Annotated in this window: 55 protein-coding genes (2 of these 55 only partly in view); 29 read left to right on the forward strand and 26 right to left on the reverse strand. The window is 53.7% G+C overall.

What is annotated here, in order from left to right:
• From HG66A1_RS03340 to HG66A1_RS03355, 4 genes are all read left to right on the forward strand, one after another.
• Positions 1-325, forward strand: the 3' portion of a protein-coding gene (locus HG66A1_RS03340; protein ID WP_197996960.1) for a DUF1569 domain-containing protein. The gene continues 149 nt to the left of window position 1, outside the view; only the last 325 of its 474 coding nucleotides appear in the window; its start codon lies off the left edge, out of view; the stop codon is at positions 323-325.
• Positions 326-349: 24 nt separating this feature from the next.
• Entirely contained in the window at positions 350-739 is a 390-nt protein-coding gene (locus HG66A1_RS03345; protein WP_145180830.1) for a hypothetical protein, read from the forward strand.
• Between the two features lie 76 nt (positions 740-815).
• The gene (locus HG66A1_RS03350; RefSeq protein ID WP_145180832.1) at positions 816-2,486 is read left to right on the forward strand and encodes an FAD-dependent oxidoreductase; all 1,671 of its coding nucleotides are present in this window, start codon (positions 816-818) and stop codon (positions 2,484-2,486) included.
• 38 nt (positions 2,487-2,524) lie between these two features.
• Complete coding sequence (locus HG66A1_RS03355; RefSeq protein WP_145180834.1) at positions 2,525-3,919, forward strand: sodium/glutamate symporter; 1,395 nt, start codon at positions 2,525-2,527, stop codon at positions 3,917-3,919.
• A gap of 408 nt (positions 3,920-4,327) precedes the next feature.
• Here the strand turns inward: HG66A1_RS03355 and HG66A1_RS03360 are convergent, their stop codons facing one another.
• The 3 genes from HG66A1_RS03360 to HG66A1_RS31820 form a co-directional block, all read right to left on the reverse strand.
• The gene (locus tag HG66A1_RS03360; RefSeq protein ID WP_145180836.1) at positions 4,328-5,344 is read right to left on the reverse strand and encodes a zinc-binding alcohol dehydrogenase family protein; all 1,017 of its coding nucleotides are present in this window, start codon (positions 5,342-5,344) and stop codon (positions 4,328-4,330) included.
• 124 nt (positions 5,345-5,468) lie between these two features.
• On the reverse strand, positions 5,469-6,263 hold the full coding sequence (locus tag HG66A1_RS03365; RefSeq protein WP_145180838.1) for an SDR family NAD(P)-dependent oxidoreductase: 795 nt from the start codon (positions 6,261-6,263) through the stop codon (positions 5,469-5,471).
• A gap of 105 nt (positions 6,264-6,368) precedes the next feature.
• The gene (locus HG66A1_RS31820) at positions 6,369-6,512 is read right to left on the reverse strand and encodes a hypothetical protein (protein WP_197996961.1); all 144 of its coding nucleotides are present in this window, start codon (positions 6,510-6,512) and stop codon (positions 6,369-6,371) included.
• 88 nt (positions 6,513-6,600) lie between these two features.
• On the opposite strand from HG66A1_RS31820, the gene HG66A1_RS03370 reads away from it, so the two are divergent.
• On the forward strand, positions 6,601-6,996 hold the full coding sequence (locus HG66A1_RS03370) for a hypothetical protein (protein ID WP_145180840.1): 396 nt from the start codon (positions 6,601-6,603) through the stop codon (positions 6,994-6,996).
• An 88-nt stretch (positions 6,997-7,084) separates the two neighbouring features.
• Here the strand turns inward: HG66A1_RS03370 and HG66A1_RS03375 are convergent, their stop codons facing one another.
• Positions 7,085-7,864, reverse strand: coding sequence for an ATP-grasp domain-containing protein (locus HG66A1_RS03375; RefSeq protein ID WP_145180842.1), 780 nt, complete (start codon positions 7,862-7,864; stop codon positions 7,085-7,087).
• A 186-nt stretch (positions 7,865-8,050) separates the two neighbouring features.
• Between HG66A1_RS03375 and HG66A1_RS03380 the strand changes: the two genes are divergently transcribed.
• Entirely contained in the window at positions 8,051-8,587 is a 537-nt protein-coding gene (locus HG66A1_RS03380; RefSeq protein WP_145180844.1) for a DinB family protein, read from the forward strand.
• Between the two features lie 6 nt (positions 8,588-8,593).
• Here the strand turns inward: HG66A1_RS03380 and HG66A1_RS03385 are convergent, their stop codons facing one another.
• From HG66A1_RS03385 to rph, 3 genes are all read right to left on the reverse strand, one after another.
• On the reverse strand, positions 8,594-9,235 hold the full coding sequence (locus HG66A1_RS03385) for a hypothetical protein (RefSeq protein ID WP_145180846.1): 642 nt from the start codon (positions 9,233-9,235) through the stop codon (positions 8,594-8,596).
• 97 nt (positions 9,236-9,332) lie between these two features.
• The gene (locus HG66A1_RS03390) at positions 9,333-9,962 is read right to left on the reverse strand and encodes a hypothetical protein (protein ID WP_145180848.1); all 630 of its coding nucleotides are present in this window, start codon (positions 9,960-9,962) and stop codon (positions 9,333-9,335) included.
• A gap of 89 nt (positions 9,963-10,051) precedes the next feature.
• Positions 10,052-10,792, reverse strand: a complete 741-nt coding sequence (rph, locus tag HG66A1_RS03395) for a ribonuclease PH (protein ID WP_145180850.1) — start codon at positions 10,790-10,792, stop codon at positions 10,052-10,054.
• Between the two features lie 162 nt (positions 10,793-10,954).
• On the opposite strand from rph, the gene HG66A1_RS03400 reads away from it, so the two are divergent.
• Positions 10,955-11,635, forward strand: a complete 681-nt coding sequence (locus HG66A1_RS03400) for a 7-carboxy-7-deazaguanine synthase QueE (RefSeq protein WP_145180852.1) — start codon at positions 10,955-10,957, stop codon at positions 11,633-11,635.
• A gap of 17 nt (positions 11,636-11,652) precedes the next feature.
• On the opposite strand, the gene HG66A1_RS03405 is transcribed toward HG66A1_RS03400, so the two are convergent.
• On the reverse strand, positions 11,653-12,792 hold the full coding sequence (locus HG66A1_RS03405) for a 5-(carboxyamino)imidazole ribonucleotide synthase (RefSeq protein ID WP_145180854.1): 1,140 nt from the start codon (positions 12,790-12,792) through the stop codon (positions 11,653-11,655).
• Entirely contained in the window at positions 12,789-13,283 is a 495-nt protein-coding gene (gene purE / locus HG66A1_RS03410; protein ID WP_145180856.1) for a 5-(carboxyamino)imidazole ribonucleotide mutase, read from the reverse strand. The genes HG66A1_RS03405 and purE overlap by 4 nt, the downstream gene beginning before the upstream one ends.
• A 248-nt stretch (positions 13,284-13,531) precedes the next feature.
• On the opposite strand from purE, the gene HG66A1_RS03415 reads away from it, so the two are divergent.
• The 6 genes from HG66A1_RS03415 (at position 13,532) to HG66A1_RS03440 (ending at position 20,598) form a co-directional block, all read left to right on the forward strand.
• On the forward strand, positions 13,532-14,527 hold the full coding sequence (locus tag HG66A1_RS03415) for a sugar phosphate isomerase/epimerase family protein (RefSeq protein ID WP_145180857.1): 996 nt from the start codon (positions 13,532-13,534) through the stop codon (positions 14,525-14,527).
• 854 nt (positions 14,528-15,381) lie between these two features.
• Complete coding sequence (locus tag HG66A1_RS03420; RefSeq protein WP_145180858.1) at positions 15,382-15,684, forward strand: hypothetical protein; 303 nt, start codon at positions 15,382-15,384, stop codon at positions 15,682-15,684.
• 321 nt (positions 15,685-16,005) lie between these two features.
• Positions 16,006-16,482 carry a hypothetical protein gene (locus HG66A1_RS03425; protein WP_145180859.1) on the forward strand — a complete coding sequence of 159 codons (477 nt, stop codon included), beginning with the start codon at positions 16,006-16,008 and terminating at the stop codon, positions 16,480-16,482.
• A 307-nt stretch (positions 16,483-16,789) separates the two neighbouring features.
• Entirely contained in the window at positions 16,790-17,326 is a 537-nt protein-coding gene (locus tag HG66A1_RS31825) for a hypothetical protein (RefSeq protein WP_197996963.1), read from the forward strand.
• A gap of 229 nt (positions 17,327-17,555) precedes the next feature.
• The gene (locus HG66A1_RS03435) at positions 17,556-19,571 is read left to right on the forward strand and encodes an LVIVD repeat-containing protein (protein WP_145180861.1); all 2,016 of its coding nucleotides are present in this window, start codon (positions 17,556-17,558) and stop codon (positions 19,569-19,571) included.
• Between the two features lie 181 nt (positions 19,572-19,752).
• Positions 19,753-20,598 (forward strand): class I SAM-dependent methyltransferase, encoded by an 846-nt coding sequence (locus tag HG66A1_RS03440; RefSeq protein WP_145180862.1) that lies wholly within the window; start codon positions 19,753-19,755, stop codon positions 20,596-20,598.
• Between the two features lie 37 nt (positions 20,599-20,635).
• On the opposite strand, the gene HG66A1_RS03445 is transcribed toward HG66A1_RS03440, so the two are convergent.
• The 4 genes from HG66A1_RS03445 to HG66A1_RS03460 all read right to left on the reverse strand — a co-directional run bounded on the left by HG66A1_RS03445 (position 20,636) and on the right by HG66A1_RS03460 (position 25,228).
• Positions 20,636-22,333, reverse strand: a complete 1,698-nt coding sequence (locus HG66A1_RS03445) for a hypothetical protein (protein WP_145180863.1) — start codon at positions 22,331-22,333, stop codon at positions 20,636-20,638.
• Entirely contained in the window at positions 22,330-23,505 is a 1,176-nt protein-coding gene (locus HG66A1_RS03450; protein ID WP_145180864.1) for a dsDNA nuclease domain-containing protein, read from the reverse strand. Before HG66A1_RS03450 ends, HG66A1_RS03445 begins: the two co-directional genes overlap by 4 nt.
• A gap of 617 nt (positions 23,506-24,122) precedes the next feature.
• Positions 24,123-24,563, reverse strand: a complete 441-nt coding sequence (locus tag HG66A1_RS03455; protein WP_145180865.1) for a hypothetical protein — start codon at positions 24,561-24,563, stop codon at positions 24,123-24,125.
• A 98-nt stretch (positions 24,564-24,661) separates the two neighbouring features.
• Positions 24,662-25,228 (reverse strand): hypothetical protein, encoded by a 567-nt coding sequence (locus HG66A1_RS03460; RefSeq protein WP_145180866.1) that lies wholly within the window; start codon positions 25,226-25,228, stop codon positions 24,662-24,664.
• A gap of 349 nt (positions 25,229-25,577) precedes the next feature.
• Here HG66A1_RS03460 and HG66A1_RS31830 point away from each other — a divergent pair, with 349 nt between their 5' ends.
• Together HG66A1_RS31830 and HG66A1_RS31835 are read left to right on the forward strand one after the other, a co-directional pair.
• Positions 25,578-25,751, forward strand: a complete 174-nt coding sequence (locus HG66A1_RS31830) for a hypothetical protein (protein ID WP_197996964.1) — start codon at positions 25,578-25,580, stop codon at positions 25,749-25,751.
• 60 nt (positions 25,752-25,811) lie between these two features.
• Positions 25,812-25,970, forward strand: a complete 159-nt coding sequence (locus HG66A1_RS31835; RefSeq protein ID WP_197996965.1) for a hypothetical protein — start codon at positions 25,812-25,814, stop codon at positions 25,968-25,970.
• A 228-nt stretch (positions 25,971-26,198) separates the two neighbouring features.
• On the opposite strand, the gene HG66A1_RS03465 is transcribed toward HG66A1_RS31835, so the two are convergent.
• Positions 26,199-28,775, reverse strand: coding sequence for a mechanosensitive ion channel domain-containing protein (locus HG66A1_RS03465; RefSeq protein WP_197996966.1), 2,577 nt, complete (start codon positions 28,773-28,775; stop codon positions 26,199-26,201).
• Between the two features lie 514 nt (positions 28,776-29,289).
• Here HG66A1_RS03465 and HG66A1_RS03470 point away from each other — a divergent pair.
• The 7 genes from HG66A1_RS03470 (at position 29,290) to HG66A1_RS03500 (ending at position 35,888) form a co-directional block, all read left to right on the forward strand.
• Positions 29,290-29,616 carry a DUF1254 domain-containing protein gene (locus HG66A1_RS03470; RefSeq protein ID WP_145180868.1) on the forward strand — a complete coding sequence of 109 codons (327 nt, stop codon included), beginning with the start codon at positions 29,290-29,292 and terminating at the stop codon, positions 29,614-29,616.
• 260 nt (positions 29,617-29,876) lie between these two features.
• Positions 29,877-31,589 (forward strand): arylsulfatase, encoded by a 1,713-nt coding sequence (locus tag HG66A1_RS03475; protein ID WP_145180869.1) that lies wholly within the window; start codon positions 29,877-29,879, stop codon positions 31,587-31,589.
• Between the two features lie 249 nt (positions 31,590-31,838).
• Positions 31,839-33,284 carry an SGNH/GDSL hydrolase family protein gene (locus HG66A1_RS03480; protein ID WP_145180870.1) on the forward strand — a complete coding sequence of 482 codons (1,446 nt, stop codon included), beginning with the start codon at positions 31,839-31,841 and terminating at the stop codon, positions 33,282-33,284.
• Between the two features lie 197 nt (positions 33,285-33,481).
• Positions 33,482-33,763, forward strand: a complete 282-nt coding sequence (locus tag HG66A1_RS03485) for a hypothetical protein (protein WP_145180871.1) — start codon at positions 33,482-33,484, stop codon at positions 33,761-33,763.
• 92 nt (positions 33,764-33,855) lie between these two features.
• On the forward strand, positions 33,856-34,650 hold the full coding sequence (locus HG66A1_RS03490) for an ADP-ribosylglycohydrolase family protein (RefSeq protein WP_145180872.1): 795 nt from the start codon (positions 33,856-33,858) through the stop codon (positions 34,648-34,650).
• Between the two features lie 96 nt (positions 34,651-34,746).
• Positions 34,747-35,262: a hypothetical protein gene (locus HG66A1_RS03495; RefSeq protein WP_145180873.1), complete on the forward strand. Its 516-nt coding sequence runs from the start codon at positions 34,747-34,749 to the stop codon at positions 35,260-35,262.
• An 11-nt stretch (positions 35,263-35,273) separates the two neighbouring features.
• A complete protein-coding gene (locus HG66A1_RS03500) occupies positions 35,274-35,888 on the forward strand; it encodes a hypothetical protein (protein WP_145180874.1) in 615 nt (204 codons plus the stop codon).
• A gap of 124 nt (positions 35,889-36,012) precedes the next feature.
• Here HG66A1_RS03500 and HG66A1_RS03505 read toward each other — a convergent pair whose 3' ends face one another.
• Both HG66A1_RS03505 and HG66A1_RS03510 read right to left on the reverse strand, forming a co-directional pair.
• Complete coding sequence (locus HG66A1_RS03505; protein ID WP_145180875.1) at positions 36,013-36,639, reverse strand: hypothetical protein; 627 nt, start codon at positions 36,637-36,639, stop codon at positions 36,013-36,015.
• 4 nt (positions 36,640-36,643) lie between these two features.
• Positions 36,644-37,006, reverse strand: coding sequence for a type II secretion system protein (locus HG66A1_RS03510; RefSeq protein ID WP_145180876.1), 363 nt, complete (start codon positions 37,004-37,006; stop codon positions 36,644-36,646).
• A 72-nt stretch (positions 37,007-37,078) separates the two neighbouring features.
• Between HG66A1_RS03510 and HG66A1_RS03515 the strand changes: the two genes are divergently transcribed.
• Entirely contained in the window at positions 37,079-38,506 is a 1,428-nt protein-coding gene (locus tag HG66A1_RS03515; RefSeq protein ID WP_145180877.1) for a hypothetical protein, read from the forward strand.
• Positions 38,507-38,609: 103 nt separating this feature from the next.
• On the opposite strand, the gene HG66A1_RS03520 is transcribed toward HG66A1_RS03515, so the two are convergent.
• Positions 38,610-40,058 carry a DUF5677 domain-containing protein gene (locus HG66A1_RS03520; protein ID WP_145180878.1) on the reverse strand — a complete coding sequence of 483 codons (1,449 nt, stop codon included), beginning with the start codon at positions 40,056-40,058 and terminating at the stop codon, positions 38,610-38,612.
• Positions 40,059-40,425: 367 nt separating this feature from the next.
• Between HG66A1_RS03520 and HG66A1_RS03525 the strand changes: the two genes are divergently transcribed.
• A complete protein-coding gene (locus HG66A1_RS03525; protein WP_145180879.1) occupies positions 40,426-41,175 on the forward strand; it encodes a class I SAM-dependent methyltransferase in 750 nt (249 codons plus the stop codon).
• A 197-nt stretch (positions 41,176-41,372) separates the two neighbouring features.
• Complete coding sequence (locus HG66A1_RS03530) at positions 41,373-42,428, forward strand: 2-hydroxyacid dehydrogenase (protein ID WP_409999494.1); 1,056 nt, start codon at positions 41,373-41,375, stop codon at positions 42,426-42,428.
• A gap of 29 nt (positions 42,429-42,457) precedes the next feature.
• Here the strand turns inward: HG66A1_RS03530 and HG66A1_RS03535 are convergent, their stop codons facing one another.
• Together HG66A1_RS03535 and HG66A1_RS03540 are read right to left on the reverse strand one after the other, a co-directional pair.
• The gene (locus HG66A1_RS03535) at positions 42,458-43,096 is read right to left on the reverse strand and encodes a hypothetical protein (protein ID WP_145180881.1); all 639 of its coding nucleotides are present in this window, start codon (positions 43,094-43,096) and stop codon (positions 42,458-42,460) included.
• 93 nt (positions 43,097-43,189) lie between these two features.
• Complete coding sequence (locus HG66A1_RS03540) at positions 43,190-44,062, reverse strand: acetolactate decarboxylase (protein WP_145180882.1); 873 nt, start codon at positions 44,060-44,062, stop codon at positions 43,190-43,192.
• Positions 44,063-44,196: 134 nt separating this feature from the next.
• Here HG66A1_RS03540 and HG66A1_RS03545 point away from each other — a divergent pair, with 134 nt between their 5' ends.
• Entirely contained in the window at positions 44,197-44,712 is a 516-nt protein-coding gene (locus HG66A1_RS03545) for a hypothetical protein (protein WP_145180883.1), read from the forward strand.
• A gap of 46 nt (positions 44,713-44,758) precedes the next feature.
• On the opposite strand, the gene HG66A1_RS03550 is transcribed toward HG66A1_RS03545, so the two are convergent.
• The 6 genes from HG66A1_RS03550 to HG66A1_RS03575 form a co-directional block, all read right to left on the reverse strand.
• The gene (locus tag HG66A1_RS03550; RefSeq protein ID WP_145180884.1) at positions 44,759-46,423 is read right to left on the reverse strand and encodes a FecR domain-containing protein; all 1,665 of its coding nucleotides are present in this window, start codon (positions 46,421-46,423) and stop codon (positions 44,759-44,761) included.
• 5 nt (positions 46,424-46,428) lie between these two features.
• Positions 46,429-46,950: a sigma-70 family RNA polymerase sigma factor gene (locus HG66A1_RS03555; RefSeq protein ID WP_232106745.1), complete on the reverse strand. Its 522-nt coding sequence runs from the start codon at positions 46,948-46,950 to the stop codon at positions 46,429-46,431.
• 307 nt (positions 46,951-47,257) lie between these two features.
• A complete protein-coding gene (locus HG66A1_RS03560; RefSeq protein ID WP_145180885.1) occupies positions 47,258-47,758 on the reverse strand; it encodes a hypothetical protein in 501 nt (166 codons plus the stop codon).
• Positions 47,759-47,905: 147 nt separating this feature from the next.
• The gene (locus tag HG66A1_RS03565) at positions 47,906-49,399 is read right to left on the reverse strand and encodes a hypothetical protein (RefSeq protein ID WP_145180886.1); all 1,494 of its coding nucleotides are present in this window, start codon (positions 49,397-49,399) and stop codon (positions 47,906-47,908) included.
• Between the two features lie 164 nt (positions 49,400-49,563).
• A complete protein-coding gene (locus tag HG66A1_RS03570) occupies positions 49,564-50,997 on the reverse strand; it encodes a hypothetical protein (protein WP_145180887.1) in 1,434 nt (477 codons plus the stop codon).
• A gap of 112 nt (positions 50,998-51,109) precedes the next feature.
• The gene (locus HG66A1_RS03575) at positions 51,110-52,660 is read right to left on the reverse strand and encodes a hypothetical protein (RefSeq protein WP_145180888.1); all 1,551 of its coding nucleotides are present in this window, start codon (positions 52,658-52,660) and stop codon (positions 51,110-51,112) included.
• A 272-nt stretch (positions 52,661-52,932) separates the two neighbouring features.
• Here HG66A1_RS03575 and HG66A1_RS03580 point away from each other — a divergent pair, with 272 nt between their 5' ends.
• Both HG66A1_RS03580 and HG66A1_RS03585 read left to right on the forward strand, forming a co-directional pair.
• Entirely contained in the window at positions 52,933-53,967 is a 1,035-nt protein-coding gene (locus HG66A1_RS03580; RefSeq protein WP_145180889.1) for a hypothetical protein, read from the forward strand.
• Positions 53,968-54,159: 192 nt separating this feature from the next.
• On the forward strand, positions 54,160-55,248 hold the full coding sequence (locus HG66A1_RS03585) for a bifunctional transcriptional activator/DNA repair enzyme AdaA (protein WP_145180890.1): 1,089 nt from the start codon (positions 54,160-54,162) through the stop codon (positions 55,246-55,248).
• Between the two features lie 306 nt (positions 55,249-55,554).
• Here HG66A1_RS03585 and HG66A1_RS03590 read toward each other — a convergent pair whose 3' ends face one another.
• Positions 55,555-56,097, reverse strand: coding sequence for a DUF1572 family protein (locus tag HG66A1_RS03590; RefSeq protein WP_145180891.1), 543 nt, complete (start codon positions 56,095-56,097; stop codon positions 55,555-55,557).
• Between the two features lie 138 nt (positions 56,098-56,235).
• Here HG66A1_RS03590 and HG66A1_RS03595 point away from each other — a divergent pair, with 138 nt between their 5' ends.
• Positions 56,236-56,923, forward strand: the start of a protein-coding gene (locus HG66A1_RS03595) for a leucine-rich repeat domain-containing protein (RefSeq protein ID WP_145180892.1). The gene runs 878 nt beyond the window's last position; 688 of the gene's 1,566 nt are visible here — the first part of the coding sequence; its start codon is at positions 56,236-56,238; its stop codon lies beyond the right edge, outside the window.

Below are 56,923 nucleotides of genomic sequence, written 5' to 3' on the forward strand. Positions count from 1 at the left end.
GGATGGCTCTCTGGACGGCTTCGACTTCACCGCTGCCTGGCCGTTACGCAAGATTTCGAAGTGGATTTTCAAACCACTGATTTTCAAGAAAGGCATGCCCGCCGGTTTCAAATTGAAAGGGGATGCCGGCAGAGTCCTCCTTCCAGATCCAGTCGCAGACCAGGCGGGGCTCGATCATCTGTTGCAGGCGATTTACCGTCTGCAGAACGAATCGCAGCGTCACCCCAGCCCCGTGCTCGAGGAACTGACCCGCGAAGAGTGGGATCTGCTGCATCGTCGACACGCCGAACTGCACATGAGTTTCATCGCCGAACCGGAAGCCTGACCTCCCACCCCATCGAGGATCGACGTGGACGACGAACCGAATTCTCCCCCAACGGAGCCCGCACGACCGAAAACATTCGACGAACGCCTCCGCAGTTGGAGCCTGCTCAAGCGTCTGCTGCTCGCCTTCTGTCTGCTCACTGCATCTTACATCACAGCGGCGGGTACCGGATTGATGATCCTGCTCATGCTGGCTTTCTCGACTGACGGCTGCCAGCACTTTCCCGATATGCTCGGCTTCTTCGTCTTTCAGTTTCCCATTTACGCACTGGGAATCTGTACCGCCCTGCCGGCCCTGTTTCTGGCCTGTGCCTGTTCAATCCGCTGGATCGTAGGCTCGATCTTTTTCTGCGTGGGTCTTTGTGCGTTCTGGCTTGTGGGGGGCTTCATCGCAATCGTGATGGCCTGTCAGTAGAGGTATCCGCCCGCGGCGTCTATAATGCCGCTGCAGTGATCTAATGACACACAGTGAATGACCGGAAAGGGATGCAATGGCAGAGTCGCAGGGAAACAGAATCATCGTCGTGGGAGGAGTCGCAGGGGGCGCCAGTGCTGCAGCCCGGGCACGTCGCTGCGATGAACACGCGGAAATTATTCTGTTTGAGAAAGACGAATACGTCTCTTTCGCCAACTGTGGTCTGCCCTATTTTATCGGCGAGGAAATCACCGAACGCAGCAAGCTGCTCGTCGCGACACCCGAGCTGTTTCGAAACCGCTTTAACATCGATGTCCGCACCCGGCACCTGGTACAATCAGTCAACGTCGAAAACAAAACCGTCTCGGTTCTCAATCGGGAGTCGGGTGAGGTGAGCGAAGAGCCCTGGGATCGGCTGATTCTCTCTACCGGTGCGGCCCCGATCACGCCCCCTTTGCCGGGCATCGAATCCGAAAACGTATTCACACTCCGTAATCTGAACGACGCAGATGCCATCAAGGCCTTTATCGCGGAGCACGGCTGCCAGAAAGCGGTCGTGGTGGGGGCCGGCTTTATCGGACTGGAGATGGTGGAACAGCTGCATCATCTGAAACTGGAGACAGATCTGGTCGAACTGCAGCCCCAGGTCCTGCCTCCACTCGATCCGGAAATGGCCCGCCTCGTTCAGAACGAACTGATCGATCACGACATCAAGGTGCATCTGGGAACAGCCGTCGTGACGATCCAGACTGAAAACAACACAGCCACCGGAGTCGAACTCGGTAACGGAACACAGATCGCTGCAGACCTGGTCATCCTGGGAATCGGCGTTTCCCCGGCGATTGAACTGGCCCAGGCCGCAGGCATTGAAATCGGCGCACGGGGCGGCATTGCCGTGAATGACTTCATGCAGACATCGCATCCAGACGTTTACGCGGTCGGCGACGCCGTCGAATATCAGCACGGCGTTCTGGGAACACCCCAGCGCATTCCGCTCGCCGGTCCCGCGAATCGCGCCGGACGTATCGCCGGTCAACATGCCGCCAGCACCTCGGCCGACCCGATGATTGCCCCCATGGGAACGGCCATTGTCCGTGTCTTTGGTATCACCGCAGCGTTGACGGGACTCAGTAAAAAGTTCGCGGAACTCACTCAACGTAAAAATCGTTCCATCATCGTTGTCGGCAAACATCACGCCGGCTATTTCCCCGGAGCCCAGCAGCTGTTTCTCAAGCTGACCTACGATCCTGAATCAGAGCGGATTCTGGGCGCCCAGTCTGTCGGTCGTGAAGGCGTCGATAAACGTATCGATGTGATCGCCACTGCGATGAAGTTTAAAGGCACCGTCCGCGATCTGGCCGGTGTCGATCTCTGTTATGCTCCGCCCTTCGGTTCGGCCAAGGATCCGGTCCACATAGCGGCGTTCGTTGCCTGCAACGATCTGGATGAGCTGACCCGCATCATCGAAGTCGATGCCGACCTCTCTGCTTATCAGATTCTCGATGTCCGTTCCCAACAGGAAGTCGACACGTTCCGCTTCCCCGAGATTACGCACATTCCCGTCGACGAACTCCGCGGTAGGCTGGGTGAACTCGATGCGTCGCGGCCGATCATCACCGTCTGCCATTCCGGGATGCGGGCTTATATCGCCGCCCGGATCCTGCAGCAGTCGGGTTTCGAAGACGTCCACAATCTCACCGGCGGCATGCTCATGCAACGCTTCGCCCGACCGGAGCTGTTTGAATAATTTATCCTGCTCAATAATCTGGAAACCCACACCACACGATGTTCGCCGACTTCGCTCTCATCTCGGTTCTGCTGGTCATCTCGCATCTTTTACGTTCCCGACTGCGTCTCCTGCAGAATCTGCTGATTCCCGCACCCATCCTGGCGGGCTTCCTCGGATTGATCGGCGGCCCGCAACTGCTGGGCTGGCTTCCCTTCAGTCTCACCGGGGAAGGCAAGATCGCGATGGAGCGTTATCCCTATGAACTGATCGCGATTCTGTTCGCAACCCTTTTTCTCGGACATCAGCCCCACCGTCCCACGCTGCGAACCATGCTCCGCGATGTCGGCGATACCTGGTTCTATAATTTCGCTGCCTACATCGGACAGTTCGGCGTCGCCCTCCTGTTTGGTCTGTATATTCTGCCTTTGATGTTTCCTGATCTCAATCCCGGCTTTGCCCTGATGATGCCCGCCGGCTTCGCGGGGGGACACGGCACAGCGGCCGCGGTCAGCGAATCCCTGCAGGCAGGTGGCTTCAATGACGCACAAAGCCTGGGCTTCACGTTTGCCACGATTGGTCTGCTGATCGGGATCTTCGGCGGTCTGACGTTGATTAACATCGCTACCCGACGGGGCTGGACGCACCTGGTCTCTTCCGCACAGGAACTGCCCGAGAGCACCCGCTCCGGTTTTCTCACTCCGGAAGAACAGACCTCAATGGGCACCAGCACTGTCAGTGCCATGTCCCTTGATCCACTTACCTGGCACTTCGCGATCGTGATGACCGCGTTCGGCGGTGCACACGGAATCGATTACCTGTTTCGACACGTACTCGAATCCAAAATCATTCTGCCCCTGTTCGCAGTGGCGCTGCTGGTCAGTGCGGTGTTACAACTGGTACTCGAACTCTGTCACATCGGCAAGTATGTCGATCGGCAGGTGATGGCCCGCATCGGTTCCTCGGTCTCCGACTACCTGATTGCCTTCGCGGTCGCCTCGATCAAAATCAGCGTAGTCGTTGAATACATGGCCCCGCTGATCGTCATGTCGCTGCTCGGTTTCCTCTACGCGATTGGCATGCTCTGGTTCCTGGGGCGGCACCTGTTTCACAACTTCTGGTTCGAACGCAGCATCTTCGCCTACGGCTGGATGACCGGCGTCGTCGGCATCGGTGTGCTGCTACTGCGGATCGTCGACCCGCAACTCAAATCCAAAACCCTGCAGGACTACGGCCTCGCTTTTGTTGGTATCTCACCTCTGGAGATCCTGCTGATCGTCGTCGTCCCGCCACTCGTCGCCCGACAGATCATTCTCGCGCCTGCAATTGTCATCGTCGTGATCGCTGTTGCCTGTTTCGCCCTCTCCGCATACTTGGTCGGCTGGTACCGCACTCCACCCGGCGAGTTCCGCCCCGGCGAACAGGAAATCATCGACGAATTGAAGTCGCCATGAAATCTCGTTCAATAGACTGGTACTTAATTAAGGTCCATATCTGGTAAATGCGACCATGAGAATCTGAACAGACGCAAAATAGATCAATACTCCTGCAATGAGTACCAGAAAATGCTGCAGGGTTGAACGATCGTGTTTATTAAACAGGAAAATGAATGCGACTGGAAAGCCCCATAATGAGTACAAGCTCAAAACTGTGAACAGAAATGAGTTCAACAAATTGGGGTAGCTTCTGATATTACCAAAGCGAATTTGTAGGCACATCACAGCTGCAAAGAATGCCTGAAGCCAGATCAGCGATCGGACGTTCGCCGGGAAGCACTTTACGAGAAACCGTTTCATGAAAAAATTTCGTGTCTTTTGTGCATTTCGTGGTAGCAAAAACGTACTTAATACCACGTTCGTGGTTCACTCCCAGCCACTCAGAACAATCTTCCCAATCGTGTGCCCCGCTTCCAGGGTTTGATGCGCCCACCGCAGGTTCTCTGCATTGATCGGCGAGCGGACCTCGTTCGCCGTACATTGCAGTTTCCCCGAGTCCAGCCACGCTGACACGCGATTCAACAGGTGATGCTGCTCGATCATATCCGGCGTCTGGAACATCGATCGCGTATACATGAACTCCCAGATCATCGTTGCCGACTTGCGTTTCATCAGCGACTGATCCAGCGGCTGCTTATTATCCACCAGTAGCACAATCTTGCCCTGTGGGCGCAGCAGGTCGATGGCCTGATCCCAGTGCTGGTCGGTATTGTTGAACAGCGCGATGTGATCGATCTGCGTCAAACCCAGCGTTTCCACCTGCGGACGCAGCGGCTCAAAATGATTGATGACATGGTCGGCCCCGAGTTGCTTGACCCACTCGATCGACTCCGGCCGCGACGCGGTGGTGATCACCGTCAGTCCTGCCAGCTTCGCGAGTTGGATCCCAATCGAACCGACGCCCCCGGCTCCGCCGGTAATCAGAATCGTCTCACCCGCATTCCCTCCTTCCACGTCAATGCCCAGCCGATCGAAGAATGATTCATACGCGGTGATCGCTGTGAGGGGAATGGCTGCTGCCTGAGAAAAGTCGAGTGATTTCGGCTTCGTACCCACAATTCGCTCGTCGATCAACTGGTACTCGGCATTGCATCCGGGGCGGGTAATGTCACCTGCATAAAACACTTCATCACCCGGCTGGAACAGTTCCACCTCCGGTCCGACCGCCTCGACGACTCCCGCCGCATCCCAGCCGAGCACTTTGGGAGCAGGTTCCTCCCCCTCTTTGGGAGCCCGGACTTTGGTATCCACCGGGTTGACAGCAATCGCTTTCACCGCAACCAGCAGGTCCCGCCTGCCTGGCTTCGGTTGATCCAACTCAACATCCATTAATGATGCGGGATCCTCAATCGGCAGATAACGGGTCAAACCAACGGCTTTCATATTTCAGGCTCCTCTCCAGGGACGATGGGATCTCGGGTGATGAATATCATGTCATGTTCTTCGGAATCGAAACAGAAATCAAGTTCGCTCTCTTCAGTCAGGATCACACGTTGATAGTGAGCGTTTAGCCCAGATCATCTACCAGTCCCCCTTCGACGCGGAGCGCTGCTCCGGTGGTGACGGAAGACAACGGCGATGAGAGCCAGGCGACCATCGAGGCCACCTCTTCCGGTTCGATGAATCGTTCGATCAATGAGTTCGGGCGAAACCGGGGAATGAACTCCTTGCGCATTTCCTCAGCAGAAATCCCTTCGTCCTCTGCCAGTTGCGCGACGAAATCCGCGACGCCGTCCGTCCAGGTCGGGCCGGGTAGAACGGCGTTGACATTCACCCCTGTCCCTTTCAGCGTTTTCGCCAGTCCCCGCATGACTGAGAGTTGTGCTGTTTTGGTCATGCCGTAATGCACCATCTCGGCCGGAATACTGATAGACGATTCGCTGCTGATAAACAGGATCCGTCCCCAGCCCCGGTCCTGCATGCCGGTCGCCAGAGCACGACTCAGTCGAACGCCGCTCATGACGTTGACTTCAAAGAAACGCAGCCACTCTTCGTCGGGAATCTCAAAGAACGGTTGTGGCTGAAAGATGCCGGCATTATTTACGAGGATATCGATCTCACCAACGGACTTGAGTCGCTCCAGAAATTCTGCAGCACCGTCCGTCGAACCAACATCGCCATGTACCGCGATCGCCCGGCCGGCTCCCTTTATCGATTCCGCTGCGGCCTGAGTGCGTTCGGCATCGCGACCATTGACGACTACCGTAGCCCCTTCATCGACCAGTGCCTGGGCAATGGCTTTTCCAATACCCGCGGTCGATCCGGTAACAACAGCTGTTTTTCCTGTAAGTTGCAAGTCCATCAAAGCCTCCCGTCACTGTGAATGATTTATCTCAGTCTGCCCGGAATCCATGAGTCAACAATTGATCCCAGCGGAATACGTTTCTCTAGAGAGCACTCTCGCATCTTAGACCAGCAACCCGGGATGATCAAATTCCGCCTGCACAACTTCGCCTGCAAGCGGTCTGCATCGCGTTGCAGCCACCCTCGACACTTCGATTTTCACTCGAACAAACAGGCTCAGACCGTTGTCTTTGATCAGGCGACTCATATGTTAAATCTCGCCAATCTCTGCTCGCGATCCGGCTGAAACAGGTTACAATCGAGACTGCAGGCACGGTACAGGGGATACCGCATTCATGATTTCCGAAAACAAAACAGAACGGTCTTACAGCCGGCGGCTGATGCAGCTCTCCACGATCCCGTTTCTGCTGCTGATTGCTTACTGGGTCCTGACCTGGTTCTGGGGCACGACGGAGGTGCAACAGGATTATGTGAAGTTCAACAGCAAAGGGTTGCCTGCCAGCGCCCGCATTTATAAGGATCGCCGTCCCGCAGATCTGGAGAGCAACTGGTATCTGATCGGTTATCCCTGTGCCCCCTGTCCGGGCATCGTCAGTCTGGAAGTCGATATGCGACATTGTGATATCTGTCCGGGCCCCGTCCGCCAGTATTTTTTCTGGTGTCCCGGCTATCATTCAAAAGTCCCCTTCTGGGGCAGACCGGTTGCAGGAACATACGAGGACACCGACTAAGATTCAATGCACTCTCTTTTCGTGTTTTTAGTGACTTTCGTGGTAGTATAAAACCGGAACCGACTCTCGTTCGATAGTTGATCCCGGTTCAGAGATTGATCCCGATTCCGTTATCTTCCAGACCCATGATTTCCCGCCAGCGGGCTTCGATCATCGCCGTATAAAGATACATGTCGGCTCCGTAGTTACCCAGCGCATAACAGTCATTCACTTCCACCAGCAACGTTTCGCCGGTCGAAGTGATTCCCCAGTCCATGCTGCAGGCGATGGGGCAGCTCTCAAACGCATGCAGTGCAGACTGCATCCGCGTTCTGTCCGGGAAAGCCAGCGGATCACCCTGGTAGTTTGCAACCGTTTTGATTGCACCGCGAAAAATATACGCGCGCCATTCCGAAATGAATTCCACCACTTCCTGCACCAGGACCTCAATTTCGCCGTCAACCGCTGCGGAGGGAATCAGGTCTTTGAACTCCTTGAAAACCGTCCCCGTAAATCGTTTATGTTCCCACAGCGGTTTCACGTGCAGTGCCCGGGTTTCCTCTTCCTTCTCGAATGGTTGGCGCACTTCTTCCAGTGTCGAAATCCAGAATTCGCGACCGATCCACTCTTTCAGACAGTCAGGCAGATCCTGCAGGTCCGGTAACGGGCGCTGGGCCCGCTTGATCGCAGAACGCACTGTTCCCACGCCACCCGCAATGATGGTTTCATCGGGAAAAGACAGCAACCCTCGATCCAGGGCGCCATCAAATAATGTGGGCGCATCAAACCGGGTGACTTCGTAACCCCGTTCCCAAAACGTATACGCGATTCGCTCCAGGTTCAGATAATTCGGATCCCCCTTTTGTCCCTGTTGCACATACGCCCGCATTGTGTTCTCCCGGAAACTGATGTTTTGCTGGAAATTGTCTCTCGGAATTTAAAAAGTCATTAAATAGGATTGTATGACACCCACGAACATTCTCAGGTTCAAGGCACAAATCTCGACCTGTTTCGTGTCTTTCGCGCCTTTCGTGGTAGAATCAAACAAACTCCACCCAGACCAGAGAGGCTCGCCATGACCACCGAACTAAAAATCAACCCGCTCCCCGCTGAAACCCCCGAAATCGGCCGCTGGCTCTGGGCTCTCGCTGAAGTCCGCCAGCGAACACTCCGCCTGGTAGCCAACATCGATCAACGGCTGCTCGACTGGCGCGGCTCCGACGGTGCTGAAAATTCCGTCGGCTCTCTCCTATATCACATCGCCCTCGTCGAAATGTCCTGGCTCTATCTTGACCTTCTGCAGCAGGAGTTTCCGCCTGAGGTCAACAATCTGTTCCCCTTTCCGATGGCGGATGAAGCCGGCAAAGTCAGTCACGTTCCCGGCGTCACTCTGCAAGAACACCTGCACCGGCTCGCGACCACACGCGAAATCGCACTCTCCCGATTTCAACAGATGACCCCCGACGAATGGCACCGGCTCCGACCTCCCGCTAATGACCAGCCCTACGAAACCACACCCGAGTGGGCCGTTTTCCACCTCATCGAACACGAAGCCGGCCACGCGTTCCAGATCTCCTCCCTCAAAGCCCGCTGGCAACGGTTAGATCCATAGGCCGCATCATTCCACATCTTCGACCTTACCCAGTGCTGCTCCCACACCACCTATGATCGCCCCCGCGGTCGCTCCCAGTCCGATCGGCACGCCAAACGCATACAGGGCCACCGGGTGCGTAGTCGTCATGACCTCTTTATTCTCCGGTAACAGGGAACCTGCGCGCTGTTCCACCTTCACAGAGGAAGCCCAGCCCGCGGGTGCAAATGGACTGTAAGCGAGCGAGAACCAGAGCAGCAGCAAAGAGCCTCCCAGCATCAGCCCCGCGAATCCACCGGCGCAACCAAAGAACGCGATCGAAGAAAGCACACCGCTCCGTTTGCCGACGGTCTTCCATTTCCCCGATTCCGGCCTCGCCAGATCTGCGGACTCTGTAGCGGCGGTCGTCTGCTCACCGACGGTCTTTGTTTGTGTCGCCCGTTTCCGAGTAACCGCCCCTGTCAGCACGAGGCCTACGCCTACCCACCAGCCGCAATGCATCCACCAGCGATACGGCTCCAGAGAGGCAGCACGCTGATTGTCAGAACCGATTTCCTGAATCAGAAAGGCCCCCAGTCCAAACAGATTCGCAAAAACCAGCCCCCCAGCAGCCATCGCCAGCAACAGTCCATAGCCCTGTGCGAGTCGTTTCCCCAGCGTCAACAGCATCGGCATTTCTCCCCTCAAGAAACAAGAGCAGGGTACGCAAGAGTAGTGTTTTCTACCCTGCTTTCAACAGTACCAACGCGGGAGAGATCCCAGGAGATCAAAGATTTTCGTGTTCTTCTTGATAACTCTTAAGCCGCTTTTTCATATCCATTTCTTCAATCACATTCGACACAACATACACTACTGCACCAAACACGGCTGAGATTCCTAACAGGTACAGAGCCACTGTGAGATTAATGGAAGTAGTATCAGGATCACTGGTCGGATAAAACGGACTCCAGGTCAGGGAGTACCAGATCAGTAACAACGAAACTCCCATCAGGAAGCCCAGAAAGCCACCGAGAAAAGCTATCGTACAATACTGAATAAAATCATCATCCTGTTTCGCATGGATTTTCTCATTTCGTTCTACGGGAACTTCATCTTCTCTCTCAACATGCTTTTCTTTCAAATTGACCAGCAGGTGACCGGCTTTGCGAGGCAAACTGACACGTTCATTACGAATCTGATAAATTCGCATACTCAGAAAAACGCCCCCTACCAGAATCCAGCCACAATACTGCCACCAGGTGATGGAGTCCGTTCGGTCTGCCGTACCTCCCAATATTCGATAGAATATTTCGGAAGTTTTGGCAAACACGTAAGCACCCGTAAGTCCCCCTACTGCTGTCGCCAATATCACTCCATAAATGCGGAAGAAATAATGAATTATCCACCAGAACGGCATGTTTCTTCCTCTGTACTGAACTGACTTGAGAAATAAAAATTCGTGTCTTTAGTGCCTTTCGTGGTAGTAAATACATTTCGCGGTCCCCACTACAGAGGCCAGTCGCCTCCAATGCACTCCCGCTGAATCGCCGTCAGCTGCTCAATTCCCAGCGTCGCCAGTTCCAGCTGTGCGTCCAGCATTCCCCGATTGAACACCAGGCCTTCCGCCGTTCCCTGAACTTCCACGAAGTCGCCGCCGCCCGTCATCACCACGTTCATATCCACGCCAGCGGTGCTGTCTTCCACGTAATCCAGGTCGAGTACCGGCTCGCCCTCTACCACGCCCACGCTCACCGCGGCCACGCTGTTGGTGAATACCTTCTTGGGATCAAAGACTTCCCCCTCGGCCAGTTCGCACGTTTCCGGAATCGCCAGCACCGTATCCAGCAGCGCCAGGAAACCGCCTGTGATACTCAGCGTTCGCGTTCCCCCGTCCGCCTGCAGCACATCGCAGTCCACGGTAATCGTCCGCGGCCCCAGTGCGGCGAAGTCGACCACGGCCCGCAGACTCCGACCGATCAGTCGCTGAATCTCGCTCGAGCGTCCGTCCGCCCGCCGCTGTTTGCGCGGTGACGTACTGCCCGGCAGCATGTTGTATTCCGCGGTCACCCAGCCGCTCGGGTTCTCGTCGTTCTTCTTCCACGGTGGCACACTGTTATCCAGGCTCGCTGTACAGAGCACGACAGTGTCTCCCGCCGAGATCAGAATGCTGCCGGGGGTCGCTTTCGTATACCGGCGTTCGACTTTGATGGGACGGAGTTGATCGGTCTGGCGAGAATCGTGGCGCATGGAAGAATCCTGTCTGCTTGAAGGTGTCATTGTAATCTGTGTTCAGCTTAATTTTTCGCTAAAGTTACCACGCTTTGACCGCAGATTTCAATGCAAGATCTCACGCTTTCCGATAAGATAGACGTCATACTCAAACCATGTTCATTTTAGGAAGCGTCTCTCTTGCTGATCTCGGAAATTTTTCACTCACCCCAGGGCGAAGGGAAATGGATCGGGGTTCCCTCGATTTTCATTCGGACCAGTGGCTGCAATCTCCGCTGCTGGTTCTGCGATACCCCGTACACCTCCTGGAATCCCGAGGGCGAAAAAATGTCCGTCGATCAGATCCTGGAACACATCAAGCAGTACGACTGCGAACACGTCGTCGTTACCGGCGGCGAACCGATGCTGAGCCACGAAATCGAATCGCTCACCCAAAGGCTCCACGCGGACGGCAAGATCATCACCATCGAAACCGCAGGCACCATCCTCAGCGATGTCCACGCCGACCTGATGTCGATCAGTCCCAAGCTCTCGAACTCAACACCTGTCGACAACCCCGAGTGGGCACACCGTCACGACGCCCGCCGCGATCAGCCTACCGTCATTCACGAACTGATCAAACGCCATCCCTACCAGATCAAGTTCGTCGTCGATCACCGGGAAGACCTCAGCGAGATCGAGGATTATCTAAAGCGGTACCCAGAAATCAACCGCGAAAATGTGTACCTGATGCCCCAGGGCACCACCGCCGAGATGCTCGCCGAACGCATGCCCTGGATTGAAGAGATCGCGAAACAGCTCGGCTGTCAGGTCACCCGCCGGATGCACATCGAACTCTGGGGCAACGTCCGCGGGAAATAACTTCCGCACGCACAACTTCAACCGTGAAAGATCGCGGCCCGTGCCTGCTTCACCCGTTCGACGGCTGCCTCGGGCGTCTCACCCAGCACCGTCAGGTGTCCCATCTTGCGACCAATCCTCGATTCCTGTTTGCCGTACAGATGCACTTTCACATCGGGGAACTGTTTTAATGCATTCCAGTCGGGCGGACCCGGCTCCCAGTGATCGCCCAGCAGGTTCGCCATCGCCGCCGGTCCCAGTGACTGAGTCGAACCCAGCGGCAGTCCGCAAATCGCCCGCACCTGCTGCTCGAACTGACACGACACGTGACCGTCAATCGTCAGGTGCCCCGAGTTATGAGGCCGCGGTGCAATCTCGTTGATCATCAACTGCTCGTCTGCGGTCAGAAAGAACTCGACGCACAACACGCCCACCACATCCAGCCGCTCAAAGACGGCCCGCGTGATCTCCACGGCCTCCTGATTCACCTTCTCACTCTGCCCCGACGGAAACACCGAGATATCCAGAATGTGATTCGCGTGATCGTTCTTCATCGGACCATACCAGGCGAACTCGCCGTCCAGTCCGCGCACGCCCACCACTGACAGCTCGCACGTATAATCGATGAACGCCTCCAGGATCGTCTCGTCTGCACCGACTTCCTTCCACGCCGACTCTGCTTCCTCAGGCGCGTCGATCTTGACTTGCCCCTTGCCGTCGTAACCCGACGTCGCCGACTTCAGCACCGCCGGACATCCCAGTTCGTCGATCGCGGCTTTCAGTTCCTCCACCGACTTCACCACCTTGAACGGCGTCACCGGAATCCCCGCGTCCCGCAGGTCCGACTTTTCCCGGATTCGGTTCTGGGCCACATGCAGCACATGCGCGCCCGGACGTACCGGCGCATATTGCGAAGCGGCGTCGGTCGTCACCGATAGCACGTTCTCGAATTCAAACGAGATCACATCCACGTTCTTCGCGAACTCCGCGACCGCGTCCAGATCGTCATACTCGGCGACCACTTCCTTATCGGCCACCTGGCCGGTCGGCGTCAGGCGCTCGGGAGAAAAGACGTGCACGTTATAACCCAGTCGGCGGGCTTCGATGGCGAACATCCGGCCCAGCTGGCCGCTGCCCAGCATGCCCAGGGTCGCTCCGGGGGGAATCAGCTCACTCATAGTTCTGAATTTTCCAGTACGCTGTCGGTCTGATTCTGACAGAATTCCTTCATCTTCTCCCGCAGCTCAGGCCGCGAGTTACCCAGGATCCGGATCGCCAACAGCGCCGCGTTCTTCGCCCCCGATTCTCCAATCGCCAGCGTCCCTACCGGCACGCCTCCCGGCATCTGGACAATCGACAGCAGCGAATCCAGCCCCTGCAGGGCCCGGCTCTTCACCGGCACGCCCAGTACGGGCAGTACGGTCTGCGCCGCAACCATCCCCGGCAGATGCGCTGCACCCCCGGCACCCGCGATGATCACTTCGATCCCACGCTCCTCCGCGGTCTTGGCGTATTCGTTCATCCAGTCGGGCGTTCGATGAGCCGAGACCACGCGGCACTCATGCGCCACGCCGAACTGCTCCAGCAGCGCGGCCCCTTCCCTCATCGTATCCCAGTCGGATTGACTGCCCATGATCACGCCCACCAGCGGGGGACTCTGTTCTGACATAATGGAACCTTCGTATTCGAGATAGCACGCCACCCACAGGGCAGCGAATTTCTAAGTAAGCTTGTGTTATTCAGCTTGGAAGTGGTCCCGATAATAATCAATTTTCTCACCCGGTTGGAGTCTGCCATCCCCTTTTTTTACCCCCTCTTTCCGACAAGTGCGTGTTCGTTTGACTTTCTGACCCCGCTGGTCTAGTGTGAAGAGCGATTAATCCATTCCCAGATGTGACATTTTGAAAGGATCTTCTTATGGCACGCCCTGTAACGCTATTCACCGGACAATGGGCCGACCTCCCGCTGGAAGAGATGTGTAAGAAAGCCCAGGATTTCGGCTATGACGGCCTGGAACTGGCCTGCTGGGGAGACCATTTCGAAGTCGACAAAGCGCTCTCCGACGACACATACTGCAACCGCAAACGGGAACTGCTTGAAAAATACGACCTGCAGCTCTTCTCCATCTCCAACCACCTCGTCGGACAGGCCGTCCTCGATAACATCGATCAAAGGCACCAGGCCATCCTCCCCGAATACGTCTGGGGTGACGGCGATCCCGCCGGCGTCAACGAACGCGCCATCGAGGAAATGAAGAACACCGCCCGCGCCGCTCAGAAGCTCGGCGTCAGCGTGGTCAACGGCTTCACCGGTTCCAGCATCTGGCATCTGCTCTACGACTTTCCGCCCACACCACGGGAAATGATCGACGCCGGTTACCAGCTCCTCGCGGACCGCTGGAACCCGATTCTCGACGTCTTCCAGGAATGCGGCATCAAGTTCGCCCTCGAAGTCCATCCCACGGAAATCGCCTTCGACATCTACTCCGCTGAAGCCACCCTCAAGGCGCTCGACAACCGCGAAGAGTTCGGCTTCAACTTCGACCCCAGCCACCTCATCTGGCAGGGCGTCGATCCGGTTGAGTTCATCCGCTACTTCCCCGATCGCATCTATCACGCTCACATGAAAGACGCCTCGGTTACCCTCAACGGTCGCACCGGCATCCTGACCAGTCACCTCCCGTTCGGCGATCAGCGTCGCGGCTGGGACTTCCGCAGCGTCGGCCGCGGTGGCGTCCGCTTTGAAGAAATCATCCGCGCCCTCAACGACATCGGTTACGCCGGCCCCCTCTCCATCGAATGGGAAGACATGGGCATGAACCGCGAAATGGGCGCCCGCGAAGCCTGCCAGTTCACCAAGAACGTCGACTTCGCCCCCTCCGACATCGCCTTCGACGGCGCCTTCGGAGACTGATACCAGAACAGAGCTTCGGTTAGATCTGCTCAAGCAAAACAGGGAGTGCGTCAGTCGTGCTCCCTGTTTTCGCGCGCATGGAATCATTAAAAACCTCCTGACTATCACCGAACACCGGGTGCCACAGTTGGCTTGCCCAACTGTGCTCAGCAACCGCCCACCAACCCTGAGCGGCAAGGCGCTAGCCGCCGGTAAAGTTCTCCAGCGCGGATCCCAATTACCGGTGGCTAGCGCCATTCCGCTCACATCAAACGGGTAGCCCCGAATGCAATTCGGGGTGAGCGCAGCGAACAGGAAACTGTCAGAGCAAACACCCAAACGCCCCTGCCAACCACCCACCCCAACCACCACCGGGTGCCATCTGTCGGCTCGCCCGACAGTGACGATCGAATCCACCATTCCCACATCAAACCACTGAACCTCCCCCACCTCTAAGTGCTCAAACTGACCTTGATCCCCTCTCCCCGTTGAATATTTTATTGCAATTGTGCTTCGCGCGCGAGGCGGACGATGCGTGCACTGGAACACGACGCTTAAGTGACTCAGATCCACCTGAATCGCCGTCGATTTTTCCCGTTTTTCACCAGAACAAAATGAACCGGTTCCCGCTGTCCCGTATGATTTCAAATCATTTCGCAGCACTTTCAACCAGACTCGCCACCCACTCACTGCAAACTCACCACCACTCACAGCAAAATCGAAGCAGAAACCCCTTGACCTCCCCCCGCCATTCACGATGATCTCCTTCATCAGCAACCGCCTCACATTCAAAACGCCTGGTACTTTCAACCATGTAGGGGCGGACCCATGTGTCCGCCCGCCGGTAAAAACACCACCAACCCAGGAAAACAAAGATGAACTTAAACATCCTCATACAAACGATAAGCACCCCCCGCATGCACCCCATCAATAACCTCGATCAGGAATACCGGTTCCGCATCGAAATCTGGAAAGAGCAGGGGACTTCACAATACTTTGCCACAGTCGAACGATCCTTTTATTGCGATCTGCATGTCCTCTCGGCCAACACGACTGCCACCGAGATGATCCGCTCGGTCGAAGAACTGGTAGAGACGGAAGCAGAATTCTTCGACAGCGAACAACTCGCCCTGGACAACGCACTCACAAAACTAAGTCACTTTTATGAACCGTTCTAATCTTCACCAGCAATCAAGGGTAGCCCCGAATGCAATTCGGGGTGAGCACAGCGAACAGGAAACCGTCAGAGCAAACTCCCAAACGTCCTGAAAAGTCCCACCCCCCCCCTCAGTGCTCACAGAACCATGTAGGGGCGGCCCCATGTGTCCGCCCGCCAGGGAAAACACTCCCACCACAAAACCAGCCATTCTACCCGATCGCCTCTGCCCCACAGAGATGAAAACTGGTAAGCTGATCAATGAGCAGGATACTTTAATGATGATCCCAAACGTGTTGATTCGATTGACTGAATATTAAAAACAACTGAGTGAGGTAGCACCGTGATTTACCTATGGGCACTGGGAGTCATATTTCTCTTTGTAATCCTGGTTCTGGTTTTTGGCATATTGGTAGAAACAGCATGGTCTCTGCTTGTCCGGTTATTTCGGGGCAAGGATCAAAAACAGAGACCATTATTCAACCTTTCAATCGTTGAGTTTACTGCGATCTTCTTAATCCTGGGTTTCTTCTTCACGATCCTGTTCGCGGCAGTGAACCAGGCGAGATATACCGCCAATGAAGAAATACTCCTGCCAGAATTCACTCCCCTTAACCCTGCAAAAGGATGGACACAGGGGATGGCCCTTGGTTTCCCCGCGCTCGTCAGCATCATTGCTGCTCTAACCTGTATCAGTTTATTGTCACTAATCCGTTACCTGTTGCCTGAAAAGCTGAAGCCATACATTACCTGGAAAAAGTGGAAGGATAACTCAGTGAAGGAAAAAGTACCGGGTAGCCCCGAATGCAATTCGGGGTGAGCGCAGCGAACAGGAAACCGACAGAGCAAACTCCCAAACGCCCTGAAAAGCCCCATCCCCACAGTGCTCACAGAACCATGTAGCGCGGACCCATGTGTCCGCCCGCCAGGGAAAACACCCCCGATCACAAAACCAGCCATTCTACCCGATCGCCTCTGCCCCACAGAGATGAAAACTGGTAAGCTGATCAATGAACAGGCACTTAAATTCAAAGAACCATATGTCGAACCAGGAGAATCACTTCCGTGATCAAAAGCGGATGCCTGGCAGGTTATCGCTCCCACAGTTGAAAGCAGGAAATACAGCGATGTATGAGGAAATTAAGCTCAAAATCGAAATGCTCGGGGGAGATCAGCTTCGAGATTATTTCCCCAATGATTCCTTTTTTGCCAGGTATGACTTTCGTTTCGGAAATTTTCAGTCTGGTCAAAAGCAGCTCCGGTCGGGGCGAGAGATTTCCATGATGGAGAAAAAAGAAATCCTCGCATCGACGCAACTTTCGGTATTGCGGATCTGTTTTGTGAACCAAAGTGACCGGGCACAAAAGTTAAACTTTCCATATGGTCCGTTTCGAGTTGACAGGATCGATCCAATCATTTCCGATCTCAACGGGAAACGGATCGAGAGCTGGCAATTCTTTTGGGGAAAATATAAACGTGCCGATCCGGTGATTAATGAATTACAATCAGACGAACAATTGTGTTTCGATCTGGTGGCATTTATCGATGGGAACAAATTGGTGTTTCCCTGGTATGAATATGAATTACAGCACGGAACGGAATACCTGATTCAGGTAGGGGACCAGGATATGCGTTCGAATCAGATCGGATGGTGGTTCGCATAACAGAAACAGCAATCCGATCAGATCCAGCTCTCTCACATCAATCAAGGGTAGCCCCGAATGCAATTCGGGGTGAGCGCAGCGAACAGGAAACTGACAGGGCACTCATCCGAACGCTCCCTTGAAAGTCCCCACCTCCAGCCAAATTGACAAACCCTGCACAGCGAAACATAATCGAAAGTTGATTCCTGTGACCAGTCACTTTGAAAACCCTCCCGCAGAGCACACACTCATGCCCACACGCCTCGCACTCCTCATCTGCCTCCTGGTCATCACCGCCCCCAACTCCCTCCCCGCTGCACCAACAGAAACCTACGGCCCCGCATTAACTCCCCGGAAGGTCAACGGCATCGACGCCTGCCAGGCCGTCGCCGTGGTCGGCAACCGGCTCTATGCCACCGGTCGCGGCAAGTTCCACGTGCTCGACATCACCCAACCCGAAAAACCGGTCCCGCTCGGCGAACTCTCCGGCCTGGGCAACACCCGCCAGCTCTTTATCAAAGACAACATCGCCTATATCACCGCCCGCCAGGATGGACTCTGGCTCGTCGATATCTCCGCTGCGAACAAACCACAACTGCTGAGCCACTACGACACCGTCGAAATGGCCACCGGCATCAGTGTCTCCGGCTCCCTGGCCTTCGTCGCCACGCGACAGTACGGCGTCGAGATCATCGACGTCTCCAACCCCCGCGCCCCGCAACATGTCAGCATGCTGAAAACGGGCGAAGCCCAGTCCTGCTGGTCCCGCGACGGCATCCTCTATATCGGCGACTGGGCGCCCCGGAAACTCGTCATCGCCGACGTCCGCAACCCGCGCCAGCCCACGATCATCAGCGAAGCCCCCCTCGACGGTTTTGGTGACGGCGGCTGCCTCCGCGGCAACTATTGCTTCGCCGCCACCGGACACCATTCACGGGGGAGCCGCGATGACGGCAAAGGGCACGGACTCGAAATCTTCAATGTCACCGATCCCGAAAAGCCGACGTTCGTCTCCCGCGTCAAGTTCCCGGCCTCCTATCACATCTCGAACGACATGTGGACCGCCCGCGTCGCCGGCGATCACTGTGTCGTCGCCGACACCTGGAACGGACTCTTCGTCGTCAACATTCACGATATGAAGCAACCGCGAATCGTCGCCCACGCTGTCCTGCCACCCAAATCAAAGAGTGACCACACCCCCGACCCCGTCGGCGGCATCGCCCTCGGCAAGGGAGTGATCTACGCCGCCGGCATCTTCACCGGACTCTACGTCGTCCCCGCGCCCGGCCTCGCCACTCCGGACGTTCCCGAACAGGACCGGGCACCCGAACTGAAACCCGCTCAAGGCAAAACCGGCGATCCCCGTTTCCTCAGCTACCAGCCCGGCGGTCAGGTCCGCTCTGCCACCGTCGTGGGCGACATCGCCTGGGCCGCCTGCGGCAGTGCCGGAATTCATGCGGTGCAGCTCGGCAAAACCCTGGAGCCGGTCAGCGTGACCAAAGGGAAAGGCGAGGTCATGCACTTGGCCGTCTCCGGTTCGCGACTCTACGCCGCCGAGAACGACGCCGGTCTCGCCATCTACGACATCGGCCCCGAATGGAAACTGACCGAAATCGGTCGCCTCCAGTTGAAGAACCGCAATGTGAAACAGGTCGCCTGTCCCGCCCCCGGTCGGTTCGCCTTATACCACTGGGGCAGCTCCGCCGTGGAGATCGCCGACGTCCAGGATCCCGCGCACCCTAAAGTGGTCTTGAAAGATTCCCAGGTCGGCCTGTTCTACGGCGATCAGCTGGTCCCCGAACTGCTGGGAGGCCGATACCTGGTCGCCTACTGGCACCGCAGCGGACCGGCCTGGTACGACGTCACCGGCGAGAAACCCGTTTACCAGGGCAACACACCCGACGAGCGGCGCTACAGCTTTACCGACGGCGTCTGTCTACTGGATGACAAACTGCTGCTCATCAAACACGGCAAGCTGCAACTGTTAAACCCCGGCGACCAGCGCGAAGTCAGCCAACTCCCCGCCATCACAGTCCCCGGCCATCGTCTCCGCGGCCGCCCGACCACCGACGGCAAACAACTGGCCCTCTCCCGCCGCCCCGATCAACGTGTAGAACTCTATGACATCACCGACATCCAGCACCCCAAACCGATCCGCGAATATGATCTTAAGGGACACCCCGGCGCCTGCCGCTTCTGGAACAGCCAACTCCTGATCCCCGCCGGGTATCAGGGTTTGTTGCTGGAACGGAAGACGGAGCACTGAGTATGACAAGATGAACCACAGCACGTAGGCGTGCAACTGCTCTGACACAAGGATAGGAAAACTGGTAACATGATGGATCGATTATTGCCAGCGAAATAGATTGATATATTAGCCCCTGATCATTTTCCTTCTGAGACTTTGAATTATTTTTAAATCAGATTTATCTAGCAGGTAAACAATTATGTCTAACCCAAGAGAGGAGATCGAAAGATTTAATGAGGAACGTCGTGATTATTCAAATCGGTGGGGGGCAGAAAATGCACCAAATTTGGTGAATCAAGATAGTTATTCTTGGATGGCTAGCTTTATCGAAAGTCAGAAAAATGTGCTCGATATTGGATGTGGTGATGGGAGTGGAATTATTGAACTTGCTGAACGTGGTCATTCGGTAATTTCGATCGAAGAAAATCCATATTGTATCGAACAGGCAAGGCAGAACTGTATCAAAAGTAACATAAAGGTAAATACCGTCTTACGTGGGGAAGTATCGTTGAAAGAAGGTATAACGAAGGTTTCTTATTCACCTGTAGGTTCTATAGCACAACCATTACCTGGTGAGGTACTTATTATAGAAGGAGATATTCTCAATGACGATGTTCTACTTCACTGGCTAATGACAGCTAATCTATTTAATGCAGTTACATGTTGGTGCATAGGAACATATGTAAAGAGATTGCATTCAACAAACGGGGCAAGAAATTACCGTCTATATATGGAAAATGCGGCGTATAATTTAGCCGATAAAGTGCTTCTCCCAGGGGGAGTTCTTCACTTTGTCCATCGAGTATTTTCACGTGGAGAGGAATTTAGTGTTGATGATAGAAATGATGAACTTAGGGCGAATAAAGAGATGGCAGAAGTCACATCGCTGATTGTAGATGAAGACTCGTTGATTTACCGTGATTTTTCACTTCCAAGAAATGAAAATGGTATTCCTCTTAGCCAAAGTATGGGTACTAATTCTGGAGCTAGTCAAAGTAGTGGCTCCAAAAGTCAATTAGAGTCAATACAAGCCAGGAAACCTTAATCAAAAGCGGACCTCTTTACTTCGAAAACTAAACCTTTCAATTTGTGAAACTGGCATCAATAAATGGTCGGATACGCTTGGCAATTTGATCATAAGAATCCTTTTGAAGTAATTGCCGATGGTCTGAGAGAGTGATTATGCCTCCCCCAAGGTCTATGTCAGAGTCATCAACTAATCCAATAATCAGTTGACTGGATGGAGGTCGGTGATCGCGAATGAATTCCAGCATTATCTTCCAATTATCAGGGTCTTGATCTTGTTGTTTGGGGGAATCAAGAATAATTGGACAAAAGGCCGCAGAGGAATATTTTTCAATGGTCTTAAGGATAGCAAAATAATAAGCCAATAATGCACGTGGGAGATCACTGCCAGTTTCTTTGATCTTTGAATCGATTTTTTTGAAATCTTTTTCCTTTAGAGCTGTAACATTTAAAAGTTGAAGAAAATGCTTCATGCGATCACAATAAAACTCTCTGATTTCCTTCATTCTTTTACGGTTTGTAAATTTTTTCATTTCCAATTCAGCATCTTCTATTTTTTCATCTGCCTCACCAATTTTTAGGTTCAACTCGTCTTTTTCTTCTCTTAAAACCTTTCTGACTTCTTTCTTACCCTCACTCTGAAGAATATCCTTCAATCGTACTTCACCTTGTTTGATCTCAAGTATTTCAGAGATATTCATGATTTTATCGGAGACTTTGTCTTTAGATAATATGGTGTTATCTAGTTTTGAGTCCCACTTAGTAAGTTCGTCTCTCAAATCTATCAAAAGGGATCTAAGACCATCCTCGTCAGCAGCAATCCCAAAGCGTTCTCCGAACGAGTTGTGGTACTCAGCACCACAAAGTGGGCATTCTACTTCATCATCAAAATTTTCAGCTAAAAATTTAAAATCTAAATTTAATTCACCCGCAGCTGCTTCAGTAACCTCAATTTGACGTCGAATTAAAGCTCGTTGACTTTCAATTTGCCGAAGCTCGTCACGAATATTCTCCTCTTTTTGTTTTAGACGATTACATTCGCTTAATAATAATTTGATTTCCTTTTGGTAGTTTTCAATGTCGAAATCAAATTGAGCCTCTTTCATCAAAATTTCTAATTTATCCAATACCCGAGTGAGGACTGCACGCTCATCTCTCAATCCCTTTCGAGTGTCTTCATATTGTTGCTTTTCAGCCTTGGCAAGATACCATTCATTCGGTTTTAACCCTGAGTGATAAGCTGCAATCTCAGCTCTGCTTTTTTTGAATTGTCTAAGAGATTCAAAGGATGACCAGTTTTCAATCCATCCTCGATCTTGATCAATGTAGTAGGGAAGGAAAAGAAATGCCGGAGTAGCCTGTTGGGTTTCATTGTTGCTTGAATTTATCAACTGAAGATGAAAATCAAATAAATCGGCTAATGCAGGTCCAAGCTCTCGAGTAACATTAGCAAATGAATGGATATGATTGTCTTCAGAATCAAATAAACTATATTGATCTCCTGCTTTTAGAATACTGTATCTTGAGTCATCCACGCTGAAAAACAGGAGCAAGGTTACATCTAGTTCTTTCCAACTAGGGTGGACATTGTAAGGAGTAGCTCCAAAAGCCATGTATAGAGATTTGAGGAGGCACGATTTGCCATAATCATTCTCCGCTTTTATCACGGTCACGTCTTCGAAAAACTTGACGCTCCTCGCGCTCCTCTCCGTCTCGGACAGAAGTAAGAGTTCGTGAAATAGTAACTTTTTCATGAACTTTTTTCCTCATGTTCCGAATCAGTCTTCGAAGGTTTCTGCTCATAAATTAGCACCAAAAACATAGCGTTAAGGAAATCTTGAGAGTAATTAGTACGAATGAAATCAAATTCTTTTTCATCTAGAGTGGCAAGATATAAGATTGCGGAATCTAGAGGGGTATCACCATCGAATATCTGGTTGTCCATTTGCTGTATTAGTTGCACTGCTTTTTGGGAAGCATCTACGATTAGAAGGTTTGTCTGATCAAGACGTTCCCGAAAGAATTCTCTTACAGACTGCATCAAAGAATTTCTTTCAAAGAAATTCATCTTTTCTGCTTCAAGCTGACTTCGTATTGTGTCATATAAGTCATTTTGTTTAATTATAGATTGTGCGCTATTAATCATTCCCTTTAAATCTGCCCTAGAAATTCCTCTGTGCCGAATCATATCTTGAGGTGAAGCAGCAATAGACTCACGATTGTTTCTTATTTGAACTTCAGATCTTAATGCTTGATGGAAAGGCCGTGGCAGAATTGAACCATCTGTCTCTTTTTCAAGAAATTCAGATATAATTCCTTCAGTGTGTCTTTGGTGATCAGGCACACTAAGAGGAGTTCTTTCTAATTGAAATAGTTCGAGCCCTTCGGGTTCCGATTTCAATTGGTGTTCATCCATAAGAATATCTTTTATTTTTAATAATGAACTATCATCCAATTCTTTAAGAGAAATCAATTCCAAATCAGTACTCGTTATTTCAGATTTCAGCTCTATTTTGAAAGCAGCATCAGATACAAACACCATTTTTTTTGCGTATGACTCAAACCTTAAATATTGTGCGTAAAGTTTTCCTAAAATAGATGATAACTTTTGCTCCTTCGCATCTGTTTTGCGACTAAGCAAGTTGGTCAAACTCCATGTTCCTGAGCTCTTTTTTCCTGGGGTCTTTGTTTTTACTTGGTAGAAGTATGCTTCTGTTGGATTAGTGGAGTGATTCAATAAAACCACATCATCATGCACTTCAAATAATATGCAGTAATCATCTTTCGATTCCTGATGAACCCGCAACATCAAGCATATTCCCCATGAGTGCTGGAATGCAAAACGGTTGCTTGCTCGAGCCCCGTCTATCTCGCGTGGTGGAGTTGATACTAGTAGATCAAAGAGTGGCGACTGGTGTGTGTTCATTTAGTCATTATTATCGTCGGCCGTACATTTAGTCAAATGGCAGATTGCTCTGAAAAGATTTATTCTCCGCATGTACATAAAAGTTGTCAGTTACATTATTTATTGATCCTCAGATCTTTATCCACTCCACAAACCCGATTCAAATATCTTACCAGCCACCCTGGTTCATTAATTCCCCCACGATTTCCCACCACACAGTTGCCCCCAACACCAAATTCGATTCTCATAGAATCACAGGCACAGTAATTCCCCCCAGTCAGAAACCACGTGGCGACTTCCTGCTCCGTGCGCCTCTGTCTGCCCCCCTGTTAATCGATGCGCCTAGAGGAACCTCCTGATACAGCTGTTACGGTCCACGTTGATCCTGTCTGGCCCTGGTCGCCTGCAGTTCAAACCTCTTCGCACAGCAAACCGCAAAGTTCGCCCCGGTGAAACCCGCCGGCGATCCGGCCACCTGCGGTGCGAACATTCAGCGGACCATGACACTGCTGGCCACCAGCACCGCGTGATGTGTCAGGCTCTACCCGCCGGTAAAAAAAGAGCACCAGCCATTTCCCAGAACGGCTCTGCCACGCGGAATTGACAACGGGTTCCGGACTATGATTCCTCTCGTCCGTCTAACTGTTTACCGACCCGGGCAGCGATTGATCTGCGAGCATTTTCTCAATCTGAGTAATCGCCTTAGAGCGGTTTGAGCCTTTGATCAGCCATTGAGGGAGTGCATACAGCGCCGCCTGGTTTCGGTCTGTGTTGCCTGTCAGGACATCCTGGATCCGTCGCAGCCGGCTTTCATTCTCGGCCCACAGCACGTGCTCACCAATGCGGATTCGGTACCAGAACCGATGCTCAAGTGATGCGCCCGATTTGAGTTCACCCACAACGCCACATTGGGAGCACAGGATGCGTTTGACACAATACCCGATGTACGGGTTAAGGTAGGTGCCACGCACACCGCGCGAGTACGTTTTCCCGACGCAACGACCTCCGCATGACGGGCAGACAAGGTCGTAGTCAGGACCGTCCTGACCATAAAATGGTGTTTCTGTGTCAAACCACATGGTGCCGGTTAACCTTCGAGAGATAGAATTACAAACAGACTCACTGTCGAAGCTTTCCTGGAAACGATCGCAGTTATTACCTTCGGAAAATGAAGGATTTAATTGATCGGTTCGTCAGTCTTTAACGACTTTAAGTACTTGAAAAACTGTTTATCACTAATACTGCGTGCGTTCTCATATTCTGCTTCTTCCCCTCTCAGTCCTACTGAGGAGCCTCCATAAAAAATGGCGCCTCTCAGACCGACAGCCAATTCTAACTCTGTGTCGTCTGGCTTAATGTCTTTAGTGACCTCGTTTGCGACATACCAGGATAATTGATTCAGAGCATCTCTGACTTCACCTTTATACCCCTTTAACTGAGGTACATGGACCAGGAATAAAATAGAGTCATCGTTGATCTTGCAATAAGTCAGGAATTCTTCTTTTGTTAAAGATATGATACGATCCTCTTTCCCGCCCGTGAAAAACTCTTTTTGCAGTGATTTCATGCTGGTCGAAAATGTTTGAGCTAATTCTTTTTCCTCTTTAGTTGCTCCGTAGGCGATTCCACCTCTGGATGAAGCAATTTTCTTATTGGCAGCATCAAAAGCAATTTCCTCTGGGGTTTTTGGTTTTTGTTCACATCCCACGAATAACAGGCAGAGTACGACGGGCAGGTATTTCATGTTTCCCTTATTGTATATTTAGACTGACAGATGTTGTTCAAAAGTTCATTCTGTCTAATTTATCAGTGTTTCTATCTGTTTTCAATCGACGTTACGAGGATAAAATTCGTGCCTGGTTCTTTACTCACTGATGCTCACTTCTTTCTCTCCTCCTGAAGCTCGATTTAATTATCCCACCAAAGCATTCTGGTTCCCACTGTTTTTCAACCCCACAGTTGCCCCCAACACCAAATTCGATTCTCATAGAACCACAGACACAGTAATTCCCCCAGCCAGAGACCACGTGGCGACTTCCTGCTCCGTGCGTCTCTGCACCCCTGTTAATCGACGCGCCTTGAGGAACAATCTGATGCAACTGTTACGGTCCACGTTGATTCTGTCTCTGGCCCTGGTCGCCTGCAGTTCTGACCTGTCTGCACAACAAGCCGCAAAAATTTCCCCGGTGAAACCCGCCGGCGATCCGGCCACCTTCGGGGCGAACATTCAGCGAACCATGACACTGCTGGCCACCAGCACCGCATGATATGACAGGCTCCTTTTCGGAAACCAGCTTCGCGTGTCGTCAGCGAAAAAGGCAATCAGCATGACCAACAAAAAGTTCCACCTGCAACAGTATCCAGGTGCCGCCTGTCTGAAATTGCCGGACTTTCCCGAACAGCGGGATCCCGGTGAGATCGCCATTGCAAATTCGATTGATATTCACAGTCTGATCGCAGACGACGATGGTCCCCGTCTCTGTTAGGACTTTGATCAGGCAGGTCGACCCAGCGGAATCGAGATTGTCTATTCCGGCGATGAGTACGACTGAGATGGTTTGCAGTCATCTACCAGTCCGCCTCTGCCCATCAGCCGCCGGTAAATGGCAGCCACACCAGAAACTTCACCCATTTACCAGGACGGCACTGCCACGTAGCGAGAAAAGCTGGTAAGTGGAATCAGATTCTCAGGCTCTGTCTGAGCCAGATCCGTGTTACTGCTCTGTTTCCGGATCTGACTTCGGCTTTGCTTCATCCGGTTCCAAAACGAGGTTCGAGGGGACGTTGATCAGATGCAAATCACGTTGCGGGAAGGGCACACCAATCTTTGCGTCTTCCAGTGCCTGCTGGATGGCCACCGCAAGCTCGCTGCGCATGGCGAGGTGGGTATTTGAAAAACTACCGTCGGAAACATTGATCCAGGCCCGGAGCTTGAAGTCGAGGGAGCTGTCGCCGAAGTTATCGAAGAAGGCATGTGGCGCAGGATCGGACAGTACTTTCGGATTGGCCTGCGCCACTTCGACTAATAAATCGATGACGCGTTGGGCAGGTGTTCCGTATTCGACACCCACCGACATGGTAATGCGTCGTCGCCGGTCCGAGAGCGTCCAGTTGATCACTCTGTCAGAAATGAGCATCCCGTTGGGGACAATGACTTCGGCTCCGTCAAACGTGCGGATGATACTGGCGCGGATACCGATGCGTTTCATGATTCCCGAAGTGTCGGTCAAATCGATCGTATCCCCGACGTCGATCGGCCGCTCAAACAACAGGATCAGACCTGATACGAAATTATTAACGACGTTCTGCAGGCCGAATCCGATGCCCACGCCCAGCCCGCCTGCAATGACGGCCAGCTTCGTGATTTCGACACCAGCCGCCGACAGGCCGAACATGAAGCCGATAAAGATCACCGTGTATCGCGCGAGGTTCGAGATCGCGTTCGGTAAACCGCGTGCCATCCGGACCCGCGTGAACACGTCTTCCTGCAGAATGACTTGTACAAACCGGGCAAGCAGGAATGAGAACCAGATGGTCAGGACAAATACCAGTACATCGGCCACAGAGACTGAGAGCGCACCCGTGGTAATACTGGCGTTGAGTATCAGCTTGAAGAGATCTGTTAAAGGTGCCAGCAGGCCGACTTGCCCACACACAACTGCGGCCCACAGGCACACAGCCAGCACGCTCAATATTCGTTCAAGCGTGTGATCCACGAACTCTCGATGATTTGAGATCGCCCGGATGAACCGCAGAGGCCGGATCACAATCGCAAAAGTTACCAGGCCATAGAACACTTTGAGCAGTACGAAGACCAGCAGGCCCAGATAGCCACTCCGCAAAGCGATGCCTCCCAGCAGGACCGCCAGGTCACTCCAGCCGGCCAGATCAGCCAGAATCGCTAACATCACGAGGCCAGCGCCCGCGCGCATCGCAATGTGGATCAGTCGGACAAAGGGATGATTCCGCCAGTCTTCTGGCAGCCTGGCGATCTGGCTGGGACGCAGTAACCAGACCAGCAAGCTGAGCCCACCCACCAACTCGCCCAGGAAAACGAGGCGTTCCAGAGTAGGCGTTGTGTCCAGCAGGTCGCGCCCCCGATCGATTGTAAACAGGATCGCGAATCCCCAGACTAACGGGGCCATGGCGGAGGGGATGAAACGCAGAATAATTCGTATTGCCGCTATCGCCATTATTGCGGCGGCGATGAGGCCTGTAGTACGCGGAGATGTTACGTGGAGTGGGATCGTCAGAGTAGCCGTTATTAAGACCGACATTGCCCAGGGGTGCTCAAATACCAACTGGGCATGGGCCTGTCGTCGGTGTTGGGCATCGACAATCCTTGCTCGGGTGCGGTTGCGGAGCCATCGCAGACTCAGACCGAGCGCCACAAACAAGATTACCTGGAACCCAAGCGTCCGCGTGTCTTGCCTGTTCTCATTAAAACGCTGCAACAACTGCTGTGGCCCAAGGGTGCGCCACTCCTTGCGGATTGACTCTCGCACGAGCGGGCTCCATAACGGCGGGTGGTCAGCCTGGAAGATTCCCTCAACCCTGGCATCCACTTCACTTTGCAACTTATCGGCACCTTCGCTGAGCGCGACGCTCGGATTCACCAGTTTGTCTCGTAATGCCAATACATCGTTGCGCCGCTTGACGATGACCGATCTCGCTTCTGCAATCTCAGCACGCACAGCTTTGATACGGGTGATCGTCGTTACTTCGGCGCCCTCTTGAGTTTTTGCAAGGTCGTCCGTCGCCTGCCAGACTGCCGAGATTCGGTCCACCTGGGAGAGTGAATCACTCAAGTCCTCGAGCTGGTCTTCCAGATCCTCTGCGAGGGACTGCAAGTCCTTCAGCATTTCATTTAATTTGGACTGAAACCTTTGCAGGACGCGGATATTCGGCTGACCGACGAGCGTATTCGGTGTCTTTGCCAGATAAGTCTTGATTTCTTTCAGCGTACGATCAGTTTCAGAACTGATCTGCTCGAGAAGCTTTCGGGAATTCTCGCGAGGCAGGAGTAGATCCAGCTCGATACCGATGGTTTCAGCGCGATTCGAGACTTGATCCAGCGGAATCGGCTGATTGATCGGTGCAGCCTGCTGAGGATTGGCGAGGGGCGCTGCGGGAGTTGTTAGATTCTCTTGTGTTGCCGATGTCGGCTCCTGCGCCCACGCGAGCGGGGCAGGAAACAGCAGTGCGAAACCTGTCAGTAGGAATTTCAGAGCCCGGGATAATCCAGGACAGGAAAGGATAAAGTCAGTGTATTGTTTGGCAATTTTGCTCATGAACAACTTCATCTGCAGTTGAGAAAAAGAGAGGGCGCGATCTGAAGCAGGCGATGATCTCGCTCACAGACTGGTGAGAAAAGAAAGCCCCCGAAAACTCTCAACGTTTTCTTGGAGATGACTGTGTACGCAGTCCCATAAGGCTACGCGGGGAAGATTTAGAGCAATCGTACTAAAATGTCCGAAAAGATACAATTGCACGAGTCCGCTCGGGCGAAGTAACGGCCCAATCATCTGACATTGTTCAGCAGTTCTGCATGTTCAGTCTGATGTACGTTTCAGGCAGAATTGTTAAGACAAATTTTTAATCATTGAGTCGGGCTCCCCTGCTCAATCTCGGGATAACGGATTTTCCGCAGTTTCTGTCCCGGAAAACACAGCAACACGACAGCGTTTGCCGAAAAGCCGGAGTTCAGACTCGCTGAGACTACTTTATTCTTCACTGACATGTTATTATAACGAGGTTCTCTTCTTTCGGTACTCGAGCCAGTTCTCTAAGGAGTCTGTTGTTGCTTTGACTCGATTCGCAATGGTCCTGCTCATCTGCCTCATGCCGACCGCCCTGAAAGGTGGCGAAACGGTCAATGTTCTGAACTACATTAGCGCTGAGACCGACCTGCAGTTCAAGGACTATGCCGCCTTGGCGGGCGGCGTCGGTAAGCTTTTGAATGTTCGCGAAGTGTACTCGGTCAAGAACCAGACGACCATCCACGGCAATCGGGATATATTGTACTCATTTGGCGTGTACGATTTGGCCAGCCCCGTGACGGTCATCAAGCCAGCAGCACCAGACCGGTTCCAGTCTCTGATCGTGCCAGTCTCTGATCGTGCCAGTCTCTGATCGTGCCAGTCTCTGATCGTGCCAGTCTCTGATCGTGATCGACCAGGACTAGTACAACCCCGTACTAAAGAATGGTGCGGGCAAGATAACACTTATAACATGTTTCGACACTGACTGATCTTCTCATCATGGAACCGTGGCTCGCGCGGCTTCCTGAAATCAATGCTATTCGCCGTGATCTGGTGAACATCGACGTTATGCGTTTTAAGGACTAATATGCTGAACCAACCAGCCTCTATTAACTTCACAGGAAAAACAATATGAAATCAATCGTACGAGTTTTGGCAGTCTTTGCTGCCATCGCCATAACCGGCATGGCACAAGGACAAGACAAGAAGCCCAACATTCTGTTCATCATGGGGGACGACATCGGCTTTATGCAGCCAGGTTGTTACCACCGGGGTCTGATGGTTGGTGAAACGCCAAACATTGATCGCCTCGCTCGAGAGGGCGGACAGTTCATGGATTATTACGCCATGCAGAGTTGCACATCCGGTCGCTGTGCGTTCTTTACCGGGATTTATCCGGTCCGCTGTGGACTGACCGTGCCACAGCTTCCGGGCAGCCCTGCCTGGTTGCGTCCTGGCACTCCGACGCTGGCGAAAACCTTGCTCAACCTTGGTTACACGACGGGCCAGTTCGGAAAGAACCACTTGGGCGACCACGCTGAGTCACTACCAACGGCGCAGGGCTTCCAGGAATACTGGGGTTACTTGTATCACCTCGATGCGATGCAACAGGTAAGCTTCCCTGACATTAACAGCTCGCCGGAAACGCAGGCCATCGCGCCTCCAGCCAAGAACTCACCGATCCCGGGGCTGACGGACCCCCCAGGCTCGGTTGATATGAAGACTACAATCAGTATGATCCCGCCGCGACCGATTCTCTCATGCAGTTCCATCGACGGTACGCAAGCGAATCAAAAAGTCACCAGCGCCGGTCCTTTGACGCTGGAACGTTCCAAGACGATCGACGAGGAAATTTCCGCCAAAGTCATCGACTGGCTCGACCGCAACGATCCCGACAAGACCGACAAACCGTTCTTTTGCTGGTACAACCCGGCGCGGATGCACATCACGACGGTCCTCTCGCCCAAGTACGAAGCCATGCTGGGCACGAAGGGCGGCAAGGACTGGGGCGTCAACGAGGCCGGCATGAAGCAGATGGACGACAACATTGGCTACGTGTTCCAGAAGCTCGAAGAAATGGGCGAGTTGGACAACACGATCATCGTTTTCACCACCGACAACGGCGCCGAAGCGATTACGTTCCCCGACGGCGGCGTCACTCCGTTCAAGGGCCAGAAGGGTCAAGCCTGGGAAGGCGGTTACCGCGCTCCTTGCGTTATTCGCTGGCCGGGTCACATCAAACCGGGTACGATCTATAGGGAGATGTTCGCGTCGTTCGACTGGATGCCGACGTTGACCGAGATTGCCGGGGGCCCGAAGGGGGACGGCCTGAAGCGGCAGATTATGGCCGGCAAGTACCCCGGCTTCGTCAAGACCCACCTCGATGGCATCAACCAGATCGACTACCTCACGGGCAAGACCGACAAGTCGGCACGGGAGTACTTCATCTACTATTCCGGCGCGACACTCTCTGCAGTGCGCTACAAGAACTGGAAGATGTACTATTCGATGGCGGGCCCCGGCGCGGAGGGCTGGCTCTATCCCCTGATTAATTACGCCTGGACCCAGGTTCAGAACATCAAGCGTGATCCATTCGAGCAGGCAGTCGGGTCCGATGTGAAGACCGCCATGAACATGGGCGGTGCGATTGCCGCGCCGATGACCGCGTACCAATACGACTGGAATATGCTCCCGATCGGCCAGCTGATTGCGCTGCGTCACCTGGAGACATTTGAGGAGTTTCCGCCGATGCAGGCACCTCCTTCTTATAACCTGACCCAGGTCATGGAGCAGATCCAAGCCCAGAAGCGGGCAATTCACAACTCCGGTCATCCGAGCGACTAGGTTTCGCGTGATCGCTTTTGAAACGCGCGGGCCGTCGTTCATTCGCCGGCCCGCGCTGTCACCACACCACCCGCCCTGGTTCATTAATTCCCCCACGATTTCCCTCCCCACAGTTGCCACCAGTCTCAAATTCGATTCTCATAGAACCACAGACACAGTGATTTCCCCAGCCAGAGACCATGTGGCGACTTCCTGCTTCTTGCGTCTCTGTCTGCCCCTGTTAATCGACGCGCCTTGAGGAACATTCTGATGCAGCTGTTACGGTCCACGTTGATTCTGTCTCTGACCCTGGTCGCCTGCAGTTCAAACCTCTTCGCACAGAAAGCCCCGAACTTCGCTCCGGTGAAACCCGCCGGCGATCCGGCGACCTGCGGTGCGAACATTCAGCGGACCATGACGCTGCTGGCCACCAGCACGCCGGAAAAACGCAATCGGGTCCGCATCCTGTTCTACGGCCAGTCCGTTACCCGCAATCCGTGGTGGGAAGACGTGGCGAATGACCTCCGCCAACGGTTTCCGCACGCCGACCTCGAAATCGAAAATCGTGCCATCGGCGGCTATGGCGGACCGGTCCTGATCAACACCGCCGAATTTGATCTCTACCCCTTCTACCCGGATCTGGTAATCTTTCACGTCTGGTCCGGGGCGGAAACCGGCCACCAGGAAAATATCATCCGCCGCATCCGTGAGCGGACCACCGCCGAGGTCCTGCTCTGGACCAGTAACCTCCGCTGGCCGAGTACCGTCCCGCCGGACGGCGACCCGCAACACCCCGACGTGCTGGCCAAAGACGCGCAGGATCAGGCGATTTCCGATCTCTACTTTCGCCTGGGCCGCGAACTCAATTGTGAAGTGGCCGACGTCCGCACCGGTATGCAACGTTATCTGAAAGAAAATAACCTTGTCGTGAAAGACACCCTCCGCGACACGGTGCACCCAAACAAATTAGGGAACTTCCTCATCGCCGAACTGGTCAAACCGCATCTGCGCTATGATCCCAGCTTCCCCGATGACAAATGGAAAGACCTCGTTACCGATGTCCCCGTGAATGACCCGCGGGTTCAGCACAAAGACGACGGCTCCCTGACGCTGAACTTCAAGGGCAACCGCATCGACGTGATCGCAGCTTCTGGAGACGCAGCCAAAGCCGACGTGCTCCTGGACGGGAAATCCCCCTCCCAATTCCCGGAGCTCTACTATCACACGCGTCCCAGCCCCACGCCCGTCGCAGGACGCCCGGCCTTCAATCGCATCGATCATCAGAGTCCGCTGCAGGTGGAAACCTGGACCGCCCGCATCCTCGAATGCGATCTGGAAAAGGATGTGCTGCGGTATGAAATCAGCGGTTCCAAAACGGGCCCCGACGGCACCGGCGATCACAAACAGCGTTTCGTTTCCCACTCCGGTCGCGTGGTGATCGAACCCCGGATGTGGATGGTCAACTGGTCCCTGCGGTATCGCAAACAGAGTCTGCCGAAAGACTACAAAGTCACCTGGGAAACCAGACCGCTCTTCGTAGACGTCTGGCAATCCCCGGCGGTCACAGACTCATCCAAAGAATATCCCACGGTCCTCGCCCAAGGCATGAAAAACGGCGACCACAGCCTGACCCTCAACCCACAGACCCCAGGCAAACTCCCCGTCAAAGCCTTCCGGATCTACCGCCCGCCATTGAAAGTTTCCGCTGAAGAATAAAAGGGGGGAAGAAAGCGCTTTCAATAAAAGATTTGAATTCTCTGGTTCTTTTGTTGTCACAGTTGCCCTCCGCACTGATTTCGAGTCTCATGGAATCGCAGGCACAGTAATGATCAATGACGGGGCTCACGTTGCGCTTTGAGGGAAGTGCGCCTCTGTCCGCTCGCATGACTATCGCACCAGCATGAGGAATTCCCATGATGCATGAGTTACTGTCCCTGTTGATCCTGGCCCAGGAAGAGAAAACCGAGAGTGTTGCCATTCACGCGATCGTTCCATTTGTGGTGGGGACCGTTTTAATCCTGATGGGCCGCCATAATATTGTCAATCGGACAGCTCAGGGCAAAAAAACAATCGGCGGCAAGATGCTGGGAATCAAGACCGACTACGAAGGCACCTCAGCCGTCCAAATGGGCTGGATCCGCATTCTGTGCGGGCTGTTTGTGATCGGCGTGGGTATCTATCTCATTATGAAATAGCCACGGACGGTGCAGGATTGAAATGCCCGTTGCTGCTAGCTTCTAAGATTACGGTTACAGTCAGAGATACTAATCTTATCATCGGAGAAAACATGCTGGGTGCGATCGCGGGTGACATCATCGGTTCCGTTTACGAAGGACGGAAACAGTGGATGCTCGAGCGGCATACTGACTTTGAACCGCTGTTCGCACGGAAGGCCCGCTTTACGGACGATACCGTGCTGACGGTCGCGGTCGCAGATTATCTGCTCAACGGCGGCAACCTCGTGAAAACGCTCAAGTCTTACACGCAGACCTATCCCCGTGCCGGCTACGGGAAAGCCTATCTGGAATGGGCCTTCGGCGAGGATGAATTGCCCTACAACAGCTTCGGCAACGGTTCCGCGATGCGCGTCAGCCCGGTCGCCTGGGCGTACTCTTCACTGGACGAAGTGCTGCACTATGCCCGAGAGACGGCAGCCGTCACACACAATCATCCCGAGGGCATCAAGGGAGCCCAGGCCGTGGCCGCCAGTATCTTCCTCGCACGCACCGGTTCGACAAAACAGGAGATCGCGCACTTTATCTCCGGGCGGTTCAACTACCATCTGGACGACACCATCGAACGCATCCGCTGGACCTACACCTTCGATTCGTCCTGCCAGGGCTCCGTCCCCCAGGCGATCCTCGCTGCCCTGGAATCAACCGACTTCGAAAACGCGGTCCGCCTCGCCGTCTCTCTCGGCGGAGACTGTGACACGCTGGCCTCAATCGCCGGTGCCATCGCGGAAGCCCTGTACCACGGCGTTCCCGCAACAATCGCCACGCAGGCCCTCGCACACCTGGACGATGATCTGACACACGTGCTGGATTCTTTTAATGCGACTTACCTCCAGAACCGGAATTGACCGGATCACGGGGTGGTATGATAGAACAGAATGAAGCATTAGAAATTTCGAGGAGTCTGTTTACAGAGCCTGACTGAGGGAAAACCTGGAAATCACATGATTCAAAATAAACGGCAACTGGCTGACGCAATCAAGGCGGCAGGACTGCCACAAAATTTACTGAGAATCTGGGACGGAGACGTGCCGGCACAATTGCGTTACACCTTACAGGATCCCTCTTCTTTCTTTGAAGCTTTCCTGATGCACCCTGAAGGAATTCCCTCGCCGGATGAACTCGTCATTCTCTGGCAGACCAATGGCGAATCGATCGTGGGCTATCTGTCTGTCACGGGAATATTTATCCGCAACTACCTGGAAGATGGCCCCGACGATTACGATGTGCTCGGTTCCACGTATCAGCAAATGTTGGGCGAGCTGTTCTCGAAACTCATCATGCGCGAAGTACCAGATCAGGAACTGGCCGAGTGTGTTGATTTCCTGGACTTTCGATATTTACCTCAACTGCAGGGATTTATGGCTCACAATCCCGACTGGGAAACCAACACAATCCCGTTCATTGCCGGATTAGAAGCCTCTGCCTCCCCACCTGATTCTGATTCAACATCCGGCTGAAAGAACTTTTAATGGATATTCCAGAAATCTCACAAGAAATCAGAGAGCTGATTAATCAGTCCTTCTGGACTTCATCCAGTCTGGAACTCGCTGAACTGGTTGAGAACCGCACACAACAAGTTGATCCGCTTGAGTTTCTCGCTTTTAACTGTCTGAATTCTGCCCGGGGTACCATCGCGCAGTTGTTTTATCTTTCCTCACATCTCTGGCAGCATTTTGATGCCGCTGCGGTGATCCAGCTGATTTCGCAGGTTCATCCCCGTCCGATGCCGGTCTGGGCCTGGGATGGTGGAGAATATGGTGACGTAGCTTTCTTTGTGAGAGATATGAACCTCAATATTTTCAAATGGACCACAAGACCGGAACTGGACCCGCATGATGCAGAGCAAATTCTGGAATATGGCAGAATCAACGCAGCACTACTGGTTCCCAGGCCGGATTGGGATGACGAAGAAGATGCTGATGAGGAAGATCCCTACGAGGAATTGTGTATGCAGCGACGTCAGGTATTGCGCCATCGAATACTAAGCGAATTTCCGGATCTCGACACAGAAAGCTGGGGCGAACCGGAATTGTCAGAATCGATCGACATGATCATCCGCGACAGGGGTAGTCGTCCGAATTAAGCAAGCAGCATTTCAGAAGACATCGGAGTTTCTGGCTGTCTGAAAACTCGTCTTCCTGTGCAATCAACAACCTTCTTCAATTCCCGAGAGAGCTGCTGTGTCAAAGTCACTGGGAAGAAGATTTCTAGCTTCGCTCTAAATCATCCTCAAAATACCATTTCCGAGACACCGATTGATTTATCAGTAATTGGTAAACCGTGCAGTTCCGTTCGTGGTGGTGCCAACTGGACCAGACCCAGCCTGTTCGTTCCGTGTTAACGTTCTCGCCGAGAACCGTTCTGACATATTCTCCTGTTTTGAACTTCGCATATTCGTTGGATTTCATACCCAGTGATTGAGCCCAGAAAGCTGTTATCGATTGGGAGAAATGATGGCAGCAGTGAATCAGGATTTTTGTTTGCAACTTCGAAAGTGCTTCTAGAATATGCCCTGTCCGGACAGGAACCGGTTGTTGAAGCCCCGCTTCCGTCTGCAACAGGCAGAAGATCACGCCGTTCTCTTCAGTCGATTTCCAGTTGACAGTAAGAGGCTGGCCATTAGTCGAGAGATCATACTCCCTATATGGCTTGTCCCACGAAAAGGACTCTAGAGTACCGAGAAGAAAACGTGCGAGCCGATTTGCACAAATGCCTGGATTACTCCATCGAGTACAATGTTTTCTTACAGACAGAGTAATATCTGACTCAAGTGATCTTCCCTCGTCAGAAAACAGAAGCTCATGCAACTGGATCTCAAAATTTTCTGTTTGCATGAATTTACCTGCGGACCAGCCAGAAAGAGAATGCACCTGCACTGGCAGCAATCAAACCTGAAAGAGGAACAAAGCCAATTCTCGCCCACTGAGGCCAGCCGTTGGAGGGATTAAAGGGTGGGAATTCAGGGAGAATCATTTCCGCTTCCTTACCAGCATCGGATCGGATCTGATTGATGACCGGAAACAGAAGGGATGACAGGAACGCGGCGATAAAGAAAATTACCGCAACTTCGACCAGCGTGAAAATAGATTTCTGTTTCTTGAGGTTCATTCCTGTATTGTACTCGGTCATCCAGCGGAAAATACAGTTATTTCGAGAACCTTCAGTTCGCTTGAGGACCACCAAAGCCGCGCTCTTTTGCATTTCCGGGCAAATCATTCATAATGCATCAACAAACTCACAACGGCCCTCGCAACCATCAACGAAAACGCGCCCATGCTCTCCGAACTCAAACTCCTCGACGCCACACTCTATCGCACGGACACGCAGACCCGCATGCCCTTTCGGTTCGGCATCGCCGTCATGACCGCGGCCCCGCACGTCTTCCTCAAGTGCCGCTATGAAATCGGCGGGCAGGTCGTCACCGGCATCGCCGCCGAGGGACTGTTGCCCCGCTGGTTCGACAAGTCGCCCGAAAAACAGGCCGATCAGGAAATCGACGAAATGCTGCAGGTCATCCGGCAGGCCGTCGCGTTCGCCCGCCAGGCGGCACCCGCGCCCACGTTTGACTTCTGGCGACAGGTCTACCAGTCACAGGTCGCCTGGGCCGCGGAGCAGGGCTTCCCTTCATTATTGGCCCAGTTCGGCGTCACGATGGTCGAACGAACGCTGCTCGACGCACTCGCCCGGGCCGAACAATGTAACCTGGCCACGCTGCTGCGGGAGAATCGCGTCGGCCTCGATCTGGCTACCATCCATCCCGAACTGAAAGGCCGCATGCCGGGTGAGTTCCTCCCCGCACAGCCACTCACGAAAATCATCGCCCGCCACACTGTCGGACTTTCCGATCCCCTGACTGCCGCTGACCTCACTCCCGAAAACCGCATCGACGACGGCCTGCCACAAACGCTGGAAGACTGCATCCGCGCCTACGGACTCAGGCACTTCAAACTCAAGGCCCAGGGGGATGTCGACCTCGATCTGGACCGGCTCCGCGCCGTCGCTCAGGTCATCATCGCGCATTGCGGCAACAATTACGCCTTCACGCTGGACGGCAACGAGCAGTACCGCGAGTTCCCCCGCTTCGTCGAACTCTGGGACGGCATCCAGGCCGACGCGGCTCTGTCTGCTTTCTTCGAAAACCTGATCTTCATCGAGCAGCCCCTGCATCGCAGTGTGGCTCTCGACCCGGCCATCGCGCACATTGCCGACTGGGAAAACGGGCCGCCGGTGATCATCGACGAATCCGACGCCGAACTCAGCGCACTCGAACAGGCACTCCAGCTCGGCTACGCGGGGACGAGCCACAAGAACTGCAAAGGCATTATGAAGGCGACCGCCCATCGCTGCCTGATCAACCATCGCAACACCACCGAAAACACAAACCGCTACCAGATGAGCGGCGAAGACCTGGTGAATATCGGCCCCGTCGCCCTGCTGCAGGACCTCGCCGCCCAGGCAGCCCTGGGCATTACCTCCGTCGAACGCAACGGCCACCACTACTTCCATGGTCTGACCCCATTCCCCCAACAGATCAGCCAGCTGATGCTCGCCCAGCACGGCGACCTCTACACCGAAATGGACAACGGCTTCGCCCGCGTCAACATCACGAACGGCGAACTCAACCTGACCTCGATTAATGCCGCCCCGTTCGGCGTCGGTGTGGAAGTACCCCTGGACGGCTTTGAGGAATTGTTACTCTGAATTATAAACCGCTTAACCTACTAAATTGAGAATGATTTTCTACATACAGCTTCAATAAATGATTCTTGATTTGCCAAGCGTTCAACGTGTTTTTTATTCCACTTCATTTTTCGAGGAGATTTGGAAGTCGAAATTCAAATTTCGGATAAATCACATCAAGAGAATCGAGAATTCGGTTTAGTACTCGAAACAAATCCGGAACTACAGAAGGGAAGTTTCGTGGATAAACTCGCGGAACTCGTTGTAATCGATGAAATGGATTCAAATCCCACGTAGTACCCACTGATGCAACTCCCAGCCAGTCTCCGTGAAGAATGCTAGACGAATAATCATAATATGAATCATAGAGATCCTTTGTGCCACCTTTTTCAGCTCGGGATCGAATATTCTCTCCCGACCAATCACCTAATTCGATATCTGTGAAATACTTTGCTTGTTCTTCCTGTAAATAAGCGTTAATCCAATCACTATCCACACAATGCGTATTTGCTAATTCATGCTCTAACTTCTCTGAAATTAGGTGTGCTTGTCCACTGCCGTACTGTCGAAATTTGTACCACAGGGCTGGTTCATTTTTCTTTGTTAAGAATGACATGTTAATTGCACATTCGGTAACAGATCTAAGCACAGCAAGCCCACTGAATCGATTATGGGACCGTAACTCAACAACTTCGTAGGCCAATGCTGTCGCGGCGAATACTAGCCCAAATGCAGTTTCATGAATTCGATCTGCACTACCTTGTCGGGTTTCCCAAAAATGCTCGTTGAGTACTCCAGTCAATGTCGTCAATTGATATGCGATACCTAAATCGTTGTCGCTAAGATATTGATCTTCTGGTGGAGCGGGGGCAGGGTGTAATTTACGAAAAACATCATTCCAAAACTGTTCAGGCCAATTTGTTGAAATGATTCGATTACTTCCGGCGGTGCATCGAAAGAATCCTCCAGCCATTTCAAGATTTGTCGGATATTCATCATGCATTCTGTCAAAGTCTGGCGGGACTGTCATTTGCCCCGTGGCCGAACCGACTTGACTGATAAACCAGCAAATATGTGTTGCATATTTCGATTGGAAATCGTTGCACCTTTGGATGGCATGTCCTAAAGCAAACCATTGTTCAAGTGTCTCTTCAGAAAGAAATTCATTTGACCATGATTTTAAGGCAGGAAGATTCGATAGATTACAGAGGGGGGCAAAAATATCTTTCTCGAATTCATTTGATAAAGAATTAAGTAGGTTTTTTCGTTCAATTTGAGGCAGTGCAGCAATTGCAGAGTGCGAGCCCGGTTGAACTTCATGATTCTCAAGACACGAATGACTTGGCCATGCAGAGACAATACGGCGTAGACGTACTAAAGCCTCATCCTCTTCGATCGAAGAGAAAACTAATGCAACCCACAGATATTCGGGTAACTGGATATCTTGCCAACTAGATTTTTCGAATGGGATTGATGAGCTCTCCGAGATAGTTGTCATCGGTGCTTTTAGCGTCTTCTTGTCTCTCTTAAATGCGGAGAATGGTTTTGACTTCTTCTTTCTCTTTTTAGCCATTGATGAACCTTTTTTACCAACTTATAGTAATTTATTACCTGTCTTAGTGATTGGTGAACTCAACTTTCAGACCTATCTATTATCTGCCTCAAGAGGTGAGATTCTGATTTATGATAGGTGATACGTATATTCTTTAAGTGGATATGTGGTTCATTATTTCAATGTATCTTCGATAAGTCATTCTTAAGTTCACAATAATTTTATGTGCTCTAGGGCTAGTAGGCACTATATTAGACTATTTTATGACTAATAAGGTTCGACCAATAAAAGAATTCAGGTACAGAGTGGCGCCCGTTTCTATTACATGGTAGAAAAAAGAACTTTTTATCCTACTGGCAGTCGCTCCGCATCATAATGAACCCCGTCGATGACCACCGACTATAACAAAATCGCCGAGCAGTACCGCGAAGTCAAAGGACGCCCCTGGCGGTCGCTGGTCGAAGAGTATTCGATGCTCCAACTGATCGGCTCCGTGGCCGGCCTGAAGGTCGTCGACCTCGCCTGTGGCGAAGGCTTCTTCACCCGCAAACTCAGGCAACTGGGCGCCGCCTCAATCGTCGGTACCGATGTCTCCCAGGAGATGATCAAACTGGCGACCGAGCGGGAACAAGCTGAACCGCTGGGCATCGACTACCTCGTCGAAGACGTGCGGGCAGAGGGCCCCCGGCTCGACCATGATCTCGCAGTCGCTGCCTGGTTACTCGTCTACGCTCACGATCGGGAGGAACTGGCTGCCATGTGCCGGGGCCTCGCGCGTCAGCTCAGGCCCGGAGGGCGGCTCGTCACGCTGACCACCAATCCGCAGCTCTATTTCTTCCCAGAGTTCGATTACCAGAAGTACGGCTTCCAGATTCATCTCGAAGATCAGGCCCGCGAAGGCGCCCTGATCCGCTGGACGGGCCGTCTCAAAGATGGCTCCCAGCTCGAAGTCATTAACTACTACCTCCCCGAGGAAGCGTATGCCTCCGCCCTGGAATCGGCCGGCTTTCAAGACATTACCTTTTATCCGCTCAGCCTTTCACCGGAAGCAGCCGACGAAGCAGATTACTGGGCCGACATGATCAACCAGCCCCCGGCCATCATGATCGAAGCCATCCGGGCAGAGGACGCGATCTGAATTCCAGCAGTCCAGCGGTCAATGTTCAGAACTGCCGCATTGTTCTATAATCGTATCTGGCGCGCAGAGTTCACGCAGTAGTCAGAGTAAGGGAAAGGATGTCAGCAGTGACAGACAGGAATGATCGGGAACGGCTTGAGGATTTCATCGCACAGTTACAGTCGCAGTCGGGCCTCAATCCGCTGAAGTACGAACGCATGCTGGCTGAGTTGCACGCAACTCAGCCGTTGGACGGGCACGACGCAGAGGGCCGCCGACAGATTGCTTTTTTCGATGCGAAGCAGTATGACCTCCATTCATTTTCCGCTAGAAACGACGACAGCTTCCAGCTGATCGCCATCGAATCGCCCCTCAATGAACAGACCGCCTCCGCTGCTGCCGGCTGCAAGGTGGTCTGCATCTTCGTCAATGATGAAGCGCACGAGTCGGTCATCGCGCGGCTCGCGGAACTGGGCGTGGAACTGATCGCCCTCCGCTGTGCCGGCTTCAATAATGTCGATCTCGAAGCCTGCCGGAAATACGGCATCAGTGTCGTGCGGGTGCCCGCCTATTCGCCGCATGCGGTCGCCGAACATACCGTGGCGTTGATGCTCATGCTCAACCGACATCTGCACCAGGCGTACCTGCGGAACCGGGCTGGGGCGTTCATTCTGGATGGACTGACCGGCTTCGACATGCACGGTAAAACCGTCGGCGTCATCGGCACCGGGAAGATCGGCCAGTGCGTCGTCGAGATTCTCACCGGCTTCGGCTGTCGCGTGCTGGCCTATGACGTACAAGAAAATCCTGAAGTCGCCAGCCTGCCACAGACAAAGTATGTCGACCTGGATGAACTGCTCTCTCAGTCCGATGTCATCACACTGCACGTGCCACTCTTCGAAGAGACCTATCACCTGATTAACCAGGAAACCATCGCCCGCATGAAACCGGGGGTCATGCTGATCAACACCTCGCGGGGCGGCCTGGTCGAAACGGTCTCGCTGATCGACGGCTTAAAGACCGGCCAGATCGGCTACGCCGGCCTGGATGTCTATGAAGAAGAGGCGGGCATTTTCTTCCACGATATCTCAAATCAGGTTCTCGACGACGACGTACTGGCCCGACTGATGACATTCAACAATGTCGTTATCACTTCGCATCAGGCATTCCTGACGAATGAGGCCCTGGATAACATCGCTGAAACCACCTACGCCAACATCGATGAATTTTTCGCCGGCAAACGAGGCGCCGAGCTGACGCACCACGTCGGGTAACAGAGTGAAGTTGATCCAGCGTCGACACATTAACCGGTGTGCCGCACCTCATTCCCGAAAAATTCCACCGACCACACGCTGCCATACTCGCTGATCACATCTATAAACCAGTATCCCGTCTCGGGTTCGACCGTTATTTTATCCAAGGTGACCGGACGCGAATCCTGGTGGGGGACGTTATGCAGGTAGTAAGCCAGGTTGTGTAGAATGCGAAAGGCGACGCAGAGCGCTTCATCATCGACGCCAGTCTCACCTCCCGGCAGCACGAGGTCAATATCATCGACCTGAATCCACGCATCGGCTAACTCCGGCGGACGCCAGATAGGAGCCAGGTTTTCGGTGTATCCATACCACCAGTCGCCTTCCAGATCGCCGGCCGACTCTGTCAGTCCCATGTCAAACAGAGTGTTGAGTTGATACAGGACCCAGAGCGCATAATTCCTTGGGGTATTGACCGTGCATAGTAACTCCAGCCACTTTCGTTCCCCCAGGAAGACTATGCCGTACCGTTTCTCAAAACCGATCAGTTCCCGGATCCGACTGTTGACTTTATCCGACGACAAATTACTTTTACCAATCAGCGATTCCTGTCCGATCTCCTGTTCGAGCTTGCGATATTCAGACCACGGCAAGTAACGCCTTTGATCAGCGGAGAAGGGGGAATCCATGCAGTAACATTTCCAGCTAAGTAAATCGACGAGACACAGGCGGGATCACGTTCCTCCCGCCCGATTTCAGGACGACTCCAGTCTCGCGGATTCTCACTTTTCAGGCAACAGCAATGTCGCGCCGGGAGCAACGGTCAACTTCTCCACATGTCCCGTGTGCATTTCTCCGGACTTCGTATCCTGAAACAGCAGGTGCATGTGCACCGAAGTGCCCGGGTGGGTTATGTTGCCGGCTGCATCTTTGGCGAACACCCCAACCAGCTTGCCACTGACTTTAGGCAGATCCGCCTCATAAGGCCGCTTGCCGACGGGCAGCGCCTCTTTTCGCATCCGGGCTCGAATCGGACAGGCGCCGTTAATCACATGGAACTCGACATTTTGAAAATCGCCCTCAATCACAAACACGAACGGCCCTTTGATATTCAGACCTGACTGGCGGGCATCCTGTTCAAACAGAGAGTTCAACTCGTCCGAAGAGACCGCCTGTGAAAGTGGATGTTTCGACCAGTCGGTCACATACCCGCCAACCAATAGGGCAGCCTGGGTCCGGGGCGTCAGCTTGAGCGTCTGCAGTTTCCCATCCGACTTCACCTGCGTGAGTGTCACTTTGCCGTCAAGGATCGTCGCCTCACCTCCCAGCGATTCCAGTGCGCCGACCCCATAAAAGTGCGGCTGCTTTACCAGCTCCGCAAATTTAACGCGTCCCTGGTGCTGCTGCTGGCCGATCACTTCGTGCATCTTGCCATACTGCACGAACCGTTCCCCCTCAGGCTTCGCAGCCAGTGTACTGCTGAAGCTCCCCAGCACGACTGCCAGACCACCGAGACCACTCACAAACGCAGACCATTTCATCAAATCATCTCCCCGACTGCTAAATTGATAAATTACCAGTCCTGCACAGCGGGAATTATACGCATCCTGGAGGCAGGGGAACAGCAGGAGAATCGCGGGGCGATCAACCTTCATGGCACTTTCATCATCGACTCAATGAAACTGCCTCGCGCAGCAGAGTGTATTGACATGGGAACCAGGGAGGGTATTCTCAATCTGTATCCTGCCCATCTCGACTGTTTCCGGTCTGGTATCAAAAGGAGAGTTCCATGGATCTGCCCCCACAAGTTCAGAATCTGATAGACGCCGTCTCGGCCCTGCCCGGGGTGGCCGGCTGTTTCTGCACTCCCCAGCCCCTGGATGAGATCGACGTCGATATGCTCTCACTCCCCGGCGATTTCGGCAGTCTGCCTCAGGCCGCCCTGATCCGCACGCAGGGGGGACGCGGAGATGAAGTGCTGATCCAGACCGAAGTGATTTTCGATCGTTCTCCCGGTGCCTGGCTCAGCCTCGAATTCCTGGCCTGGTGGGTGCGGGACTGGGGACGCAGCGGTCGCGAAATCCAGATGCGGCCCATGGCCTTGCCTCCCCAAGGCTACGAAATCCAGTTGGGCCGAACCCTGAAGTTCTTCATCGAGTACTTCGTCATCGAAACTGAGAACGACTACGGTGATACACTGAAAGTCGTCCAGGAGATGGCCGATTCGATCGCTGAGAATTTCCAAAGTTACCAGGAGTGCTTTGAGAACCCGGCGGAGTTCACCGGCGATATCGAAAGCATCTGATACGCTTTTGTCTGGGGCTGCCGGGCAACATGATTGCTTCCCGGGGTCACTCCTGTTCGAGTACCAGTCGGGGCAGATTGGGATCGACGACCGATGACCAGGTACTGCCGATGCGTAATTCATCGAACAGGTAAGTACTGTTTTTGCCGACATGGAAACGGGCTACGTCAAACTCGTGTGAGGATTCGAAGGGAGTGGTGACGCAGGTCCAGACAGCCGGTTCCTGATCCGGAATGGTTTCTGCTTCCGCAAACGCACGCATAAAGACCTGGTCCAGGGCTTTTTCACTGGCGACTATTTTCGCGACAAACAGATATGTCTCCCCGCTTTGCAGAGGGGGCGCTCTTTCAATGATCTGCAGATCGGCCTGCAGGATCGCATAATCGTTTATACTCATTCCCATGCGGATTTTGGGGGGATCTTCCTGCTGGCCGGAAGGAAACAGGGCGAAATTTCCATACTGGTTAGATTGACTTTTTTGATCCGTTTTGACTTTCTGCATGTAGAAACTGACGTAATAGATCGCGTTGATATCCAGGCGAACTGGCTGCTTCAATTTGCGAAAGAAAGAAATTCCTCCCCGGAGTTCGAGCAGCCCCAACTGGCTGGGGGCCACCTCGGTTCGAGCCAGTGATTCACGGGGATGGCTGAATGACTGGTTCACTCTGCCGCCGGCTTTCGAGGTTCGCCAGGGATTCACCCAGCCGATTCCGGAGTTCTGCCACGGGGAAGACTGCTCGGGATCCAGAATTTCCGGCGGATGAAAACTGTCATAGGCCCGCAGTTCCTGGCGCTGTGCCTGTAAATTCTCTGGGGTTCCCGGAACTTCTCTTTTGAAGAGTTTCGGCTCCAGTTGAATATCTTCAATCTGCCTGTCATTCAGATGCCGGGCCTGGCCTTCTTCGATGATCACCGATTCTGAAAACTGGTCGTTCTTCTGATTGGGGTCGACCCGCACGGCTCCTTCAAACACGTGCAAATCGACTTCACCGTCCTGATGAATCTGCGCGCCGTATTCGGTGCCGATATCATGCAAGGTGAGCAGGGGAGTGATCAGCGAAAATTCCGGCGCCGGTTCATAGCCGTGCAGAACGATTTTGCCGTAATCCAGTTTCGCGCGGCTGGATGTCACCAGGTTGATTTTGGTTGGCCCTTCGATAATCAAACGCACGCCTGTATCAAAGCGAAATTCAGCGACTCCCCGTTCCAGGACCAGATCCTCCGACATCAGCCTCTGACCGGAGAACTCAGGCGGAGACTCGCTGCCCCAGACGCAATCCGTAGAACGCGTGAGTGTGGCTAAATAAGTCCGATCCTCTTTCACGGACTGCGGATCGGGGGCACGGTTCCCCGGGAAATATCCCGCGAAACTCCAGGCCAGCAGCAGTCCCAACAGCAGCGAGCAACTGGCCACGACAGAATAACGCAGAAACGCCGCCCGCCTGGGGACCACCGGCTGCGGGGCAGCCTGCGGTTGCTGTGCGTGGTGCGTCTTGAATGTCTGTTCCAGCGCCTCCAGGCGGGCCTGCATATCACTCTGCAGTCCCAGGTTGATGTCCAGGTAATCAAAGTAGTACTGCATTGCCTCGGGATTGTTCGACAGATAAGCCTGGAACTGGTCGAACTCGGATTGCGAAATCTCTTCGGCCGGACTGTCCAGCAGCCGGTTCAGCAACGGTTCAAATTCGGGGGGGAGATCCTGGATTGACATTCTGCCTACTGCTCATTCTGCAGTTTACGTGAAATACACGCTGCCAGTTCCCGTCGGAGAAATGACATGCGATTATAAAGCGTCTGGATTGATTTCTCAGTTGTTTTGGCGATCTCCGGGATGGACTGTTTTTCATAAACCGCGTCCTGCAGCAACTTCTGATCGGACGAGGTCAGGGAGCTTAAACATTCATGGAGATAATCGATCCGACAGTTGTAGTTAGCTAAATGCTGCTCCCGTTTTCGAGACATGGTTTCCATCAGGTCCTGATCGAAATAATGTCGATCGTGGCGCAGGCTTCTATGGTGATTCCGTGCGGTATAAAATGCAATCCCACAAGCCCAGGGAAAGAAGTCTCGATCCCGATCGAACTCTTCAAACTTCTTCCAGAGAGTCAGGCAGACGCGTTGATAAACATCTTCAGCATCAGAATTATGAGGAATCAATGACCGAATAAAACTGAAAATCCGCATTCGATCTTTGCTTAACAGTGCTGTAAACAGGCTGTTCGTTTTTGATTGCGGCATCTACGTTGAAACTCCGTTTAACCAAAACGAGAAACAGGCAGCCATTCAATGCGGTGCTCAGACGCAGCTTCGCAACTTCAGGCAGACAAAACTGTTCCGGACGGAAACAATCACAGATTCTACCTCTGATAGAATACATGTGGTGAGTGTGCTTGCAAGCGAAAAGTTCTTTCAGTCCCGGCAATTGTGCGTACCAGAACCTCGAATTCGAATTTCGGATTGAGCAAAAAAGTCAGATTACAGGCGAATTACTCCTCTCCGAACCAGAAGGATGATCCGGTGGGGGGAATTCCATTTTGGGGGCTGGCTATTCATCTTTTTCCGAGGTGGTTGTCAACAGCTTCCCGGTTGCCAGATCAACGCCCGACCATTCAAGCGAATTTTTGCTGAACAGGTAATACTCAGTCGTGCCTGTTTCGTTTTCAATCTGGGCGAATACGAAATTATCGCCGACACTGTAGCTGAATTTGGCTTCTTCCGGCACACGCAGTCGGCTCCAGTTCCCGGATGCAGACGAATACGCATAGAGATCACGTCCAACCGGGCAGATCCCCATTGCAGACGAGACCGTGGGTTGAAGTTTCGCCAGTGCCTCTGCAGAAGGTTTGCCTGCGACTTTCGTCTGCGACCAGTCACCGGATTCCATGCTGAAGGCCAATAGTTTGTCCCGAGACTGAGGAACGATCAGTATGAATTCACGGGTTTGGAGCACAATCGGTTTCGCCCGAGGCGTCTTCTCTGCTCCCTTGACAGGAGACAGGCTGACACACAACAGAAACACTGACAGCAGCGAGGCGAACAGTCGCATGATGGACTTCCTTTCTGAATGACGAGACGCAGGTCCTGAATCGGAATCGATTCAAATTCGGAGAAGGGGAACACCCTGATCTTAAGTGGTCAAGTGTGAATAGTCGAGGATTGATTTCAGAATCGCACAGTCACAGAACGAATGGGTTTAACCACCCGCACGAAACGTAAACAGGTCGGCCTCTTTGAAAAAGATTTCCAGCCGGATCTTCTGGCCGGTGAGCGACTCGATCGACTTGCCTTTCCAGCGCACTTGATGTCGCACACTGTCAGAATCCAGGGGAACGCAGTCGTCATAATCAAAGCCCTCCAGTACCCGGCGTTTCGTATCCGAGAGACGCACCTTGATTTCACCTCCGCTCGCATCCGCATTCAACAGCAGCTTGCCACCCGGCCACTGGATCTGTCGCGTGATCACCACACCCCCGCCGCGCGGGCCATGCAGGGAAATCAGGCGTTCTTTTTTGATCGTCGCCACGCCGATGCCCGGCTGCCGCGCCGTCGGATCGCCGTGTGGGCCATCAAAGCCGGAGTAATAAAACCACCACTCATCGCCCACTTCGGTCCAGTTGTTGCCGAACACCATGCCGTCATCCCACTGGCCATCCTCTCCCAGATCCAGCAGCCGGGGCCGTGCAGGAAGCCGCTCGAACCGCACGCCGTCTCTGCTGAAAGCCAGTTCGGTCACCACGTCGGTATTCATCTTGAACGGCCACAAACTTCCCCAGAAGATTCCCGCGTGGTAACGCACGGGCATGCCATAAAAGAAGTTGAACTGCTTTGCACTGTCCAGCTCATCCGGAATCAGAATGTTCTGTGGCTCACTCGTCCATTCTTCCCAGAGCGAAGGCCCCGTCATGCGGGCCACCCGCCGCGAGGCACCCGTATCCAGAATATCACCACGAAATGTACGATAGATATGTTTGGCCCGGCAGTACATCACATACTGTTTCTCAACCGGATCATACACCATGCTGTTCAAGGTATCGCTGTGCAGTTCTGCCAGCAGGGAGTCGCTCGCTTTGTCCCAGTGAATGCCATCCTGCGACCCAACCACGCGGATGCCGTTCATCCCTTTTTTCACGCCCCCCGTGTGGTAGGACATGATATAACGATATCCCCGCCGATCCGCTTCAGGGGCCTCAATCAGACACGGGCCGCTGGCACGCTGGTCCGTGATCCCTTTATAGACGATGTTATTTTCTTTTGTTCCCTTCCACTCCAGCAGTCCCAGTTCGGGACGCTCCCAGTTCAGTCCGTCCGTGGATTCGGCATAGGCAATCGCATAATTCGACCCCTTGTGCTTTCCCTGGGCATCCAGCCGGGGTGTATGCGTCTGATACCACATCTGGAACAGACCAGTTTCAGGATTACGCTTCACTGTGACGTAGCCACCCTCACCGGAGATCAGCGGATTGCGGGCATGCTTCTTGGGCGGATGAAATACCCGCTCCACCGCCTGCTGCTTGTATTTCAAGGCATAATGGTTGTCGACAATAAAGCCGTCGTACACGAATTGGGGCTCAGAGCCAATCTCCACCGGCTCAGCAGGCAGGCTCCGCGACTGGGCATCAGCCGTCACAGACAGCAACAGGGCCGTGACCAGGGGAAGTGTCGTCGTCAGAATCTTTCGCAAAGACATGGCACACCTGTTATATTCATCCAGAGGTTTCCGAATCAATGGCATCAGCAACAGCATAACAGGGAACAATCCGGGAGACGAATCTTTTGCAACCATTCCAGCTCGAAATTCAGACTTTCGTTCTCCGGTAGATGCTTAACTCAAATAGAGGCGGTAGAGCGTTCTCAAACCTGCTTCTCTGGTTTGACCCAGGACACATGACATTCCGGCAGCTGAGCTTTCAACTCCTCAAGTAGTTCCATGGGGACCCCGGGGAGATTAAGACCCAGGTAGCGGAGTTGTGTCAGCCGCCCCAATTCTCGAACTCCCGCTGCATCGACCGGCACCTCAATCAGTGTTAGTTGCTTCAGTTCCGGCAGATCTGCGAAGACGCGAATTCCTGTTGCCGTTACTCGCGGGGGCGAATCCTCACCTGTGTGACGCAGGCTCATCTGCCACAGTTGCTTCAATCCACGCAGGTGAGCGAGATCCTGATCTCGCAGCGTAGCGACCTCCAGGGCCAGTCCCTCCAGCCGGAATAGCTGTCCCACAATTGCCAGAAGATCACCGGTCACCTGGGGCATCGCTGACAGCCCCAGGAACGTCAACTGTTCCAGTGCCGCGAGTTCCTGCAGCCCCTCATTCACGGGAACACAATGCAGGTTCAGCGTCGTCAGGTTCTGCAGGTACGCCAGCTGTCGAAAGCCGGCGTCGCTCAGTGGTGTATCCCGGAATCTGAGGTATCGCAGTCCGTGCAGCTCACCCATCGCCGCCAGCGCAGTATCGTCCAACTCCATATCATCTATCCAGAGCTTCGTCAGCTGGGGAATGAAAGTCAGGTACTGAAACGCCGAACCGGGCGTCGATGTATTTCGCAGATGCAAATCCTGCAGTCGCGGTAGCCCCGCCAGAGTTGCCAGCCCCCGTTTCGTCAGTGGCGCGTTCTGGATCGAAAGATTCGCGAGCGGAATCAATTCACGCATGCTTTCCCACAGATGATCAGTCTCATCCATATCAAGGATACAAAGGTGGAAATTCAGCGCGCCCTGTTTGATGCCCGCAGAAATCCGCACCCCTGCCTTGCACAACCACTCCACGGCTTCCCGCAGCCGGGGAGGCAGGAGGAGATCATCGAAATCAATCGCCCCATCCAACAGCATGTGTTGCCGGGCAGTGAGTGTTCTGAGACGTCGCTGATTCTCCGGGTCCTCATCATCTTGCACAGACAGTTGTCCCAAGGCCAGTGAATTCAGGTAGTCCGCGATCGTGCGCACGGTCTCAAAATCGATCGGTACCTTTATTTTCAGGTGGACCCGGGAAGCAGACACCAGTCCTTCGATTTCATCCCCCCGATCATTCAGGGGAATCGAAATATTCCGGGCAAGACCGAGTCTGCGTTCGTTTCGGTCTATATCGGCTTCCACGCGATCCTTGATAATCCAGGGCCTGCCTGCGGCAGCTTCAGCGGCTGCGAAGTCCCGAATCACTTTTCGCCGCTGCGCATGAAAATCTTCCACCGTCACGCGGGTGCCGGGAAACCGCTCGGTCAGATCAGCAATGATGCTGTCGGGATCCAGCAGATGACGCTGATCGGGCGTTTCCAGGCGGATCGTAATCATAGGCGTTGAAAACCCACGAGACAGGAAAGAAAGGACCAACAGATCGTCAAACCGACTTTAGCTATTATATCAGCCACAGATCTACAAGAGAACACCCTGACCAGTCCACGCGTCACCCCGCTTCACCAAACTCAAACGCAAACAGCCGCGCGTTCCGCATGGTAAATTCCACACGTACCGGCTGCCCCGCCAGTACGCTCAGATCACTGCCGGACTTCCATTCCACCCGGTGATCGATCTCGTCCGCATTGATCCACGCACAATCCTCGCGGCCAAAACCGGGCAGGGGAGTCCCTTCAAGATCCAGCAGCGCCACCCGCACACCTCCCGCGCCGGCGGTGCTCAGATTGACCCGCAGGGAATCGCCGGTAAATCGTAGCGGCTTTGTCGTGACCACGCCGCCGGGATAACCAGCGTCCAGCGAGACAAAACCGTCCACGCGCTGCGTCGCCCGATAGATGCCTCCCAGATCCTTCTTCAGCCACGCGGCCCGGTCTTTGAGATCGCGATCCCAGACTACGGGCCGGCCATGCGTGTGCGGCCAGCCGACAAAATACTGATGCAGTTCCCGGCCCCGGCGGATCAGCCCCTGTCCCATGCTCACCAGCCGCAGGTCCAGTCCGTCGTAAAAGCCCGCGGGCATATAAGGCGTACGCCAGCGGTGCCAGTTGACGCCGTCGCGGCTCGCGGCAAACTGCACATCAAACGTCCCGTCATTGCCGTTCAGCGCGCGGTCCTGCCAGTCCGGCCCTTTGAATGTCTGGTAGGCGGCGGGAAAGGCGAGATACACGTGCGGGGCGAAGGGATACTTCACCGCCGCACTCGTATACAGCTGCACGCCCGGCGGATCGTCATCGTCGCGGGCCATCACCGTTGCCAGTTCACGACTCAACGTGGGAACCTTCTGTTTGCCCCAGACATGCAGCGGCGGAACGGACGCGTCATAAGGCCAGGGCGTTTCGAGGTCCTTCACCGCCACCCGCGCCACGGCCCGCACCGGATTCCAGCAGCGGGTATAGATCACATACTTCTGTAACGCTTCGTCCCACAGGCCGCAATGCTGACTGTCGGGCACGAAGGGGAGCATCCGCGTTTCCGATTCACTCCAGTGCACCCCGTCCGGCGACGAAGCCACATACACGCCCGCCTTCTGGGGATCGGGCCAGTACCGGGAATACAGCAGCCGATACCGCTTCTCCGCCGGGGCACGCGGATCGAGGAACACACTCGCTTCCACCGCCTCGACCGGCAGCAGGTTATTCTCCCGGCTCCCCTGATATTCCTTCAGCCCCAGTTGTGGACGTTCCCAGTGAATGCCGTCTTCGCTGGTCGCCAGGGCGAAATGTTTCTTCTTCTCCGCGTCATAACTCCCATGAAACAGTTTCGCAGTCCCGTTATCATCCACGACGCTGCAGTAAAAGATAAACCCCAGCGCTTCAGAAGGCTGCTCCGGTTTCAAAACCCGCTCAAACGCAGTCGGCGAATTCAACCGCCGCGTCACGCCGCGGGTCCGCCCGGTATCCACGAGCAGATCATCCAGAAACAGCTGCCATTCAGAACCGACAGAGGAAATTTCCGAATCCGCAGCCCTCACCACTGCAGGCAGGGCAGTGGCTACAGCTGTAGCTTGCAGAAACTGACGGCGTGTGAGAGTGGGATCCATGAATTAACCTTGCTTTCAGACTTTTATTTTAAGTAAAGACCGGTATGATTAACTTCTGTGCGCTTACTGGTTGTGTTGCATGTTGATACTTAATCGATGATCCATGTTACCCCATCTTCTTCTAGAGTCGGTGCTCTTTCAAGCACTCAATAGATTTCCAGTCTTCATCGTATTCAGAGAGCTGATTTAGAATGATCGTTCCTGCTGACTCCCGACACGAGAGGCGACAAGTTTATTTTCGGTGTGTTCCGTTCTTAGTCGCAATTGCATTGATGACTGTGCGCTTTCCTCCAGAAGTTTTCGCTGCTCCTCTCCCTCAGTCAGATCCATTTGAATCTGAAGTATCTCCACAGTTTTCGGAAATTAGAGAGGCGATCGACGAGGATGACTACGAGCAGGCGTTGAGACTGCTTACGGAAAAACGTGTTATTGCAGTGAAGGTGAAAAACCAGTTCTTACTCCAGGAGATTCTGGCGGAAATCAAAGAGGTGAATCGTCTTAAACGGGAGTTTTCCAAAGTCCGTGAAAAAGCGGAGACTCTGAAAACGAAACCGGGCGATCCCGAGGCAAACGAAAAAGTGGGCCTGTTCTATTGTGCTGAGAAAGGGGATTGGATTGCCGGATTGAACATGCTTTCCAAATCAGGGGATTCCGGTCTTCGGCAGGCAGCCCTCGATGATCTCAAACAGCCCGAGACGCCTGCCCATCGGATGAAACTGGCAGATGCCTGGTGGGAACAGGCAGAGAAAGAAAAAGATCAGATTCGCAAGGCTTTCTTGTTACGTGGACGTTACTGGTACTTGTCAGCACGTCCCGGATTAACAGAATTGGAACGTTTCGAGCGAGATAAACAATTAGAACAGATCGTTTTGGAAGCAGATAAGATTGTGGTCTGGAATATGCATGGTTCGACTTTGGATCATGGCACAGACGAATGTGTGCTCACACTTTTCTTGAAAGGGAAAGCCGTCTGGCGTCAGAAAGTAGTGGTTCCCTGGAAAGCCAAAGCACCCGCGGGGCAAATTGTGTATCCACCCCGCGTCCGTTTCGATCAGATCCGGGTAGATATCACAAAGTATCGTGGGTTTGGTGGCGGGCTGGGTGAAATTGAAGTCTTTGATGGAACGATTAATGTTGCCCGCAACTGTTCGGCCGTCGCCAGCAGCTATTGGAGATCGAATCGGAACCATCATCCCGATCTCATAACCGATGGGGACAAATCGGGACTCACGGGAATCTGGTTATTAAACGACGGGCAAAAAGGCTGGGTACTGGTTGACATGAAAAAGTATCTACAGCAACCCTGAAGGACAGAGAGAGTCGATCAGACAGTCTCTGGCAGGATAAAATAAGCGACGCTGGAAAGGGGAATAGATCGCTTTCCATTCATCTCTCTATTCCCCCACAAATCCCAATTCCCTGTTCATTTCCCGGTTGTCACGCTCTGGTGAACCGATACCATGATAGCACAGTCACCAGATATTGCAGGACTTCCCGAGATGAAACAGACAGAGCAACCAGTTACCGAAACCGAATCGCTGCCGGACCGGGAGACGATGTACGCCGCCCTGGTCCAGCGGGACAGCAGCTTTGAAGGCGTCTTCGTTGCTGCCATCCGCACCACCGGAATTTTCTGCCGGCCCTCCTGTTCGGCCCGCAAACCCAGGCCGGAGAATGTCGAATACTTCGCCGATGCGAAAACCGCCCTCGCGCACGGCTACCGGGAATGCAAGGTCTGTCGCCCGCTGGTCTCACTCGGCTCCACCCCCGACTGGCTGCAGCCGTTGATTGAAGAAGTCGATCAGGATGCCACCCTCCGCCTGACCGCTGACGACCTGCGGGAACGGGGCCTCGACCCGGTCCGCGTCCGTCGCTGGTTTCAGAAGCTGCACGGTATGAGCTTCGCCTCCTACCTGCGGATGCGGCGGATCAATCAGGCCTTCAGCCAGCTGCAACACAAATCCACGGTAACCGCCGCTGCCCTCGACAGCGGCTACGAATCGCTGAGCGGGTTCGGCGAGAGCTTCAAGAAAGCGATGGGCAACGCGCCCGCCAGAAGTAATGACCAGCAGGTGATCAACGTCAGTCGCCTACTGACCCCCCTGGGACCGATGCTGGCCGGCGCGACAGAGCAGGGGATCTGCCTGCTCGAATTCACCGATCGCCGGATGCTCGAAACGCAGCTCAACCGCCTGCAGAAACGGCTCAACGCCCGCGCACTCCCCGGCGACAGCCCCTGGTTCCCGCAACTCGACGGCCAGCTTCAGGCTTACTTCGCCGGGAAACGGACCGACTTCGATCTCCCCCTGGTCCTGGCGGGCACCGAGTTTCAGGAACGAGTCTGGAACGCCCTGCGGACCATTCCGTGTGGCACCACCCGTTCCTATTCCGAACAGGCCGAGATCATCGGACAGCCCACCGCAGTCAGAGCCGTCGCCCGCGCCAACGGCGACAACCGCATCGCGATTCTGATCCCCTGCCACCGCGTCATCGGAGCCGACGGCACGCTCACCGGTTACGGCGGCGGCCTCTGGCGCAAAAAACGCCTGCTGGAAATCGAACAGGGAACAGACGCCCCAACCAAGTGAGCGGAATGGCACTCGCCACCGGTAAAATGTAAAACGCGGTTTCCAGAACCAGCAGCGGGTGGCCGCGAATGAAATTCGTGGTTGTCGCAGACAACAGGAGGTTGCGTAGTGAGCGAAGACCGGTTCTGTATTGCGCCTGAATCTGTTTCCGTTCAACATGGAAAATCGGTTTTGAGGTTCGACGCGGAAACTGCGACCTCCTGCTCGCTGCGCTCGGCCCGAATTACATTCGAGCCCACCCATTCTTCTTCGTGGTTTGTTGCTCTCTAAAATCTGAGCAGTACGAGGAGCGCAAGCCCATGCAGATTATTTCCCCGGCTTTCCCTCTCCCCAGCGTTCCCGATTAAACTGTTCCGACTGTCCCCGGGGAATCGTCAGTGTGTTCCATTCATCATCGGCCTGAATCCGGGCCACCTGCACGATCTGCCCCACGTGATAACAGGTATGCCCCAGGGAACGCTGGATCGCCAGCGGCACGGTGTGGGCATCGCCGCGAATATAGACGGTCGTCTTCAGGTCCTCGGGCCCCAGACTGTTGAGGGATTCAAACAGCACACTCCAGCCCCGCTCCCAGTAGGCCAGCAGTTCTTCCCGGGTTGAGAACGTATCCACAAATTCGTCGTCCCGGTTCCGGTCCGGCTTCTCGCCGTCGGTCGTCAGGAAATCGGTCCATCGCGAAATCAGGTTCCCGGCGACATGTTTCATGATCACCGCAATCGAGTTCGTATGCGCGTCGAGAGCCGTGCGGAGCCCCTCATCAGACACCTGTGCCACCGCCCGTTCCGCCATCTGCTTCTGAGCCTCGAAAACATTGAGTGTCGCCGACATGAATTGAGAGAAATGTTCCATCTAAAATCCCTTTCCGCGTGAGTTGTCTGTATCAGTCTCAGTCTGAAGATTAAATCGGCTTTTCGCAAGCGACCGGCCTGGAGGAAATTCTGGTAAGCAGGCTGTCTTCTGCTCTGGTTGATCAATTATGATAGAGTGATGCGTAAACCCGCCCGAAAATTTCTCGTGCTGCTGACCCTCTGTATGACAGCCGTCTGCGCTGCCTATGTCTGGCACCGCGCTCCCGAAGTCAAAACCCCCGTGGTACAGCAGCAGGAACCGCCTCCAGCGCCGACGTCTCAGGCAACTCTGGACAAACTGAAACAGCTGGGAGCTGGCTGGAAGCAGAATCAGCAGGGGCAGGTCTACTGGCTGTTCCTGAAGCGGCTCCCCCTGGCCGATGAAGATCTGACCGTTCTGAAAGAACTGCCCGAAGTGCAGACGCTGACGCTGCGGGGCGTGCATACGATTAAGGGAAACCGCTTCACCGATGACGGCCTGCGTCATCTGGTGCATTTGAAAAAACTGCGTTATCTCGACCTGAGTGTGAATTACCAGCTGACCGATGCAGGGCTGCGTCACCTGGAGCCTTTGAAAAAATTAGAACATCTCGATCTGAGCGGCAATTTTAAATTTACCGATGCCTGCGGAGAGTCGCTGGCGCAGTTGACCAGCCTGCAGAGGCTCAACCTGAGTCAGACATCTTTGACCGCCGCCCTCCTGCCCGACTTGAGTCGGTTATCACGATTGAAGAGCCTGTCGGCTGAACGGATGGTGCTGGATGATAATACGATTGGTGAATTTGAAAAGCTTCCCCTGCAGGAACTAAAGGGAGTTCAGATTGATG

The organism is Gimesia chilikensis (genome assembly GCF_007744075.1).
Taxonomy (GTDB): domain Bacteria; phylum Planctomycetota; class Planctomycetia; order Planctomycetales; family Planctomycetaceae; genus Gimesia; species Gimesia chilikensis_A.

What these genes read in the sequence shown, in the direction of transcription:
- HG66A1_RS03390 (WP_145180848.1), bottom strand. Translation starts at nt 9,962, where the DNA reads ATGCCGTTCTGGTGGATAATTCATTATTTCTTCCGCATTTATGGAGTG.
- HG66A1_RS03510 (WP_145180876.1), bottom strand. Translation starts at nt 37,006, where the DNA reads ATGCAAAAGAGCGCGGCTTTGGTGGTCCTCAAGCGAACTGAAGGTTCT.
- HG66A1_RS03580 (WP_145180889.1), top strand. Translation starts at nt 52,933, where the DNA reads ATGACTGTGCGCTTTCCTCCAGAAGTTTTCGCTGCTCCTCTCCCTCAG.
- HG66A1_RS03465 (WP_197996966.1), bottom strand. Translation starts at nt 28,775, where the DNA reads ATGAGCAAAATTGCCAAACAATACACTGACTTTATCCTTTCCTGTCCT.
- HG66A1_RS03525 (WP_145180879.1), top strand. Translation starts at nt 40,426, where the DNA reads ATGACCACCGACTATAACAAAATCGCCGAGCAGTACCGCGAAGTCAAA.
- HG66A1_RS03355 (WP_145180834.1), top strand. Translation starts at nt 2,525, where the DNA reads ATGTTCGCCGACTTCGCTCTCATCTCGGTTCTGCTGGTCATCTCGCAT.
- HG66A1_RS03485 (WP_145180871.1), top strand. Translation starts at nt 33,482, where the DNA reads ATGATGCATGAGTTACTGTCCCTGTTGATCCTGGCCCAGGAAGAGAAA.
- HG66A1_RS03460 (WP_145180866.1), bottom strand. Translation starts at nt 25,228, where the DNA reads ATGAAATACCTGCCCGTCGTACTCTGCCTGTTATTCGTGGGATGTGAA.
- HG66A1_RS03500 (WP_145180874.1), top strand. Translation starts at nt 35,274, where the DNA reads ATGGATATTCCAGAAATCTCACAAGAAATCAGAGAGCTGATTAATCAG.
- HG66A1_RS03440 (WP_145180862.1), top strand. Translation starts at nt 19,753, where the DNA reads ATGTCTAACCCAAGAGAGGAGATCGAAAGATTTAATGAGGAACGTCGT.
- HG66A1_RS03480 (WP_145180870.1), top strand. Translation starts at nt 31,839, where the DNA reads ATGCAGCTGTTACGGTCCACGTTGATTCTGTCTCTGACCCTGGTCGCC.
- HG66A1_RS31825 (WP_197996963.1), top strand. Translation starts at nt 16,790, where the DNA reads ATGTATGAGGAAATTAAGCTCAAAATCGAAATGCTCGGGGGAGATCAG.
- HG66A1_RS03520 (WP_145180878.1), bottom strand. Translation starts at nt 40,058, where the DNA reads ATGGCTAAAAAGAGAAAGAAGAAGTCAAAACCATTCTCCGCATTTAAG.
- HG66A1_RS03385 (WP_145180846.1), bottom strand. Translation starts at nt 9,235, where the DNA reads ATGCTGTTGACGCTGGGGAAACGACTCGCACAGGGCTATGGACTGTTG.
- HG66A1_RS03360 (WP_145180836.1), bottom strand. Translation starts at nt 5,344, where the DNA reads ATGAAAGCCGTTGGTTTGACCCGTTATCTGCCGATTGAGGATCCCGCA.
- HG66A1_RS03505 (WP_145180875.1), bottom strand. Translation starts at nt 36,639, where the DNA reads ATGCAAACAGAAAATTTTGAGATCCAGTTGCATGAGCTTCTGTTTTCT.
- HG66A1_RS03455 (WP_145180865.1), bottom strand. Translation starts at nt 24,563, where the DNA reads ATGTGGTTTGACACAGAAACACCATTTTATGGTCAGGACGGTCCTGAC.
- HG66A1_RS03375 (WP_145180842.1), bottom strand. Translation starts at nt 7,864, where the DNA reads ATGCGGGCGTATGTGCAACAGGGACAAAAGGGGGATCCGAATTATCTG.
- HG66A1_RS03555 (WP_232106745.1), bottom strand. Translation starts at nt 46,950, where the DNA reads ATGCCGCAATCAAAAACGAACAGCCTGTTTACAGCACTGTTAAGCAAA.
- HG66A1_RS03530 (WP_409999494.1), top strand. Translation starts at nt 41,373, where the DNA reads ATGCTGGCTGAGTTGCACGCAACTCAGCCGTTGGACGGGCACGACGCA.
- HG66A1_RS03545 (WP_145180883.1), top strand. Translation starts at nt 44,197, where the DNA reads ATGGATCTGCCCCCACAAGTTCAGAATCTGATAGACGCCGTCTCGGCC.
- HG66A1_RS31835 (WP_197996965.1), top strand. Translation starts at nt 25,812, where the DNA reads ATGACCAACAAAAAGTTCCACCTGCAACAGTATCCAGGTGCCGCCTGT.
- HG66A1_RS03475 (WP_145180869.1), top strand. Translation starts at nt 29,877, where the DNA reads ATGAAATCAATCGTACGAGTTTTGGCAGTCTTTGCTGCCATCGCCATA.
- HG66A1_RS03490 (WP_145180872.1), top strand. Translation starts at nt 33,856, where the DNA reads ATGCTGGGTGCGATCGCGGGTGACATCATCGGTTCCGTTTACGAAGGA.
- HG66A1_RS03450 (WP_145180864.1), bottom strand. Translation starts at nt 23,505, where the DNA reads ATGAACACACACCAGTCGCCACTCTTTGATCTACTAGTATCAACTCCA.
- HG66A1_RS03405 (WP_145180854.1), bottom strand. Translation starts at nt 12,792, where the DNA reads ATGAGTGAGCTGATTCCCCCCGGAGCGACCCTGGGCATGCTGGGCAGC.
- HG66A1_RS03350 (WP_145180832.1), top strand. Translation starts at nt 816, where the DNA reads ATGGCAGAGTCGCAGGGAAACAGAATCATCGTCGTGGGAGGAGTCGCA.
- HG66A1_RS03420 (WP_145180858.1), top strand. Translation starts at nt 15,382, where the DNA reads ATGAACTTAAACATCCTCATACAAACGATAAGCACCCCCCGCATGCAC.
- HG66A1_RS03575 (WP_145180888.1), bottom strand. Translation starts at nt 52,660, where the DNA reads ATGGATCCCACTCTCACACGCCGTCAGTTTCTGCAAGCTACAGCTGTA.
- rph (WP_145180850.1), bottom strand. Translation starts at nt 10,792, where the DNA reads ATGCGCCACGATTCTCGCCAGACCGATCAACTCCGTCCCATCAAAGTC.
- HG66A1_RS03415 (WP_145180857.1), top strand. Translation starts at nt 13,532, where the DNA reads ATGGCACGCCCTGTAACGCTATTCACCGGACAATGGGCCGACCTCCCG.
- HG66A1_RS03535 (WP_145180881.1), bottom strand. Translation starts at nt 43,096, where the DNA reads ATGGATTCCCCCTTCTCCGCTGATCAAAGGCGTTACTTGCCGTGGTCT.
- HG66A1_RS03445 (WP_145180863.1), bottom strand. Translation starts at nt 22,333, where the DNA reads ATGAAAAAGTTACTATTTCACGAACTCTTACTTCTGTCCGAGACGGAG.
- HG66A1_RS03550 (WP_145180884.1), bottom strand. Translation starts at nt 46,423, where the DNA reads ATGTCAATCCAGGATCTCCCCCCCGAATTTGAACCGTTGCTGAACCGG.
- HG66A1_RS31820 (WP_197996961.1), bottom strand. Translation starts at nt 6,512, where the DNA reads ATGAGTCGCCTGATCAAAGACAACGGTCTGAGCCTGTTTGTTCGAGTG.
- HG66A1_RS03560 (WP_145180885.1), bottom strand. Translation starts at nt 47,758, where the DNA reads ATGCGACTGTTCGCCTCGCTGCTGTCAGTGTTTCTGTTGTGTGTCAGC.
- purE (WP_145180856.1), bottom strand. Translation starts at nt 13,283, where the DNA reads ATGTCAGAACAGAGTCCCCCGCTGGTGGGCGTGATCATGGGCAGTCAA.
- HG66A1_RS03540 (WP_145180882.1), bottom strand. Translation starts at nt 44,062, where the DNA reads ATGAAGGTTGATCGCCCCGCGATTCTCCTGCTGTTCCCCTGCCTCCAG.
- HG66A1_RS03565 (WP_145180886.1), bottom strand. Translation starts at nt 49,399, where the DNA reads ATGTCTTTGCGAAAGATTCTGACGACGACACTTCCCCTGGTCACGGCC.
- HG66A1_RS03585 (WP_145180890.1), top strand. Translation starts at nt 54,160, where the DNA reads ATGAAACAGACAGAGCAACCAGTTACCGAAACCGAATCGCTGCCGGAC.
- HG66A1_RS03570 (WP_145180887.1), bottom strand. Translation starts at nt 50,997, where the DNA reads ATGATTACGATCCGCCTGGAAACGCCCGATCAGCGTCATCTGCTGGAT.
- HG66A1_RS03380 (WP_145180844.1), top strand. Translation starts at nt 8,051, where the DNA reads ATGACCACCGAACTAAAAATCAACCCGCTCCCCGCTGAAACCCCCGAA.
- HG66A1_RS03515 (WP_145180877.1), top strand. Translation starts at nt 37,079, where the DNA reads ATGCTCTCCGAACTCAAACTCCTCGACGCCACACTCTATCGCACGGAC.
- HG66A1_RS03590 (WP_145180891.1), bottom strand. Translation starts at nt 56,097, where the DNA reads ATGGAACATTTCTCTCAATTCATGTCGGCGACACTCAATGTTTTCGAG.
- HG66A1_RS03435 (WP_145180861.1), top strand. Translation starts at nt 17,556, where the DNA reads ATGCCCACACGCCTCGCACTCCTCATCTGCCTCCTGGTCATCACCGCC.
- HG66A1_RS03365 (WP_145180838.1), bottom strand. Translation starts at nt 6,263, where the DNA reads ATGGACTTGCAACTTACAGGAAAAACAGCTGTTGTTACCGGATCGACC.
- HG66A1_RS03370 (WP_145180840.1), top strand. Translation starts at nt 6,601, where the DNA reads ATGATTTCCGAAAACAAAACAGAACGGTCTTACAGCCGGCGGCTGATG.
- HG66A1_RS03495 (WP_145180873.1), top strand. Translation starts at nt 34,747, where the DNA reads ATGATTCAAAATAAACGGCAACTGGCTGACGCAATCAAGGCGGCAGGA.
- HG66A1_RS31830 (WP_197996964.1), top strand. Translation starts at nt 25,578, where the DNA reads ATGCAACTGTTACGGTCCACGTTGATTCTGTCTCTGGCCCTGGTCGCC.